Below are 57,255 nucleotides of genomic sequence, written 5' to 3'. Positions count from 1 at the left end.
TCATCAAGAGCTGAGGTCACAGGCCTGCTCACCAACCTCAACCAGACCGCCATCGACATCCCCCGAGACCGTCGATACGACGGTGGTGGGAACCACGCCGATCACCTCCTCCGACGCGGCTGTGGGTCGGCGCAGGCGGGTCGGGAATCCTGGTCGCCGTCGTTCGTGCGGAGCATGTGCCGACGGGCGCGGCCCTCCCCGCAGCTTGGTGGAGCTGCCGGTGACCTGGGTGTCGATGGCCAGACGCTCGTCGAGCCGAAGCGCACACGACCGAACAGATCGGTGCTCCTGGGCGAGTAACAGATGTTAAGTTCATTTTCATGGTCGAGACAAGGGTGGAGCGGTGGCTGGTCCTGGTTGTGCGGGTGCCGGCCGAACCGTCGCGGCACCGGGTCGCCGTGTGGCGGGAGTTGCGGCGGATCGGGGCGCTGTCGCTCGGGCGGGGAACCTGGGCGGTACCCGACGTGCCCGGGTTCGCCAGTGGAGTGTCGCGAGTGGACGAACTGGCGCAGCGGGGCGAGGGCGAGGTGGTGGTGCTGGACGCGGTTGGCCGGGACGATCAGGACACCGCCAGGCTGGCCGCGCTGTTCACCGCCGACCGGGAGGACGAATTTCGTGAATTCCTGGCCGACTGCGGCAAATACGACATCAAGATCGACAAGCACGTCCGCAACAGCAAGTTCACCATGGCGGAGCTGGAAGAAGAGGAGCAAAGCCTCGACCGCCTGCGCCGTTGGCACCGCGACCTGAAGGCCCGTGACGTGTTCGGCGCGCCGTCAGCGGCCGAAGCGGAGCAGCAGTTGAACCACTGCGCCGAACGGCTCGCCGACTACACCGAACAGGTTTTCCGGGCCCTGCACCAAATGTGACCCGAGGATCCGCAAGAAACCGGCCAGGGGCGCTCTGACCTATCCGCGGGAACACCCGCCTGTCGAGGTTCCTGGGCCGGTTTGCACCAGTGCTTGACCACAACGGCTATTTCGCCATCACCGGCCTGTGTGCTGGAGGACTCCGGCGCCCGTGCTGATCGCCGGCTTGCCGTACGCAGCTGTCCAGTGCGGTCGTGGTGCTGGTGGCGATCGTCGCGGGGCCGCACGGTGGACACGGCGAGGCTGATTGTGCTCGACAGTAGCCGAATCGATACTCAGTGTGCACGATCCGCGGGCGGGTGTGTCGCCAGGTCGGGGGTCGGCACACCGTGGGGGTAGCGATCGAGGGTGGCCGACGATGGCGTGCCGAGGCCAGAAAGGCCCGATTTTCCGCTGGTGATAGCGTTGCCGCCGAGATGATGTAACACTGGCTACATTTCTTCCAGTAACGAATTGGAGTTCACCCGTTCGTGGCTGATCGCCGACCGCTCGTCACTGATTCTCCGCAAGCGGTCCACAACGTCTTCCACTTCCCGGTGCACAGTGAAATTTTGCCGACATGAGAAGTCACAATGTTGTGCACGTGATGTCCGGAATCACGGTTCTGGCTGCGCTGGTACTGGGGACCGCGGCCTCATGCAGTGACGGCGATGGCGGCGCGCCGCCGAGTCCGGCACCTTCGGCGACGCCCGCACCGTCCACGCCGGATTCGGCGAAGCCTTCGCAGAGTTCCGACATGCCGAAAGACCCGAACAAGCCCGGCGACGGCATTCCCAACAACGGTGACGGGGACGCGGACGGCTGATCGGCGACCGGGAATCCACAGCCGGATGGCCTCGTGAATCCGGGCTGAGATTGTGTCCCGAGATGGGGACGCTCGGCTGAATGTGCCTTGACGGCCGGCTGGTCGTATCCGTCGCACGGAAACTCCCCGTGAATGGTGAAACTCCAAACCCCTTCCTGCGAACGTGTAGTGGATCAGCGTTTCGCTGGATGCTGCGTCGCCGAGGTCGGTCGGCGTTGTTGGATGAACGGACCGTTTAATGTTCGGATTGATATCGCTGGGTTTTATTCTCAGTCTTGACAACTTCCGCAGTTCTCTCGTGCTCGGAGGACTCAAGCCGACCTTCGCGCAGTCGGTGAAGACGTCGGCCATCTTCGGCGTGTGGGACGGCCTCGCGCCCCTGGCCGGCCTGCTTGTCGGGAAGGTGTTGAGCGACACGCTCAACGAGGACGTGACCGACGTGATCGTCATGGTCGGGCTCGGGGTGTACGGGGTGTTCCTCATCGTCCGGGCGATCGTCTCGCCCGACCACGCGGATCCGGATCTGAAGTGGGCGAGGTGGGGCCTCCCGATCCCGTTGAGCCTCGACAACGTCGCCGCCGGGACCGCGCTGGGCGCCGCCGGTTTCAACCCCTGGCTCGCACCGGTTCTGTTCGGCGTCATGACCTTCGTGATGTCGCTGGTCGGGCACCAGCTAGGCCGGGGCGTGGCCAACGTCGTGGCCAAGATCCCGAAGGTCAACACCGACCTGCTTGTCGGCGCCTGCTTCACCCTGATGGCAGTGTTGATGGCGTTCGGCGTCACCTTGCCGCTCTCGTACGACTGATTCCCACAAGGCCTCGGCAGCAGATCGCCGGGGGTTGCCCCAGCGCCGCGGACGCGCTGGGGCAACGGATCACGTGGTGGCTGCGGATCCGGGGATCCTCGTTGCTCACTCCGCCTGAAGGCGGCCCGCTGCCCCCGACCGACGTCACCGCCCCGGTTCCAAGGGCTCACCCGTCGGGCTGGCCTGCCACCGATCCACCTGCACGACCCGCCGCCACACCGCTTCAAGCCTGGCCCCCGCGGCGGCGCCGACCTGAAGGCCGCGCAGAACATGCCCCGGCATCCCTCGATCACCGTGACCGCCGACCCCTACCCTCCCGGTACTGCCCGACGCCGCGCTCGCGGCGGCTGCGCCCACCGCCAAGATCATCCCGTGGCCAGCATCCCAATAACCCGGGCACCGAACCGACCACAGTAGACAGTCCCAGAACCGGAAGAAAGTCTGCCAGATAACACAAAACCCCAGGTTAAAGACGCTTCGAACCTGGGGTTTGTGTGCGCCATCAGGGACTCGAACCCCGAACCCCGCTGGTTAAGAGTGCGAACCCTGATGTGTCGGATGGTGTCGAGTGATGTCGGCAAAGGTCGTTTTCCTGGGGTATGGGGTTGCTGGGGTGTCGGGACGTGTCGCGGTTTGCCGCGTTGTCTCCGCGCCCTCGGGCTCGCATGAACCCGGTGGTGTTGCCTGGTCCGGATCGTCTTCGGTGGTCGGCGTGGCGTCGCTCACGCATCCGGGGGGTCCGACAGGATGTCCGCGATCGGCACCGGCTGTGCGGTCCGGAACGCGCGGCTGGACGGGCCTCCGGACAGCGGACCGTCGGCGAGCGTGATCGTGCGCCGTTCGTTGACGTCGGCGACGTAGTCGGCGGACAAGCCGGACGACCCGGAGATCCGCAGCGTCCGGTGCGCGTCGTCGGCCAGCAGGACCCCGCTCGCGTCGTAGCCGGTCAGCTCGCAGGCCGTGCGAGCGATCAGGTCGAGCAGCTCCGGCAGGGGAGTTGCGGCGTTGACCGCCGCCGCGATCGACCCGACGCCCGTGAGCCATCGCCGTACATCGTGGCTGGTGTGAGTACGCACGCCACCACTCCTCGTCCCGGGTGCACCGACCAGGCGCTGTGTAACACAACAGTCCTTGCGGTGTTCACTGGGGAAAATACCAGTCTGTTGCGGGAGTGGGCGGCGTACGTTGCCGAGCAGGGAGGCTTCCCGCCCACACGACGACGTACGGAGATCCGATGGCACCTCGAGGCCCGGCCCAGCGCATGGTCGACGCTGCGAACGCGTGGCTCGGCAGTCTCGACGACCGCCAGCGCGCCGCCGCGCTGGTTCCCTGGCCCTCGGACGAGGAACGGCGCCGGTGGTACTACACGCCGACCGACCACGGCGGACTGCCGCTGGAGCGCATGCGGCCCGCGCAACAGAGCCGTGCCCTGCAGCTGCTCGCCACCGGTCTGTCCCACCCCGGTTACGTCACCGCCACGACGATCATGGGCCTGGAGAACGTGCTCGACCAGGTCGAAGGCTGGCAGGTCGGCTGGGGCCGGGAACGCGGTCGCGACCCTCAGCTGTACTGGCTGCGGATCTTCGGCGAACCGGCCACTGCCGGACCGTGGTCGTGGCGCTTCGGCGGACACCACGTCTCCGTCCAGCACCTCGTGCTCGAAGGGCGGGTCCAAGCCAGCTCGCCCGCTTTCCTCGGGGCCGACCCCGCCGAATCCCCGCTGCTGGGCGGCCATATCCTGCGTCCGCTGGGTGCTGCCGAAGATCTCGCTCGCGACCTGGTTCGTTCCCTCGACGACGCCCAGGCCGACCGCGCCCTGATCTCGTCAGCCGCGCCCGTCGACATCATCGGTGGCAACCGCCCCCACATCGCAGACGGGGAGCTGCTGATGCCGTTGCCGGACGTCTGGCGTGGCCGGTTCACCGACCCTGAGCTGGCCGGGCGGGTCGAGGCGATGCACCGCGGCGCGGAGGAGAAAGCCGGCTTCACGGCCGAACACCACGAGGCTGTCCGCCTCACCCGCACCCCCAAGGGAATCGCCGCCATCGACCTGACCGGCGACCAGCAGCACCAACTGCGGGCACTCCTGGACGTGTTCCTCGGCCGCATCCCCGACGAACTCGCCGAACGCGAAGCGCGCAAATTCGCCGGCGACCGGCTGCACGACGTGCACTTCGCCTGGGCAGGCGGATTCGAGCGCGGCCAACCGCACTACTACCGGCTCCAGGGCCCGCGCCTGCTCGCCGAGTACGACAACACCCAACGCGACGTCAACCACATCCACACCGTCTGGCGCGACCCCGAAGGCGACTTCGGCGACGACGTCCTCGCCCGTCATCTCGCCACGTTCCACCAGCACCGCTGAACCACCGGGCTCATCAGGCGCCACCAACACCGTGTAGTTCCACGGAGCACCGACCCGACCGCGGGAGAGTCCACAGTGCCCGTCGGTGAATGAGTGAAGGCAACGAATCCACATCGGACACGACATCGGTGGACGCCGGTTTCGTCTGGGATTCCGGACTCCGGCAACGAAGCCGCATCGATCTCCGTCGCTGTTCGCCCCGTCCGATCCGGCCGCGACCACCCGAACGCAAGGGAAGCGCCGGCCTCGGCCCCCACCGCCGTTTTGATCGGGGGAGCAAGGGCCACTGACTGTCCGAAAAGGCCGCCGACATCGAGTTCGGAATGATCCGCTCACCGCCGTTTGAAACGGCGCGTCGGCTCTGACGCACTGACGTTTTCGCGGCGCGGGCAGAGTCCGGGGGCCGTTCACCCGGTGTCGGGGCCGGGTGAACGGCGTCGCGGTGGGGTCAGGCGTCAGGCGCGTGACCTTGGGGTGACCAGCGGCCATTCGTTGTCGGTGTCGGCGACGTTGTTGAGGTAGTTGGTGAGGATGTTGAGGGCGATGTTGCCCACTACCTCAGCGATCTCGGCATCGGTGACGTTGCCCTGCCGTGCGCCGGCCAACGTCGCATCGTCGATGGTGCCGCGGCCGCGGACGATCGCGTCGGACAGCTCGAGCAGGGCGGCGGTGTGCGGGTCGGCCGACTTGGCGTCACGAGCCGCTTCGAGTTCGGTGCTGTCGATCTTGGCGACTCGGGCGCCGGCGTAGGTGTGGGCGGACAGGCAGTACTCGCAGCCGTTGTACTCGGCCGTGGCGATCGCGAGGCGCTCCCGGACGTCGGCGGGGAGCACGCCCTCGCCGAGGGCCCGGGACAGGGCGATCCAGCCCCGCACGAGCGCCGGGCTGTTGGCCATCACCTTGGCCAGATTCGGCACGGCCCCGAGGGCCTTCTTGACGTCGGCGAGCGCGTCGGCAGCCTCTGCGGACGCCTGGCCGGGCTCGATCTGCGGCAGGGTGCTCATTTCGTTCCTCTCGGTCTGGGACGCCAATCTAATGTTTGGGATCAGCGGGATCATTAGGAGGATGACATGAGGCCCCGCGGCGTGTCAAACGGTGTACGTGTGGCCATCCATTAGCTGGTGGTACTCTGGGCGATGTGCAGAGGACTGAGTCGGCCTCCGTGCTCTTGGGTGAGCCGTTGCCGGTCGATTTGATGAACACCGTCGTGATGCAGCGAGATGGTGCAGTGCGCGACGAACTCGAGACCAGCGCGGACATCGTGGCGTGGCTGCAGCGGGTGCACGACCGGATCCAGGGCGCGACCGGCATGATTTCGGGCGCAGTTCCCGGTGGGGGTGAGGACCGCGCGTTCGCGCAGCTGCGCGAACTGCGTAGTGCCCTGCGCCGCTTGGCCATGGACGCGACTGGGGACCCACGTCCGCCGATGGGTGGGACGATGGGGACTCGCGCGGAAGCGGTTGCCGCACTCAACGGGTTTGCCAAGGCGTGGCCGGAGCTTGCCTGGCCACGGGACGGCGAGCCGCGTCAGGTGATCCGTGCCGCGGGGTCGCAACCCGAAGTCGCGGTCAGGTTGATCGCGCACCAGGCAGTCGAGCTGTTCGGCGGTGAACACGGCGCTCGTCTTCGTGCGTGCCTCGCGCCGAACTGCTCGTTCTTCTTCGTGAAGGATCACTCGCGGCGGGAATGGTGCTCGCAAGCGTGTGGCAACCGCGCGCGCGTCGCTCGCCACTACCGCCGCCATCGGCCGCCTCGCGATGAACTCTGATCGCCGCGCGCTTGGGTGGTGACCACGGAGGCTCTGCAACAGTCGCGTGTCGGCGAGTAGTGCCCCGCGAGTTCCGAGCAATGCCTTGTGGGCGACGGCGGGCGCGCGTTGGATTCCCCGGGCACCTCGACGAACTTCACACACCGGGGAACAGTGCGCGGAGCTCGGCCAGACTGTGCTTCCCGGTCACAGTCACGGCATCGTCAGGTCGATTGCGGCCGTAGACGAGCCGCAGGACGGCCTCCGCCGACCCCGAGATCGTCGCCACCGGCTCGTAGGCCTCGCACGGGTAGATGTGCAGCTCGGTATCCACGATCAAGGCCAAGGACCGCACCCTGTCGTCCAGTTCGACGGACATCTGACACGGCGCGAGGCGCGTCAGCGTGGCCAGGTCCCGGAATCGCGTGGCGACCCGGTCGATCCGTTGCCACAGCAGATCGACCTCGGCGCGAGGGATGGTCGCGGTCGGGTCGAGCCCGACCTCGACGTCCCAGGCGTGGACGGACTGTTCCGAGAGCAAATACCCGACGTAGACAGGAAGAGTCACGGAGCCAGCGAAAAGGGGCACGCGGAGCGACGCGCGCTGGTCCGGGCTCAGACCCGACAGCACTTGTCGATGTCGTGCGTCGGCTTCGAGCCAGGCCTCGCGCCGGCGGACCGGAGACATCGCGAGCCACCGCTCCTGGATGAGCCGTCGGCTGTCGGCGGCTGGACCAGTTCGAGTCTCCATCACGGCCTGCTCCAGCAGCTTCGTGCTGATCTCGGCGGAAGCGCCGAGGTGGGCCAGGACGTCGGCGATGTTCCAGGCCTGGGCGTACGACGGGCGTTGAAGGCCTTCCGGGCTCAGGCCGGCGACGGATCTTGCCAGCGTTGTCGAGCTGTTGTCCAACGCGGCGAGCCAGGGTGAACTTTCTGTGCTGATGTCCATCGGTTTCCTGACAGAGCGCGGGCGATCTTTTCTTCTGCTTGCCTCATTCTTCCTCCCATGGGCCGCCATTCGGCTAGCGGACTTGGTTATGGTGCCCATCGGCGGTTATGTCATCGGCACGGCAAGACTGCTCGGTAGGTGTTGTCGACGGCTGGGTACTCGCAATGCCTCGATGCCCGCGGTTACAGTCCCGTGCCCTGAACGATCTAGGTGCGGCGGGCATCCATCGCGTTGTCCGGATCCCGGACGATCGCCGAGGCAGAAGAAGGGCTTATGGCTAGGGCCGCCGACATGAATGCTCGGATGGAAATCTCGCCGACGTGACTCGTGTTGGGTAGCGGCATGAACCATGCACGTTGGCTCAACGCCCTGAACGGCAGCTCCGCCCGGCTCTCCGCCATCGTCGCGGACCTTCCGGAGGATGCGCTTCGCGCGGAGTCCTACGCGACCGGCTGGACTGTCGCCCAAGTTCTGTCGCACTTGGGTAGCGCCGCGGAGATTTGCTCCGCGTTGGTCGAGCGGGGATTGGCCGGCGACCGGACGCCGCCGAGCGCCGACGACACCCGGCCGGTGTGGGCGCGGTGGGATGCGATGTCGGCCGAGGAACAGCGGTCCTCGTGGTACGAGGCGGATCGCCGGCACCGGGATCTCCTGGCCTCGGCAGGCGAGACGACGGTCATCCCGTATTTCGCCGGTCTCCTCAGCGTCACCGAGTACGCCGGTTACCGGTTGTCGGAGCAGTCCCTCCACGCCTGGGACATCGAAGTCCAGACCAACCCGTCGGCCACGATTCCCGAATCGAATCTGTTGTGGGAAAGGCTTGATCTCGTCGTCACCCGGTTCCACAACGCAGAGGTGAAGGCACGTCTCGCCCCGATGCGGATCGGGCTCCCGGACGCAGCCCTGGTGATCGACGGCGAGGTCCATCTAGAGCCTGCAGACGTCACGAGTCCCGACGCCGAGATCGCCGGCGACCGGGACGCCGTGCTGCGCCTGTTCTACGGCCGAAACCGAGATGCGGACGGCCTCAAGGTCGCCGGAGCTGCTCAGCTGGACGACCTGCGGGCCCTCTTCCCCGGCTTCTGAAGCCACCGTGCACCTTTCCCGCCACCACGTAACTAGTGATCACCAAGGAGAAAACATGCCAGGCAAAGTGCTGGTGACCGGCGCGAGCGGGTTGCTGGGGACGGCGACGATCGAAAGCTTCCTCGATGCGGGTTGGGAGGTGATCGGCGTCTCGCGGCGGAAGCCGGAACTGCCGAGCGGCCGCGAGGTCGAGTTCGTGTCGGTCGACCTTCGGGACGAAGCAACGTCGCGAGCCGCGTTCGAGCCGCTGACCGACGTCACTCACATCGCGTACACCGCGATCTACGAGAAGTCCGAGCTGGTGGCCGGCTGGTCGAGCAAGGACCAGATCGACACCAACAACGCGATGCTCCGCAACGTGGTCGAGCCGATCGTCCGCAACGCGGTCGACTTCAAGCACATCAGCGTCCTGCAGGGAACGAAGGTGTACGGCGTGCACCTCCACCCGATCCCGATCCCGGCGCGCGAGAGCGATCCGCGGGACGACCACGCCAACTTCTTCTTCGACCACGAGGACTACGTGCGCGAGATGGGCGCTGCGCACGGATTCACGTGGACGGCATTGCGACCGCAGCTGGTCACCGGAGCTGTGCCCGGCGCGCTGAACGTGCTGCCCGCGATCGCCGCGTACGCCGCGATCCGGCGCGAAAAGGGCGAGCCGTTCAGCTTCCCCGGCGGACCTTCGTTCGTTTGGGAAGCCGCCGACGCCACCATCGTCGGTGACGTGGCAGTCTGGTCCGCAGAATCGCCGCAGGCGGCCAACGGCGCGTTCAACATCACCAACGGCGACGTCTTCGAGTGGCGCAACGCATGGCCGGCGATGGCGAAGACGCTCGGCGTCGAGACGGGGCCGGACGAGCCACAGAGCCTGGCTGCCTATCTCGCGGACAACGCCGAGATCTGGGACAAGATCGTGGAGAAGTACGGCCTCCGGCAGCTGAGCCTGCGGGAATTGGTCGGTGCAGGCGATCAGCACGCGGACTTCGCGTTCGCCTATGGCGCGCCGGCAGGTCCCCGAGCCTTCGTGAGCACCATCAAGTTGCGTCAGTCCGGGTTCTCCAAGGTCGCTGACACGGAGGTCACGTTCCAGCGTGCCCTCCAGTCCCTCATCGACCGGAAGTTCCTGCCGCCGGCCGAACAGTGACGCGTTGATCGGCGCGTTCCGGCGGGCCCGATCCCACCGGAACGCGCCCCTTGCACCGGCGGAACGTCCGTCGCCTGGTGCTTCGAGTCCGAAGTCCGCGTCCGAGACGACGAAGTTCAACGAGTTGTGGTGTCGGCCGAAACCCTGCACCACACCGAATCCCGGCTTGGTCGAAGGGCGCGTGAACGGTGGACCGATGGTGGACTCCGGGGTGTCCCGAGAAGCGAGCCTTGTGAGAAAGGAGATCCCGGTGTCGAAACCACCACTGCCTGACGCGGTGAGCAAACTGCTGGCCCAGCCGAACCCGGCGGTAATCGCGTCGGTGGACGGCGATCAGCCGGTGTCGGTGCCGACGTGGTACCTCTGGGAACGCGGTCGGGTTCTGGTCAACATGGAGGCGGGTCGCAAGCGGATTGCCCATTTCCACAAGAATCCGTTGGTAGCGCTCACAGTTCTGGACGCCGACAGCTGGTACACCCACGTAAGTCTGCGCGGTCGGATCATGGAGCTGTCCGACGACCCCGATCTGACCACCATTGATCGGATCTCCCGGCACTACACAGCTCGGCCGTACCCGGTACGCGATCGCGGTCGAGTCAGCGCTTGGATCGAAATCGAGCAGTGGCATGGCTGGGGTCGGATGGCCGCGGTCGACTAGGTTGGGCCCCGCCTGTGCAGGCTGGTAGGCATTGCCGCCTTCGGTGCCCATGCTGGATTCGTGTGACGATGGGCGAGCCGCGATGAACGGCCGGCCGGCCGATCATCGCGGCTCGCCCTGATGAACGCCGGAAGGCGGCATCGAGGACGCCTGTCACCACGGCAATGGCCACCCGAACCGGCAAGGTGACCAGCACCGGCAGGACGTCGTCAAGCAGGTCGACAGGCTCCGCCAGTCCTTGGCCGAAGCCGGGCGGCTGGGCCGAGCCGATGTGTCCTGTCGCGCCGGCGTCATCGATCGGCTACCGGCCGGCCTACCAGGTCCGCAGGACTGCCGGGAGTTCAGCCAGGTTCGTGACCGTGGCTTCAGGCTGGTCGCCGATCGTGTCGAAGGTGCTGCCGGATCGGTTGACCCACACCGTGCGCAGGCCCACCGCTGCGGCCCCAACGATGTCGAAGGAGTTGCACGACACGAGGACTACGTCGTGGGCCGGCACGCCGAGAACATCGGCCGCGTGGCGATAGGTCACAGGCGATGGCTTGAACGCCCGGACGTCATCGACGCTCACCTTGGTCCGGACGTATTCACCAAGTCCGGAGTTCTCCAATGACCGTTCGATCATGTCCGGACTGCCGTTGGAGAACACCGCGACCCGCTGGCTGTCGGCCGCGAGGGTGCGCAATGCCGGCAGGGCATCGGGAAACGGCGGGAGCCTGTCGTAGCACTCGATCAGGTGCTTGGTGGCTTCAGAGGTCACGTCCACGCCCGTGGAGGCGACCGCAAACCCCAGCGCCCGCTCGGTGATCCAGCCGAAATCCCAGTACTGGCCCATAGCGGTCATCCGGAACGAGTATTCGAGTTGTTTGGACCGCCAGAGCCTGGCCAGGTCATCGCCTCGGCCGCCGCTCACAACACGGTCCACTTCAGCCGCGATCCCGATCGGGTCCACAAGGGTTCCGTAGAGATCGAACGCGACGTTGATCCGAGTTTCGTTGCTCATGTGCGCTCCTCTGAGCCGACGACCACTGCTGGTGCCGTATGCGCCCTCGGCGCGCGGGCCGTCGGAATCCGGCTGGATGGCCAAAGGTGGACTTACCGCGGAGTCGGTGCTCGTTGTGCACCCCAAGCTCTGGTAGGTCAGGAACCCAAGGCGGCACCGACCAAGAGTTCGGCCGTCTCACGGGCTCGCTGCGCGGGCTCGGCGGTGCCGTCCAATTGGGCGGCGACCATCGCACCGTCGTAGAGCAAGGAGAGTTTGTCGGCCGTGGTCTCGATGTCACGGGCACCGGCTCGCTTCAGCAGGTCGCCGAACAGGCTTCGCACCCATGCGCGGTGCGTGGCAGTCACCTCTACGACGGCCGGTTCGCTCCCGCACTCGGCGGCGGCGTTGATGAACGGGCAGCCGCGGTAGTCGGGTGTCTGGAACCATTCACCCAATAGGTCGAACACCATGAGGATTTGGTCTTCGGGGTCACCAACTCCGTCGGCTTCGAGCCGGCTTTCGACGACGTGACGCCAGTCGGTGCTGCGCTTGCTCAGGTAGGCCCGGACGAGCTCGCTCTTGCTGCCGAAGTTCGAATACATGCTGGCCTTGGCTGCCTTCGCTTCGGACAGAACCCGCTCGACGCCGACGGCTTTGATGCCCTCGGCGTAGAAGAGCCGGTCCGCGGTCCGGAGCAGCCTGTCTCTCGCTGGGTGCGGGTACACGTACTCCGCCTCGGTTTCCATGAAGTTGACGATATCAGAACAGTCGGTCTATGGTGACCAGAACAGTCGGTCTGGTTCTACTGAACCGACCTGTCTGGTTCAAGTCAGGGGAATCGCCCCGTCCAGTCAACGAAATTCATCTCTGACCGGGAGTAAGCAGTGTCTGATCCGACCTACTTCGACAAGTACAAGGACCTCGCCTTCGAGCGGACCGAAGACGGCGTCCTCACCCTTCGCTTCCAGACCGGGGGCGGCCCGATCGTCTTCACCGGCCAGACCCACGAAGACCTGCCCCAGGCCCTCGACGAGATCGCGCGCGACACCGACAACAAAGCGCTGATCATCACCGGGACCGGGGATGTGTTCATGGACAACATCGACGGACCGAGCCTCGGGGAGATCTTCAAGCCGGCGGTGTGGGAAAAGATCCGCGTCGAAGGCCTCAACGTCCTGCAGCGCCTGCTCAGCTTGCCGATCCCGGTGGTCGGAGTGGCCAACGGGCCCGCCACCGTCCACTCCGAGTACCTGCTGCTCACGGATATCCACATCGCATCCGAGCGCGCTACGTACGGCGACTTCCCGCACCCCGCCTTCGGTATCACCGCGGGCGACGGGCTCCAGGTCGTGTGGGAGGAGGCCGTCGGCACCGCGCGCGCCAAGTGGCTGCTGTGGACGGGTGAAACCATCGATGCTGCCACCGCCGAGCGGTGGGGCGTCGTGAACGAGGTCGTGTCACACGAGCAGGCGTACGCGCGTGGGCTGGAGATCGCGCGGAAGCTCGCCGCCAAGCCGCGGCTCTACCGTTCGCTGCAGAAGCAGACTCTCAACCAGCGGTTGCTGCGCCGTATCGTCGAGGGCGTGCCGTTCGGGATGGCTCTGGAGGGCCTGACCGCCGCCGACCTGGCCTACCAGCAGCAGTAGCCGCCACCGCGTCGGGCGGCGGAGTCCCCCGCCTCGTCATCCGCCGCCCGACGCCTCCGGCCCGCTTGGCCGCTACGGTCGCTTCCGTCCTCGTCTTCGCGGCCGACGTTGCTCCCGTACGCCGTTCTCTCCGGCCAAAAGGGCAACAGATTCGCTTCGCGGTCCGCGAACTCAGTGCACGCCATGCGCCACGCGCGTCTTCGTGAATTCGGACCAGAAAGGACAGCTCTGCATGACCGGCACGCTCTTCCCCGAGGTCACCCATCACCACGCCCGCCTCAACGGAATCACGCAGCACTGGGTGACCGCAGGCGAGGGGCCTCCGGTGTACCTGCTGCACGGGTTCCCGGAAACGTGGTTCGGCTGGCGCAAGCAGATCCCAGTGCTGGCTGAGCACTTCACCGTCGTCGCACCGGACCTGCGCGGGTACGGTTTGACCGAGAAGCCGGTCAGCGGGTACGACAAACGAACGATGGCCAACGACGTCATCGCGTTGATGGACCACCTCGGCCACGACACGATCTCACTGGTCGGACACGACAGGGGCGCACGGGTTGCGTCACGGTTCGCCAAAGACCACCGCGACCGGCTCGACCGGCTCGTGGTGATCGACAACATCCCCACGAGGATCGTCGCGGAGACGTTCGACATCGCCAAGGCACGGGCCGGCTACTGGTATTTTCCCTTCCTCGGTATCCTGGACTTGCCCGAGGCACTCATTGCCGGCAAAGAAGAAGTCTTCCTCACGTACTTCTACCGGACGTGGTCGTACAACCCGCAGATGCTCTCGTCCGAAGAGATCGACGTCTACGTTCGCGCTTACCGGGAGCCAGGGGCGATCCGCGGCGCGTGCGCCGACTACCGTGCTGCCGGCGAAGACATCGCGCAGGACACAGCGGATGCGGACACCCTGATCAACGCTCCGACACTGGTGATGTGGGGCGCGGATTTCGAGGGAGTCGGGAAGGCGTACGACGTCGCCGACGTATGGCGGGGCATGGCCTCCGACGTGCGTGCCGTGGCGCTACCCCAGTGCGGCCACCTGTGCCCGGAGGAGCGTCCCGATCTCGTCAACGACGAGTTGCTGTCCTTCTTGGCAAACGGGGACGACTGAACAGGTTCGCCATCGTACAACCGACCACAGCGGTCACAATCGGATGCTTCAGCGGAAGGAAAAACATGCGACTCCTGCGTTTCGGGCCCGTCGGCAAGGAACGGCCGGCTGTGCTGGTGCCGGGGTCTGACCACCTCGCCGTCGACCTGTCGGAAGTCACCGCGGACATCGACGGCCGATTCCTGGAAGACGATGGTGTCGCGCGGGTAGCTGCCTTCCTGGAGAACGGGTCACCGGTTCCGGTGGACCTGACGGGAGAACGCATCGGTGCCCCGATCGCCCGGCCCAGCGCGATCTACGGCATCGGGCTCAATTACCGCGACCACGCGGCCGAGGCCGGAATGCCGCTGCCGACCGAACCCGTGGTGTTCACCAAGGCACCGAACTCGGTCGTCGGACCCACCGATCCGATCGTCATCCCCGCAGGGGCCACGCAGGTCGATTGGGAGGTGGAGCTGGGTGTCGTGGTGGGTCGTCGAGCCGCCAACCTGGCATCTCCGGCCGAAGCCAGAAATCACATCGCCGGATATGTCGCCGTCAATGATGTGTCCGAACGGGCGTGGCAGATGGAGCAACCCGGGCAATGGCTCAAGGGCAAGTCGTTCGCCACGGCGAATCCGGCGGGCCCGTTCCTCGTGACCCCCGACGAGGTCCCGGCGCCCGAGGGACTGGGACTCGCGCTCGCGGTAAACGGCACGACGATGCAGCACGGGTCCACAGCGGACATGGTGTTCACCGCGGAGTTCATCGTCTGGTATCTCAGTCGCTACCTCGTTCTCGAACCGGGTGACCTCATCGACACGGGCACGCCGGCCGGCGTCGGTCTGAAGCAAAGCCCGCCGCGCTTCTTGGCTCCAGGCGACATCGTCGAGCTCGAAGTGGAGGGAATCGGCAAGCACCGCACCGAGGTCGAGGCTGCCGGCCCGCGGTCCTAGTCCGACAGCCGAGACGACCCGAGCGATCGGCGCCGCCCCGAATTGGCGGCCTGCCCCCCAACACGCGGTGGGGGAGATGCGGCAAGACAGGGAGAAGTCGGGTGAACATGCTGGAACCCAGGATTGCGAACATCCGTCCGGAAGCGACGGCGGGCGCACCGGATCGGGTCGACGAGATCCTCGCGGAGGGCACGCCGGCCGACCTGCTCACACACCTGCAGCAGGCTGTCGGTGCGGAGCAGGTGTTGTCCAGGGCACTCGACCTGGTGCGGTACGCCAGCGATGCCAGCCCTTATCGGATGGTGCCACGAGCTGTCGTCGTAGCCAGGGACACTCGCGACGTAGTCGCAGTGCTGGATACCGCGCGGCGGCAGGGGCGGACGCTTGTCTTCCGGGCCGGCGGCACGAGTCTCAGTGGGCAGGCGCAATCCGACGATCTGTTGGTCGACGTGCGAAAGCATTGGGTCGGAGTCGAGGTCCTCGACGACGGCCGACGTGTCCGGGTGCGCCCGGGCACCACGGTCGGACAGGTCAACCTCTCGCTGAAACGGCACGGCCGGGTGCTCGGTCCCGATCCCGCGAGCAGCTCGGTGGCGTGCGTCGGTGGCGTCGTGGCGAACAATTCCAGCGGGATGGCGGCCGGCGTCGACTACAACTCTTACGTGACCGTCACGGGGATGACGTTCGTTCTGCCGAACGGTGCGCTGATCGACACCACGGCAGCCGATGCCGAGGAGAGGTTCGCAGCCGCGGCACCTGAGCTGTCAGCGGGGTTGCGCCGGATCAAAGAAGAGATCGAAGCAGACCAACAATTCGTCACCCGTATCCGCCGCAAGTATTCGATCAAGAACACCAACGGCTATCGCCTCGATGCGTTCCTCGACGGCGATACCCCCCTGGAGATCTTTCGCAGGTTGATCATCGGCTCGGAGGGCACCCTCGCCTTCGTTGCCGAAGTCGTCTTCGACACGGTGCCACTCGGTGCTCGCCACTCGACTGGTCTCCTCGTGTTCCCGACGCTCGAGGCCGGCGCGGCGGCGGTTCCCGCCTTTGTCGAGGCGGGCGCCCGCGCCGTGGAGATGATGGACGCGAACACATTGCTGTTGTCAGCGGACAAACCCGGAGCTCCGGACACCTGGCAGGACCTGCCGACCGAGGCGTGTGGCCTCCTCGTCGAGTTCCGCGCGCCCGATGCGACTTCGCTCCACGCTCTGACCACCCGCGCACGCGCGGTGACAGCAGGGCTCGAGCTGCTGACGCCCGCGGAGTTCACGAGCGACGACGTGCAGGCGCGGTTCTACTGGAAGGTGCGGGAGAGCCTCATCGCGGGGCTCAGCAAGGTCCGCGGACCGCAGACGACGCTGATCGTGGAGGACGTGTGCGTACCGCCAAGCCGCATCGCCGCGGCTTGCCGGGACGTGCTGGCGCTACAGGAGCGGCACGGCTATCCAGGTGGAGTGGCCGGGCATGCTGCGGCGGGCAATCTCCATTTCATCCTGGCTCTCGATGCTGCGTCGGAAGATGACCGAACGCGTTACGCGTCGTTCATGCGCGAACTCGTCGATCTCGTCGTCCACAAGTACGACGGCTCGTTGAAGGCCGAACACGGCACTGGACGGAACATGGCACCGTTCCTCGAGACCGAGTGGGGTCCGCGAGCGGTCGGGCTCATGTGGCGGGTGAAGGAGCTCGCGGATCCGGATCGCCTGCTCGGGCCGGGCGTGCTGCTCAACCGGGATCCCGGCGCCAACATGACGAACCTGAAGACGATGCCGGCCATCGAAGGCAGCGTGAACGCGTGCTTCGAATGCGGGTTCTGCGAGCAGGTGTGCCCCAGCCGGGACCTGACCACCACACCACGGCAGCGCATCGCGCTGCGCCGGGAAATGTTCCGGCAGCCGGCTGGTTCGCCGCTTCAGTCGGCGCTGATCGACGGGTATGCCTATGACGCGGTCCACACGTGCGCGGGCGACGGCACCTGTTCGATCGCGTGCCCGGTCGGCATCGACACGGGCGCGCTGATGAGGGAGTTCCGCGGTGCTGCACATTCCCGGCGCGACGAGGCAGCCGCACTCACCGTGGCGAAACACTGGGGGAGGGCGGAGCAGGCAGCGCGGCTCGCGCTGGCCGCCGGCGCGACCGTCGGTGACCGCGTGATGCACTCAGTGACACACGCGATCCGCAACGTCGTGAGCACCGAACTCGCGCCGGCCTGGAGCAACCGCATGCCGGCGCCGGCTCCTGCCACGCTGCCGGTGACGAGTCGGGAAGGTGCCCACGCCGTCTACTTCCCCTCCTGCATCAACCGGATCTTCGGCAACAGCAGGCATTCGGACCGGACGACGTCTCTTCCCGAGGCGCTGGTGGCGGTGTCCCGGCGCGCCGGGAAGGCGGTGTGGATTCCCGATGACGTGTCCGGTGCCTGTTGCGCGACGGTCTGGCATTCCAAGGGATACGAGCAGGGCAACCGGTACATGGCGCGCGAGGTGTTCGATCGCATCTGGCGCTGGACGGGGGAAGGCACGCTACCGCTCGTCGTCGACGCCTCGTCGTGTACGCAGGGACTGGTTCACGGCATCCTGCCGTATCTCGACGAAGCTCGCCGCGAACGACATTCCCAGCTGACCGTGATCGACTCCGTCGCGTGGGCGTATCGTGAGCTGTTGCCGCAGCTGAAGGTGACCCGTCACGTGGAGTCTGCTGTTGTTCACGTGACCTGTTCGATGCAGCACCTCGGTGTCGGTGACGACCTCATCGGTCTCGCCGGACGACTGGCGGACGAGGTCGTCGTTCCGGACGCGATGACCTGCTGTGCCTTCGCCGGTGACCGGGGTCTGCTTCATCCCGAGTTTTCGGCTTCGGCGACGTCTCGCGAGGCCGCCGAGGTTCGGTCACACCCGGCCTCGGCTCACCTCTCGGCCAACCGGACGTGCGAGGTCGGGATGGAGGAGGCCACGGGGGCGGTCTACGAATCCGTGATCTTCCTGCTGGAGCAAACGACGCGCGACTGACGCGTGCGCACTCAGTGGGTCGGTGCACGTCGACCGGTCATGGCGCCCGACGGTCGGCGTGAACCCGCCGGCGGGTCGCGGGCCGACTTCGGCGCCGCCCTCGTGCTCCGTGCGATTCACCGCGTCTGCTCGACCGCGGTGTAACACCACCGCCGGGGTTTCAGGGTCGCTCGGGCTTGGCCTACCTCACCCGATGACCGCGCGTTCCAGGCCCGACAGGCCCGGAATCCACGCGGTCCGGGCCGGGCCACGCGGCCGACCGGATCCGCACCGCGTGCCGGTTGCGCTCAGCCGTGGTGTCGCGACGCACAGGTTCACCCGGTGGCGGTGATGTCCAGCGTGGCGACGAGTGCGGCGATGCGGCGATCGCGTGAGTCGGCGGGCCACACTGCCCACGTGCTCCGGACGATGGGGTCGTCGATCAACGGGTACCAGCTGAGGCCCGGCGGAAGCGGCTGAGCCCAACCCGGCGGGGCGAACCCGAACGCCTTGCCGGTACCGATTCCGGCCAGTTTGACCTCAGCAGTCACCGGCCGGTCGTCAGTGGGCTGATCCTCGACGGCGATCCCGTGACCACGCAGCGTCGCAGTGACCTGGTCGTGCCAGGCTGGGGCGTCCGATCGGGCGAAACCCATCCATTGGAGACCAGCCAGCCGGTGCAGGTGCGCCTTCCCGCCTTCGACGATCTTGCCGGCTTGTGCGTCCGTGAGGATGACACCCATCGCTTCCCGGACACAGAGCACGGAATCGAGCTGCGGGTCCGACGGGCGGTCGCGGACGAGCCCGATGTCGAGCTCGCCGGAGCGGAGGGCATCGAGCTGGGATGTGCTCGAAAGGTGGACGACCTTCACCTGGGCGTCGGGGTTGGTCGCCGCGAACTCCGCCAGCGCGGCGGGGAGTCGATCAGGCGGGAACTCCAGTGGTACTCCGATGCGCACGGTTCCCGCACCGCCGCTGCCGCCGGCGACGGCGGCGACTGCTGCGATCGCGCGGTCGTGATGGGTGACGACCTCGCGGGCCTCCGTGAGGAGTGCTTCCCCAGCTGCTGTCGGGCTCGAACCGTTGCGCCCGCGAGTCAGCAGCCGCACGCCGAGCTGGCGCTCGAGTGACCGCAGCGTCTGGGACAGGGCAGATTGGCTGACGTGCATCGACCGGGCGGCAGCGGACAAGCTTCCCTGTTCGACCGTTGCGATGAACGCACGCAGTTCCCGAACCTCCATGCCGTCATTCTCGTACGAGCGGAGATGTACGTGTACTCGAGTCACCCTTCGGGTGGGGCGTAGCGTCCTGAACTCGCTCGCGGTGTGTCAGGTGTTACCTTCTGCGGAGGGTGTGCCGGGAGAGTGGAGTTGGGTGGCCATCGCGCGGATCACCCCTCGTGAACGCGCTCGCTGCGAGAAACCCGGGCAGGCGAGACTGGCATGTCGTCGGCCGAGTCTGCCGCAACAGCGCGCTGTGCGGGATCGCAATGGCGGCGTTGAGCTGGGCTGCCTTGGACACACCCGCGAATCTCCCCGGCTCAGCACGATGCCGACTTCCTTACTGCAGCCAACAGAAACGTTAATGGTCAGGTCGACTCGCGCTCGCGACTTGACGCCTAGAGTCGCGTGCATCGAGCCGTGAACGTCAGCGCACCGACGGGATACGGCTGACCGTCGCAGCGTGCCGGCCTTCGCCCGGTGGTGACTCTCGTGTCCGCGTCGCGTCGGGAATCCGAACAGTGAGGGAAAGTCAATTGAGCCAGCCGAACAGTCGTGACTCGGTTCACGATCGTACCGAGCTGCGGGATGTGCCGCGGCGGTCCGTGAGCATCGAGATCAACGGCAAAACCGAAGCGATTTCAGTCGAACCACGCACGACGCTTCTCGAGGCGCTGCGCGAAGAGCTCGGCCTCACCGGAACGAAAAAGGGCTGCGATCGGGGCGAGTGCGGCGCGTGCACCGTGCACGTCGACGGGCGCCGGGTTCTGTCGTGCATGACTCTCGCTGCGTTGCAGCAGGGCAAGCAAGTCACCACGGTCGAGGGGCTCGAGCAGGAAGGTGAGCTGCACCCGCTCCAGGCCGGTTTCGTGGAGCACGACGGCTTCCAGTGCGGGTTCTGCACCTCCGGGCAGATCATGTCGGGCGTGGCCGTCCTCGACGAAGCCAAGGCCGGCTGGCCGAGCGCGGCCACCGAAGACGTCACCAAGCCGTTCGATGCGGCGGACCTGAGCGACGAGGAGATTCGCGAACGCATGAGTGGCAATCTCTGCCGGTGTGCCTGCTACCCGAACATCGTGCGTGCCATTGCCGACGCGGCCGGAAGGCGGTGAACCGTGCACCCCTTCACCCTGACCAGAGCGACCGACCCCGCGAAGGCGATCGAGGCGCACGCCGGGCGCCCAGGGCTCGTCTTCATCGCGGGAGGCACGGACCTCCTGGGACTGATCAAGGATCGGGTCGTCGCTCCCGACGAGCTCATGGACATCAACGAGCTGCCTGGCCTGTCGGGAATCGAACTCTTGCCCGGGGGTGGCCTCCGGATCGGAGCGCTGGCCCGGATGAGCGACGTAGCCGCACACCCCGTCGTACGGGAGCGATTTCCTGCCATCTCCGAGGCGTTGCTGTTCGCTGCGTCCGGACAGCTGCGGAACATGGCGTCGATGGGTGGCAACATCATGCAGCGCACCCGTTGCTCGTACTTCCGCGACGACGACGGCTTGCCCTGCAACAAGCGGGAGCCCGGGTCGGGCTGCTCGGCTCTGCGTGGCATCAACCGGAACCACGCGATCTTCGGCTGGTCGGAAGGCTGCGTCGCGACGCACCCGTCCGACGTCGCCGTGGCATTCGCCGCGCTGGACGCCAACGTCGTGGTCCGCAATCGGGACGGCGAGCGGTCGGTGCCTTTTGCCGACTTCCACCAGCCGCCGGAGCCGAGTCCGCAGCGCGACACCGTACTCGAGCGGGGCGACCTGATCACCGCTGTTGAAGTGCCTCCTCGGCGAGAGGGGCGGGCCTCGCACTACCTGAAGGTACGGGACCGCCAGTCGTACGAATTCGCGCTCGTCTCCGCCGCCGTAGCGGTAACTGTCGCGGATGGACGATTGGAATCGGTGCGTATCGCCATGGGCGGCGTAGCGCACAAGCCCTGGCGGCTGACGGCTGCCGAGTCGGCTTTGCGTGGCGTGTCCCTCGAGGACACCGACGGTCTGCGTGCGGCTATCGCGACAACTTTCACCGACGCTCGTCCCCTTGAGCACAACGGCTTCAAGGTCGAATTGGCAGAACGCGCCGCCCTCCGCGCGGTGCAGACCGCGGGAGCACGCGCATGAACGTCGACATCATCGGGCAGCCGCTCTCCCGCTCGGAGGGCCGGCTGAAGGTGACCGGACGCCTGCAGTACACCGGCGACATTCCGGTCGAAGGCCTCGTGCACGGAGTGATCGTCCACAGCACCGTCGCCAGGGGCAGGACAGTCTCGATCGACACGACGCCGGCACAGAGAGCGCCCGGCGTGATCAAGGTGTTCACCCACGAGAACTTTCCCCGTATGAATCCGGCGCCGGCACCCTGGAGCCACCTGCACCCGACCGGGCAATCCTACTTCCCGTTGCAGGACGACGAAGTCCACTACGCAGGACAGCCGATCGCACTGGTGATCGCCGAAACGCGAGACCAGGCCATGCACGCCGGAACCTTGATCGGTGTCGAGTACGAGACCGAGAAGCCGCACATCTTCGACGAGGCGACCGCGAGGGACGCCGTTGACCCGCCGCAGTTCTTGTGGCCGGTGACGTGGTCGACCGGCGACCCCGATTCCGCCATCGCGAATGCTCCCGTCAAGATCGAACAGACCTACACCACGGCGGATCGCCATCACAACCAGATGGAGCCGCACGTGACGACTGCCGTGTGGGACGGCGAGGGCAATCTGACGTTGCACGACACCACCCAGCACATATTCGGCGCGCGGGAACTCGTGTCGATCGTGCTGGGCGTGCCGAGCGAGAAGATCACGGTCCGATCCGACTACCTCGGTGGTGGGTTCGGTGGCAAGGCCTACGTGTGGCCGCACACGCTCCTGGCGGCGCTGGCCGCGAAAGCGATCGGAAATCCGGTCAGGGTCCAGCTGACCCGCGCACAGATGTACTCGATGGTGGGCCACCAGCCGCAGAGCATCCAGACGTTCAAGGTGGGTGCGAACCTGGACGGGACACTGACCGGCATTCACCACGAGAGCATCACGCCGACCTCGCCGTACGACCAATACATCGAGTACGCCGCCCTGGTGTCGCGATCTTTGTGGGGAACCAGCGGCGGTATCCACACCCACCACAAGATCCTCCCCGTCAACCGCAACACACCGACAGCGTTGCGTTCGCCGCACGAGGCTCTCGGCCACTTCGCGGTCGAGTCGGCCATGGACGAACTCGCGTACGAACTCGGCGTCGACCCGGTCGAGCTGCGATTGCGCAACGAGGCCGCGACGCTGGTCGAGCCACAGAGCGGCCGGCCGTTCTCCACCCGGGCCGTCCGGGAGGCACTGGAGCAAGGCGCAGAGCGCTTCGGCTGGGCCGATCGGACGCCCGAGCCGCGCTCCATGCGTGACGGTCGTTACCTGATCGGCCAAGGCGTCGCGTGCGCGATCTACACGCACTGGAAATGGCCGGCGTCGGCGCGCGTCACGCTGAACGATGACGGAACGGCGCTCGTCGAGACCGGTAGCCACGAGCTGGGTACGGGTACGTACACCGTGATGCGTCAGCTGGCCGCGGATGCGCTCGGACTCGCGCCCGAGAACGTGACGGTGCGGCTCGGCGACACCCGGCTGCCCGTCTCGCACGCGTCCATCGGCTCGGCCACCATGGCGAACGCGGGTTCGTCCGTGCTCTTGGCCGCGGAAGTCACGCGCCAGAAGGCGGTCCAGCTGGCGCTGAACGGTAGGGACCCGGTGTTCTCCGGGGCGGCCGCCAACGACATCGTCGTGGTGGGAGGAACATTGCGGCAGCCGGGCAATCCGACGACGATCACGTACGCCGAACTACTCGAACGCAATGGCCTCACGCGCCTCATCGGCGACGGCGATTACAACCCGATCGAGGAACACCTCGGCCCGAAGGCGGTGTTCAGCTTCTCCGCGGTGTTCGCTGAAGTGCGGGTGGATCCGGACCTGGGCACAGTGCGGCTGAACCGGTATGTGGGCGCCTACGACGCCGGGCGGATCATCAACCCGAAGACCGCTCGCAGCCAGGCGATCGGCGGCATCATCTGGGGCACGGGGCAGGCGCTGCTCGAGAAGTCGGAGACCGATCCGGAACTGGGCAGGTTCGTCAACCGGAACTACTCGGGCTACCTCGTCCCGACCAACGCGGACATCCCCCGGTTGGACGTGCTGTTCGTCGGTGATCACGACGCGGAGGCCAGCGCCGTCGGCGCGAAGGGACTCGGCGAGTTGACGGCGGTGTCCGTCGCTCCCGCGATCGCCAATGCCGTGTACCACGCTACCGGCAAGCGGGTCCGGCACCTCCCGATCACCGTCGAAGACCTGCTCTGACAGCGATTCATGTGCCCTGGCGGGCGGATAGCTCACGTTGCCGACGGCTCGCGTGAAGTGGGCGCCGCACGAACCTCGCTGCCGTTCAGCACACGGGCGGTCCGCGTCCACGGCTCTGGTGATGGGACAGTGCAGTCATCCGACCTCGCCCGGACGATCCAGGCCACCGTCTGCCGGCCGCCAGGCGCGTACCTAGCTCGGGCCGACCGGGCCTTCCTGCATCCGAGCGCGATGTCGAGCGGATTCGCCGTCCTACACGTAGTTCTGCTTATGGTTCCCATCGGAAGGAGTGAAGTCCCGTCCCCGGACCGCGAAGTTACCCTGCAGAACGCGGAACTGCCGGAAGAAGTGCGCTTGCAGTACCCGTACCGGTCACGGTTCGCCTCGGTGAACGGCCGGCGCATGCACTACATCGACGAGGGGCCGCCCGACGCCGCGCCCATCCTGCTCCTCCACGGCAACCCGACTTGGGGCTACCTCTGGCGGGACGTCATCCCCCCGTTGCTGGCTGCCGGATTCCGCGTGGTCGTGCCGGACCAGATCGGCTTCGGTCTTTCCGAGAAGCCCCACGCCCACGCCGTCCACACCCTCGACAACCACATTGCCAACGTCGTCGCGTTCCTCGACCGGCTCGACCTACGTGGGGTGACCTTCGTCTGCCATGACTGGGGCGGTCCCACCGGGCTCGGGGCGATCGCGACCCGGCCTCATCGGGCCGCCGCGGTGGCCGTCATGTCCACTTGGGCGTGGGGGTCCTCGCCGTCGGAGTTCCACCGCCGGGTGGTGCCCTGGCGGTTCATGCACGCGCCTCTGGTCGGTGCGTACCTGCTGGGCCGCCACGCAGCAATGCCCGGACGCGGCATGTACCTGTCCGTGGTCAACCGCGAGAGTTTTGCGCGGCTCGCTCGCGACGGGTACACCGCGGTGCTCGGCGATCCCGACGAGCGCGCGCTGACGTGGATCTGGCCCCGGTCCATTCCCGTCGGGCTGCCGACGGACACCACCACAGATCGGTTCGCCTGGCTGGAGCAGGAGGCGCGGAAGATGACCATCCCGGCGACGGTCATCTGGGGCCGAGAGGACGACGTCTTCGCGGCCGACATCTTCGCAGCGGCCTGGCACCGCTTCTGGCCGCACGCCGAGGGCACGCACCTCGTCACCGGCCGCCACTTCGTGCAGGAGGATTCCGGGGCCGAGATCGGGCAACTGCTTGCCGACTTCGCGAGCCGCGCGGTCGGCTTCGGCGGGGGGAACGCGCGATGAGCGAACTCGTGGTGGTGGAATCGGCCGGTCGCAGGCCCCGCGGCCACCGGGCAGTGCCGCTGCTGTCCGAGCACGGTCTCGGGCACTACCCCGAGTTTCGGGACTTCCTGTCCGCGACCTTCGGTTTGACGGCCGATCCGTGGGGGCCGCCCGGCCTGCTCAGCGTCGGTGGGCGGTACTACGAGCTGGTCTTCGTGGGCTACTCGGGGCACGCCTTTCCGGCGGGCGTCCAGGTCAACGCCCTGGTGGCCGGTTTGGAACCGATGGACGAGCAGGCCGCCGACTTCGATCTGTGGTCGATCCTGCAGTGGCTGGTCGCCGGCGTCGGTGGACAGTGGACGGTCGAAGGACTGGTGACCACTGGCCGCATCTACCGCATCCCTGCGGCTGCGTCAGACGGCGATACGGTCTGAGCCACCGGCCTGGCGCTCGTGCTCGGCGGCGTAACAGCTCAGGTGGCCCGGTGCCCTCGCTGCCGGACTTCATCCACTGTTGCGGTCTCTCCGAGATGCCCGGGGATTTGCGGCCCGCCGTGTGCGCAACGGACTCGGCCGGCCATGGAAACCTTCGAACGGAGCCATAAGCAAATTTGGTGTTTGGGCAGCGTTGTGGCCTGTACGCTCGGGTTCAACAGTGCGAACGTGACGTGTCGCGGCGGCTGATCAGGTGTCGGTGTGACGAGTCGCGAAAGGCCAGCGCGCTTCGTCGGCCACGGAAGCACAGTCGTGAGTTCATGTGGCGGCAAGACTGCGGTTGCCACTGGCGGCGCACGTCGCTCAGGAGGCGAAGGTCGTCGTCGACGATGTCGACGGGGCACTCGGAGAGAACTCGGCCACTCATCGACGAGGCGGCCAACACCCGGCTCGTCGAATTTGTGACAAGGCCCGGTCTTCGTAGCGGCCTCGTCGCCATTTCTGCCGCCCTGAACACGGGAAGAGAGCGGACGCGAATGTCCTCGCGCTCAACGAACGCTGTCCCGCGCGGGGCAGCGCTATCGGCGGCCGGTTCCGGCGTGCCGGGCTGGCTGGTGGTGCTGCTCGCTGTCGCCGGAGGCCTGACCGCCGCCAACCTGTACTACGCACAGCCCCTGTTGCCGTCACTGAGCGGCGTGTTCCGCATCGGCCCGGCCGCTGCCGGCAGTCTCATCACGACGACGCAGGTCGGGTACGTGCTCGGCATGCTTTTCCTCGTTCCTCTGGGCGACCGGGTCGAGAAGCGCCGGCTCGTGACCATCCTGCTGGCGATCACCGCGGTCGCCATGGCCGCGGGTGGCTCCGCCGTCGGCTTCCCCATGCTGCTGATCGCCGCCCTCATCAGCGGCATCACGTCGGTGGTGGCTCAGATCCTGGTTCCGTTCGCCGCGAGCCTGGCGGCCGACCACGCGAGGGGCCGGATCGTCGGCACCGTGATGAGTGGTTTGCTCACGGGGATCCTGCTGTCGCGCACGCTCAGCAGCATCGTCTCCGGTGTCGCCGGCTGGCGGGTGGTTTACCTCGGTTCCGCCGTAGCCATGGCACTTCTGGCCTTGGCGTTGCGCTTCGCCCTTCCCAGACACGCGCCGACCACCGACCTCGCCTACCGTGAAGTGCTCCGGTCCACCCTCGGGCTGGTCCGCACGCACCCGGTACTGCGCCGGCGAGGCCTGTACCAGGTCGCGATGTTCGGCGCGTTCAGTGCTTTCTGGACGACCATCTCGTTCGTGCTGACCGGCCCCGGATTCCACTACTCCGCGTTCGGCGTCGGGATCTTCGCCCTCGTCGGAGCGGTGGGCGCGGCGGTGGCACCGTTCGCCGGGCGATGGGCGGACCGCGGGTTGACACGGCGGATGAGCGGTGTCGCGTTCGCCGTAACGGCGGCGGCGTTCGCGATCGCCGGCTTTGGCCAGCACAGCGTAATACTCCTCGCGCTGAGCGCTGTCCTGCTCGACGTGGGCGTGCAGACCAGCCTAATCCTGGGCCAGCACACGATCTACCAGTTGGATCCAGCCGCCCGTGCGCGCTTGAACAGTGTCTTCATCGCCACCTTCTTCACCGGCGGTGCACTCGGGTCGGAGATCGGTCCCGTTGTCCACCGCGCTGGAGGCTGGACCGCCGTGGCCCTGCTCGGCGGCCTTCTCCCGCTGCTTGCCCTGCTGTACTGGACCACTGATCGTGCACCCGGTGCATCGGACAGTTTGGCTAGGACTTGACGGAGCGTGAGCCACATGAAGTCGCACCTGGTAGGCACGTCGGTGCTCGTGACCGGCGGGAACAGCGCGATCGGTCGGGCAACATCGCTTCGGCTGGCCGGATTGGGGGCGCATGTCGTGCTCTCCGGTCGCGATCGGTCACACGGCGAGGAACTGGCCGAGGAGATCCGCAGAAACGGGGGACGTGCCGATTTCGTCGTCGCCGGCCCGCGGGATGAAGCGTCGGCCCGCGCGCTGGCTGCGCGCGCGCGACAACTGGCGGGCAAGATCGACGTGCTGGTGAACAACGCCGATGCTTACACGTTCGGTCCGACTGAGGACACCACTGAGGATGAGTTCGACGCCATTGTCGCGCTGAACGTCAAGGCGCCGTTCTTCCTGGTCGCCGAGCTGGCACCGGACATGGCCAAACGGGGTGACGGAGCGATCATCACCGTTGCGACGACGGACTCCGAGTTGGAGACGGCCGGCATGGGCCTTTACGGGTCGACCAAGGCGGCGATGGTCGAGCTCACGAGGTCCTGGGCCGCCGAGTACGGCCCGCGGGGCGTGCGCGTGAACGCCGTCAGCCCAGGGCCGTCCGGCACAGCGGGCGCCACAGACCTCGGCCAGGCGGTCTCGACCTCGCCCGCGGCACGTGCCTACACGGCAGCCAATGTTGCCGAGGCGATCGCGTTTCTCACCGAACAGGGCTCGATCGTCCCCCCTGGAGCCTTGCTTCCGGTCGATGGCGTTCAGCTCGTCGTCTAGCCGAACGGGCATTGCTGCTGTCGCGCCAAGGCGGGCTGATGGTGCGGGGTCTCTGCAGGTGGGCGGCGCATCTTCGCCAACCCGTCGGACGGGGTTCGCAACCGCTTATGGAGTCCATAAGCGACGCCCATGGTCGTGCGGGAAGGTCTCGGCGGGCTGGGTGTTCAAGCTTTTGTGCGAACAGCGTGCGCGACGAGAGCTATGCCTCTGGAAATGGCAGCGCGGAACGGTGAGATGCACGGCGGCCGACGCTGTGATGGTATTTTCGCTCTGCATTCCAGGAGGCGTGGTTATCGTGTCCGAATTGGTGAATAGCGAAAGTGGGGCGACGTCGTCCAGCGTGCCGGCCGAGCTTCTTCGTCCGCTGGGTGCCTTCGAGCGGCTGTACCACCGGTATCAGGAGAAGAGCACGATGCACTTCTCAGTGGTCGCGGAGTTGGCCCAGGACCTGGAACCCGCGGCGCTGGAAAGTGCGTTGCGGCAGGTTCAACAGCGTCACCCGCTGTTGAACGTTCAGGTCGAGGAGCATCCCCCCGGTAGGTTGGGGTTCTACCGTCCCTTGACGGTTCCGCCGATTCCGCTGACAGTGGTGGAGCCGCGAAAAGGACAGACTTGGCGCGACGTGGTCGCCGAGGAGCTCACTCGTCCTGTCGACACGTCGAGGGCTCCGATGGTCCGGGTTACGCTGCTTCGTGCGGGTAGTGGTGCAGCGGCAGCAATTGTCTTGACGGTCGCTCATGTGATCGTCGACGGGTTGTCTGCCGGATTCATCATGCGAGACTTGTTTTCGGTACTCAATGGACATGAGCTGGCTGCATTATCCGTACCGCCGTCTCAAGAGGACCTGATCGGGGGACTCGGCACTGTCGAGCTGTCGACTTCCGCCGTCGCCGGCACACCTGAGCGAGAGCCTGAATGGAGTGCCGCTTCGGGTGCCGTACGTCCCTTCGACGGGACTCGTCCGGAGGTGAGTTCTGTCGACTTCGGTGTGGATCTCACTCAGCGACTGATTGCCCGTTCACGTTTCGAGGGAACGACCGTCCATTCGGCGCTCGTTGCGGCGATGAGCACGGTGATCATCGATTCAGGCCGGAATGAGTTCGTGCGGGTGCTCAGCCCGTTCTCGTTCCGGAGTCACATCGGCGTGACAGACGAGGTCTGCTTGTACTTCACCGCAACCCGTACGGCGTTCCGGCGAGGACAGGTCACCGGTCTGTGGAGCATGGCTCGCGCGATCGGGCGGCAGCTGGCCGTCGCCCGCTCGGCCGCGAATGTGCGTGCGATCTCGGCCGCGACAGAACGGTTCATCGGTGTTGATGCAACGACGCAAGATGCTGCGGCGTTTCTCCTCGGAGGTCTCAGCTATGAGGCGTTCGCGTCGAACCTCGGCGTGCTCGAGCTGGCACCCTTCGACGTGGCCGTTCGTCCGGTGGCCTTCTGGGGTCCGGCAATTCTCTGCCAGGTCGATGGAGAACTGGCCACCGGAATCTCGACGTACGACGGTCGCCTGCGCATGGTGAGCGCCAGCTACGACCCTTTGAGTGGGTACCTCGAACGCGTCCGCGACGTCGTCGACGAGGCTTCACAACCCTTCCGCAACGAACGCTGTTGAATACAGGGAAGCCTCCCCGGACGTTTCTCCGAAACGATCAGCGCGCCGCATTGCGGTCAGCGATTCGAACCACCACGTATCAAAACGATTGGAGCACATTCATGAACACGAATCGAGAGAAGTCGATCCTCGTCACCGGAGCGACGGGGCGGACTGGCGGGCACGTGGTCCGCTTCCTCCTCGAGCGTGGCCTGCCGGTTCGTGCGCTCGTCCACCGTCCGGACGCGCGCGCCGACCGTCTGGCTGAGATGGGCGTCGAGGTGGTAACCGGCGACCTGCTGGATTTGAGCGCGGTCGGTGCGGCAACGCGAGGAGTGCGCACCGCCTACTTCGTCTATCCCATCCGGGCCGGATTGCTCGAGGCGACTGCGATTTTCGCCCAGGCTGCAGCCGAGAATTCCGTGGCGGCGGTGATCAACATGTCGCAGATCTCCGCGCGTCGCGACGCCCTCAGTGATGCTGCTCGCCACCACTGGCTCGCTGAGCGCCTACTCGACAACGCTCCTGTGCCGGTGACCCACCTGCGACCGACCTTCTTCGCCGAATGGCTGATCCTCTTCGGCGACTACAGCGGGCCGGAGGGAGTGCTTCGCATCCCACTCGGCGATGGTCGCCACGCGCCGATCGCGGGCGTGGACCAGGGGCGGGTCATCGCTTCCATCCTCGCCGACCCCGAACCGCATGCGGGAAAGACCTACCCGCTGTACGGCCCGGTCGAGATGCACCACTCGGAGATCGCGGCAGCGACTGCTCGGGCGCTTGGTCGCCCCGTGCGGTATGAGCCGATCGACGTCGACACTTTCGCCGAGGGTCTCAAGGCGCGGGGGTGGAGCTCGCACGTCATCCAGCATCTGTCTAGCGTTGCCATCGACTACCGAAATGGGATTTTCGCCGGCACGAACGACGTTGTCGAAACTGTTACCGGCAAGGCCCCGATGGGCGTGGAGGAGTTTGTCACCCTGAACAAGGAATCTTTCGTCGGCAGGTGACATCTGCTTGGCCCGCCTCCGTCGAGCGGGCTGGATTCTGTTTGGTGGAGCCAACGATGCCGACCTGCTTCCCATCGAAGATGGTTCGCGACTCGTCTGACTCACCTGCTCGGACAGCTCGCCGGCGGAGCGCGATCGGTGAACAGTGGCCGGCTGGCGCCCGATTGAGTACGGAGTGGAGCTCATCGGCAGACGGGCGGCGTTGGGTTTGCTGCGCGAGGCCTTCCTCCTGGCCCGGCGCATGCTGGAGCGCCGCCCCGACGGAGAACAGGGTCGCGCACTCGTCATGAGTTGGTGCTCAACCCAGCGGGGCGTACGCGGTGCCCGGCCCTGGCCCCAAAGGGCTCTTGTGATCCGGGGCTGAAGGACCAGCTCTGGTCGATCGAGCCGGCGTACGCCGACGGCGGCGCTGCAGAAAGCCCCACCGTGCTGTGTATCTGGGTACCAGTGGCCCCGGCCGGTCGGGAGTCCGTCCGGGGCCACTGGCGGTCAAGGAGGGGTGTCAGTACCCCGGGAACAGCGCTCGTAGCTGTTCCAGCGTGACATCGCCTGTCACGTCCAGTCCGTCCTCTGCGCGGTTGCGTCCGTACACCAGCCGCAACATTTCCTCCGCGGACCCTGACAGGGTCCCGGCCGACGCAGCTGTGGGCTCGGCCGTCAGGTGCAGTTCCTCACCGAGATCGAGAGTGTGCGGCCCTTCCAGGTCCGGCAGCTGCACCGCGAGCTGACGGGGTGCGAGACGTTCGAGCACCTCCCCGCTGCGGAAGCGCGTGACGACCAGGTCGAGCCGTTCCCACAAAAGCACGACCTCCGAGATCGGGATCCGTGCGGCCGAGTCGAGCGCAACCTCGATGTCCCACGCGTGCACGGACTGCTCGGAGAGCCGGTAGCCGGCGTACTCGCCGACTGTGAGCAGGCCGGCGAAGTAAGGGACGCGTACCGATCCGAGCTGCTCGGCGTCCAGGGAACCGAGCAATTCGCGATGCCGCAAGTCGACTTCGAACCACGCTTCGCGCTGCGCGGGACCGGTCATCGTGTCCCAGCGCTGCCACACCGGCTTCACCAGTTCGGCGTCCGGGCCAGTGAGGTCGCCCTCGATGCCACGCTGCACGAGCGTGGTGCAGATCTCGGCCGCACTGCCGAGGTGGGACAGCACTTGGGCGATGGTCCAGTCGCCAGTGGCGGACGGGCGGTCCAAGGTCTCGGACGACAGGTCGATCACGGCCTTGACGAGTCGCTCAGAGCTGGTGGTGAGGGCAGCGAGCCAGGTCCTCGAGTTCTTCACAGCTGCAGTCAACGGTGACGACGCCACAAATAGTTCGCGGTAACCAACCGAGTTGCTTGGGAATTCCATAAGCAGGCCTTCTGGCTCGACGACCATGACGTGGCTCGCGCCTCCTCGCAGACCGCGAAACCTGGGCACACGGTCGGGCGAGACGAGTTGTGTTTTCCAACTGGCTGGATTACCGTCGTCGTGCAGGTGCTGCGGTCGTCACCGAGCGATCGTCCGCGCGCACCGTTCGCGCTGTCGCCGGCGTCAACTCGGACGCGATCGGCCCGAAAACTTCAGGTTGGAAGCGAAGCCCATGAAGGCGAAATCTTGAGGGGGTGAGGCGTGTGAGCGTCTCTGCCGAAGATCAAGCCCTGCTCGCCAAGCAGGAGCGAGACATCATGCTGGAGATCGATGGTGTGACCGTCACCGGAAAAGTTGCCCCGCGGGATCTGTTGGTCCACGCGTTGCGGCAGGTTTTCGGCGTGACCGGCCCGCACATCGGTTGTGAGAGCGCCAGGTGCGGCGCATGTACCGTTCTTCTCGACGGTCAAGCTGTGAAGGCCTGCATGGTGCTCGCCATCCAGTGCGACGGTGCGCGGGTCACCACGGCCGCGGGCCTCGCCGGCGACGAACTGCATCCGCTGCAAACGGCCTTCCACGAGCACCACGCTCTCCAGTGCGGGTACTGCACTCCCGGGATGCTCTGCGCGGCCGCGCACCTGCTCCGGCAGGAACCCGCTCCTTCGGAGGAACAAGTGCGTCAGGGACTACGCGGCAATCTGTGCCGTTGCACCGGCTACGAACACATCGTCGACGCAGTCCTGTCCGCCGCAGAACACCTGTCCGGCAAGGCGGGCGACCAGCCGGGTGAGGTGGCCGAGTGACCTCGACGATGGAGCCCGACGTCGGTTCCGTGCCCGGACGATCGACGCGGGAACCTCAACGGCCATGGGTCGGCCGTGACCTGCGGCGGATGGAGGACACGAGATTTCTCGTGGGCCGCGCGCGCTACGTCGACGACATCGTCCTGCCCGGCCAGTTGCACGCTTGTTTCGTGCGCAGCGATCATCCGCACGCATTGATCACCGTAGACACGGCGCCGGCACGAGCGATGCCCGGTGTCGTCGAGGTGCTCACCGCGGCTGACCTCGCGGAAATACCCCCGGTCCGACCGGACTGGCTGCTGCCCGGTACTCACGAGCGGGGCCGTCCGGTTCTCGCTCTTGACCGCGTACGCCACGTAGGGGAGGCGGTCGCTGTCGTGATCGCCGAGCAGCCCGGTTCTGCGGCGGACGCGGCAGCAGCGGTCCGCGTCACCTACGAGCCGCTGCCGTTTGTCCTGGACGGTCGGCACGCGTTGGACGCTGAATCACCCCGTGTCCACGACGAGCTCTTCAGCAACGTGGCCGCCACCTATACCGTCGGCGACGGCCAGTTCGACGCAGCGGTGAGACAGGCCGACCTGCACATCGCGTTCACGTTGGTCAACCAACGGTTGGTGCCGTTCTCGATCGAACCTCGCGTGGTACTCGCCGATTTCGATGCCGCTCGCGACAAGCTGACCGTCTACTCGTCCAACCAAATGCCGCACAACCTGCGTCGCAACCTCGCGGCAGGACTCGGGTTTCCCGAGAACCGGATGCGCGTCGTCTCCCCGGACGTCGGTGGCGGTTTCGGGCCCAAAATGCATACCTACCCCGAGGAGTTCGCAGTCTCGGCGGCGTCGTTGCGGCTGCGCCGGCCCGTGAAGTGGGTCGAGACCCGGAGTGAGAACGTCGTCGCCACCACGCATGGTCGCGACCACTCGATGGACGTTCAGGTCGCCGCGAACAACGACGGGAGGATCGTCGGGCTCCGCGTGCACAGCGCAGCGAACATCGGTGCCTACCTGTCGTCGATGGGGAGCGGGGTGCCCACCATCAACGTCGCCACGTACGCGCTCGGGGTCTACGCGATCCCGCACGCGGAGATGACGGTGGACTGTGTCTTCACCAACACCACTCCGGTTGACGCCTACCGAGGCGCCGGCCGTCCGGAGGCGGCGTACCTCATCGAGCGGACGATCGACCGCGTGGCGCACGAGCTCGACCTGGACCCGACAGAGGTGCGGCTGCGCAACTTCATCCCGGACGAACAACTGCCCTATCACCAGCCGGTGGGCGCGATGCTCGATACCGGACGCTACGGGTACACGATGCAGCGTGCCGTGGAGCAGTCCGGCTACTGGGAGATGCGGGCCGAACAGCAGACGGCCCGTGCGCAGGGCCGTCTGCTGGGCATCGGCGTCAGCAACTTCACCGAGAGCTGCGGCGTCGGTCGCCCGGAGCGCATGCGGGCCATCGGCTTCAACCGCGGTGGATTCGAGTCGGCAACCGTCCGCATCCACCCGGATGGCCGGGCCACAGTCCTGTCCGGTTCGCACAGCCACGGGCAGGGGCACGTCACGACGTTCGCCCAGATCGCGGCCGACGAGCTGGGGATCAGGCCCACGGACATCGACGTGCTCCAGGGCGACACCGACGTAGTGCCCGTCGGTATCGGCACCTTCAACTCACGCTCGGTCGTTGTCGGGGGCAGCGCGGTGAAGGTGGCCTCGGCCAGGCTCGCGGCGCGGATGCGGGAGATCGCGGCGGGATTGCTGGACACTGACGTGGGCGATGTCGAGCTTGTCGACGGCCGCTGCCGGATCTCGGGCTCGACGGAATCCGTTGCCATCGAGGAAGTCGCGCGTACTGCGTGGACAGGGCAGGGCATGCCCTCCGGTACGCCGGCGGGGCTCGAGGAAACCGAGTTCTACCTGCCTACGGAGTTGTCCTCGCCCTACGGTGCGCACATCGCCCTGGTGGAGGTCGACCCGGAGACAGGCGAGGTCGGGGTGCTGCGTTACGTCGCGGTGGACGACTTCGGGGTGATCATCAACCCACTGCTCGCGCGAGGCCAGATTCACGGTGGTCTCGCGCAGGGTATCGGCCAGGCGCTGTACGAGGGGGCCTACTACGACGAGACCGGCCACCCGGTCTCGGACCCGCCCATGCCGCGGTTCGACCTCGTACCGCGATTCGACACCTCGTTCGTCGAGACACCCACCCCGACCAATCCGCTCGGTGCCAAGGGCGTCGGTGAAGGGGGAACCATCGCGGCACCGCCGACCATCGTGAACGCGGTGATCGACGCGTTGTGGCACCTCGGAGTCCGCGAATTGGATATGCCGTTGACGCCAGAACGCGTACTCCACGCTATCGACGCGTCCAGCCCGAGGGAGGTGCGCTGATGATTCCGGCCCCCTTTGCGCTGCACCGTCCGGACACGGTTGAGCAAGCCTGCGCCGCGCTCGACGGGCACGGTTCCGATGCGGAGGTCTTGGCCGGCGGGCAGAGCTTGATCGCGGACCTCAAGCTGCGCCGCAAGTCGCCCCGGCTTCTGGTGGATCTGTCCAGCGTCGCCGGACTTGACGGCATCACTGTCGAACCTGGACGGATCACCATCGGCGCCATGGCGAGACAGGCTGCCGTCGTGACTCACCCCGAGGTGTCGCAACGTCTTCCGCTGCTGCCGCAGGTCGCGCGGGCAGCTGCGGACCCGATGGTGCGCACGCGCGGAACTCTCGTCGGCGCTTGCTGCCAGGCCGCCGCCGGTGGCGACTGGGTCGCGGCGGCCCTCGCCCTGGACGGCACGGTCGTGATCGAGGGAGGCGCCACGCAGCGAGAGCTCTCACTCCAGGAATTCGTCCTCGGTGAAGAACGGACCGCACTACGCCCCGGCGAGATCGCCCGTAGCCTGCGCATTCCCACGCCCGGGGCCTCGGTCGTCATGACCTACCGCAAAGTCAAACACGTCTCCGTGGGGTGGAGCGTCGCGAGCGCGGCCATCGTTCTTCCGACGCGCCGGGGCGAGGGCCGAGCCCGTATAGCGGTGTCCGGAGCCGTCACCCACCCGCAGCGTCTCCCCGAACTCGAATCCGCTTTGGCCGACATCGAGCCGGGCCGCTCGCAAGACATCGAGGACGCCGTCGAAACCGCGCTGGCTCCCCTGGAGTACCGCGGCGACTACTACGCGTCGGCGGCATACCGCAAGCGGAGGCTCGCAGTGCTGCTGCGGCGATCGATCACCGAACTCGTCACTCCATCAAGCTCCTGACACACAAGGAAGATCGCTACACAACTACCACGCAACCCGCGGAAACAGGGAACCACGATGAGCACATCTGCCGAAGAGCCCGTGGAGCGGCGGCTGGAGGGGTCCGTAGCCGTCCTGACGATGCGATACCGCCCGCACAACCTGCTGGGTCCCACACTCATGGACCCGCTGATCGAGGGGATGGAGTGGGCGCGCGACAACGGCGCGCGTGCCGTCCTCCTGCAAAGCGGGCTCCGCCACTTCTCCGCCGGCGCCGACCTCGAAGCCTTGTCGGCGTCCTCCCGCTCGTCGGGGCGCGGCGGGAAACTGCTCCAGGTTTTCGACGAGCTCCCCATCCCGGTCGTGGCCGGTGTTCAAGGAGTCTGTGTCGGTGGTGGTCTGGAACTGGCGCTCGCCTGCGACATCATCGTCGCCGCCGAGTCGGCGAAGCTGGGTTCGGTCGAAGCCACCATCGGCCTCAACCCCTTGATGGGCGCCGTGCAACGCCTCACGCAGCGAGCGGGGGCGGCCCGAGCCAAGGAGATGGCGATGCTCGGCCGCCGCTACGACGCCCGCACCCTGGAACGCTGGGGCGTGCTCAACCGCGTCGTCGGCGACGAGCAACTCGCCGCGACGAGTATGACTCTGGCCCAGGAGTTGGCGGCCGGCCCGACGATCGCGCACGCCGCCACGAAGGCACTCGTGCGCATCACCGTCAGCGAAGGCGTTCGCGCGGCTGACGAGGCGATGCCCGATCTCCAGAAGCCGATCTTCGAATCCGAGGACTTCCGCAGCGGCGTCTCGGCGTTCAAAGCCAACGGCCGCCCCGGCACGGCCCAGTTTCGAGGGCGGTGATCATGGGACCGCTCTCCGGTATCCGCGTCGTCGACTTCTCCCGGGTCCTGGCCGGGCCGCACTGCGCTCAGACATTGCAGGATCTCGGCGCCGAGGTGATCAAGGTCGAACCACCAAGCGGGGACACCTCACGCAAGGCACTCCCGAACGACGGAGCCATCTCCGGCTACTACGCGCAGCAAAACGCCGGCAAGCGCAACGTGTCGATCGACCTCAACATCCCGGGCGCACGGGAAATTGCCCTACAGCTGTGCGAGCGTGCCGACGTGGTGGTCGAGAACTTCCGGCCGGGAACCCTGGACTCGTTCGGACTCGGCTACGCCGATGTCGCGGCTGTCAACCCGAGGATCATCTACGCGTCGATCAGCGGGTACGGCCAGCACGGGTCCTGGCGCGCGCGGTCAGCGTATGCACCGACGGTCCAAGCAGAAGCCGGCATCACAACTGTCACCGAGCAGCAGTTCGGCCGTCCCGAGGGCCGCCAGCGCACCGATTCGCTGTCGCACGCCGACGTCTACTCGGGACTGCACGCAGCATTGGCCATCGTCGCTGCGTTGCACTACCGCGACCGCGCCGGCGAGGGCCAGTTCATCGACATCGCAATGGCTGCCGTGATGCTTTCGATCAACGAACGGGTCCACGTGGACCTTTCCGATCAGGACCTGGGCGCTGACCCGCCTGTGCTCGGTGCCACCGACTCCGTCTTCTTCACCGGACCGGGCGGCGAGCGGTTCGTCAGCCCCATGAGCCTGGTGGGAAGCTCGACCTTCCCGTCCTACCTGGCGGCCATGCGCCGGTTCGACCTCGCGGAGGATCCCCGGTTCGCCACCGCCGAAGCGCGCAGGAAGAACTTCTGGGAACTCCACGCGATCGTCCAAAACTGGATCTTGACCTTCGACGACCTGGACTCCCTCGACGCTCAGTTCGACGAGGCCAAGATCTCCGTCGGACGAGTGCGCACGGTCAACGAGATCGCGGTCAGCGACTGGGCCCAGCAGTGGTCGGCAACCCGCGCGGTGCCCGATCGGTGTGGCGGCGAGTTCACCGTGCCGGGGCTTCCGTGGCACTTCAGCACCGCAACCCCCGACCGCAGCTCCCCGCGCTTGCCCGCGCACCGGGGCGAACACAACGACGAAGTGCTCCAGGAACTGGGCTACGATCCCGCCGCGATCGCCGAACTTCGTAACAGGGGAGCCGTGGTGAGCTATCAACACGGTGGAACTGGCGGCCACACGCCCCGAGCGTGACCTGGGCACACTGGCACGCGGTCGTCCTCAAAGGACGAGGACTGGACCTGGTCTGAGGCCGACCCTCGGGCCAGGTCCAGTCCGAGACCGCGCCGATGTCCCCCATGGGCGCAGTCCGTTGCTGGTCGGATCAGGTCAACCGGACGTCGAGCAGATCGATGGAGACGGCGACCAGATCGGTGCGTGGTGTGTTGTCCGGGTTGGTGCGCAGAGCCCGTCGGCGAGTCGGAAACACCAGGCCGGCGAACGATCGGTGCTGGTCCGTGTAGTGGGCGGTGAGTGCGGGGTTGGCGCCGTGCACGACCTCTCCCGCGTAGTCGTGTCGGCGGAGAAGGCCGTCCTGGCCGTAGTAGAAGACCTGTTCCGGGTTGTGCGTCGCGACGTCCGGCGGAAAGGTGACTTTGAGCCGACGCCAGCTTTCACCGTTTTCATCCCACGGTTCGATCTCCTCGGCCACAGTTCCCGGCCAGGTGAACAGGAACGGGGCCGTCAGGTAGTTCCACATCGCGTACCCCGTGAAGTAGGCCAGATGCAGCTCGTCCCACTTGGTGCTGAACTGGTGGCCTGCGAACGCCCTGCGCGGGCCGACGCGCTCAGCGACGACCTCCCCGTCCAGGGTCTCGATGGCGACACGATCGGGTTCGAACCGGCTGCGGCGACCGGCGGTGAGGAACGGTGCGTAACTGACGTTTTGGTGATGCGGGTCCAGCGTGATGTGTGAATCGAGCATCGCCTCGCCAAAGCCCTTGGCGTGCCAAGTGACTCCATCGATGCGTGCGTGGACGGCTATCTGCCGTAGTTGCCGCCAGCGGTCGAGCCCGCCGTGGGCATCGAGGACGTGCTCCAGCAGATCGCTCATGGGGGTTCCTCCCTGTCCGTGAAAGCACGAATGTTCAAGTGTGATTCACGCTGCAAAATTCGTGCTTTTAGCGCGGTTTCCTGATTCAGCCTCAATCGCAGCTCTTCGCATGGCATCGCAGCGAACGTCGGCCGTGGCGAAATAGCCACGCAAGCACGGTAAGCCTAGCCTGGTAAGTTGGAGATCGCAACTCGCTCAGAGACGTCCGCGCATGTGCTGCGCCGACGAAGTGCTTGGTGTGGAGTTCCGGTGACGTCTTCGGGCCGTTCATCCTCGATCACGCGCTGCGGCCACCATTTGCTCCGTCGTTCTCGTGCCTGCTCCCAGCTACCTCCTGTTGATCGTTGCAGCGCGATTTCTCGAAACCGCCGTCGGCACAGGTGTCGATGCTTCCGGTCCGCGAAATTCAGGCTGACGAAGTCGTGCGACCCGGCACATTGCCGTCGTTGGCGGCAAGGCCGGTTTTGGCTGAGCGCGGAAGGTAGGCCGCAGAGCCGTTCGACGCGATCACGGACCGCGGTCCTCAGGCCCCGGGGAACAATGCTCGGAGGTCGGCCAGGGCGTGACGGCCGGTCACCCGCACACCGTCGGCGGCCCGGTTGCGGCCGTAGATCAGCCGCAGCACGTCTTCGGAGGATCCCGAGATGGTCCCCACCGGTTTGTACGCCTCGCACGGGTAGATGTGCAGCTCGAGATCCACGACCAAAGCCATCGGACGCTCAGCGCCGGTCAACTCGATGGACATCTGGCACGGCGCTAGCCGGCTCAGTGTGGTCAGGTCGTAGGACCAGGTGACAACCCGATCGATACGTTGCCACAGGAGGTCGACCTCGGTGCGGGGGATGGTGGCGGCTGGATTGAGTGAGACTTCGACGTCCCAGGCGCGAACCGATTGCTCGGAGAGCAAGTACCCAGCATATACGGGCAAGGTGACGACGTCGTTGAACTGGGGCACGCGAACCGTTTCCCGCTGCGTTTCACTCAGGGATGCCAGCAACGTCCGGTGCCGCGAGTCAGCTTCAAGCCACGCGTCACGTCGCTGGATCGGCTTCATGGCGGCCCATCGCTCGTGGACCAGGTGCCGGTATTCGAGATCGGGAGCTGCATCTCCCCCGAATGCAGCGTAGGTCAACAGCTTGGCGCTGATTTCCCCGGCAGCTCCCAGTTGCGCGAGCACGTCGGCAATCCGCCTGTGCGGTGTGAATGACGAGCGCAGGAGGGCTTCTTCTGACAGTTCGGCGACCGCGACACCCAGCCTGGATGAACTTGCGTCCAGTGCGTCGAGCCAGGGCTCAAATTGGTCAGCGATGAACAACGCTATTCCTTTGTTGCGCCGAAAATCCGCCGTTTCACGTCCAATCCTAGGCCTGCGAAAACCTTCCGGGTATCGGTATTTCTCATGGTAACCATAAGTCATGTCGAATGAGATCACAGTGTCATCCAGGTGTCCTGCATGCGCGCGGGGAATCCTCGCGTTCGGCACCCGTGGCCAAACGGCTACCTGCAGCCCGCGCCTGCTGCGTGCTGTCACTTCGCTCCCGCTGCCGACTCCGGCATCCCATCAGTGGCTCCGGTCGTTCTATTTGGCCTTTCGAGATCGCCGGTTTGACCGGGGCTGCGAGTGGATGCGGATGGCGTTTCGGCTCTTGAACGAACCCGCCTACGTGACCAAGACACGGACTGCGTTCGACACCGTTGCCCGAGACGTTGCGGGACGCAGTGGACGCCAGTCCGTGGGACCGGGCGATGCTGGGAAAATTCGCTGAGCTAGTCGGTACAACCGGCCCGATCGGTGACTTGGGGTGCGGCCCGGGACGATTGACGGGATACCTGGCCTCGCTGGCGCTAGACGTCTTCGGAGTCGATCTCTCCCCTGACATGGTCGACGCGCCCCGCCGGGCGATCCCCAGCTGCGCTTCGAGGTCGGTTCGCTGGAGGCATTGGGGCCAGGCGACGGTCGCCTTGGTGGCGCGCTGGCGTGGTAGTCGCTGATCCACACGCCACCGGAGCTGCTGCCGTCGGTGGTGGCGCGACTGGCGCGGGTGCTGGGCCGGGCGGACGTCTGCTGACGGCGTTTCAGGTCGGTGATGAGCGTCGCTGCATCTCCCAGGCTACGGCCACGAGATTTCCTTGGACGAGTACCGGCTACTGCCGGACTTCGTGGCCGAGGTGTTTGTCGGCGCGGGCCTGGAAGTCGAAGCCCGGTTGGTTCGAGAGCCACAGCCACCGCACGAGAAGACTACCGGCTGGCCCGCAGGCCAGGCTGACTCCGGATCCGATCTTGACGGCTGCAGGACTGCACATCGGGTCGTACCAAGTCAGTTGACCATGGGCCATGTGTGGGCCAACTCGACCGACCGCAGGCCAGGTTGGTTGACCGCTGACAGCGACGCTTGTCCGTGTCTTCCCGGCAAGCGAGTCGGGGAGGGGCAGCAGCGGAAACCCTGACGTTGCCGTCGAGCAGCGCCGCGCGCGAGCCGCGGGGGTTGCCGAAGCGATCGTGTTTCCAAAAGTCTTATGGAAGCCATCGGTGAGACCGCGAACCCGGGTGGAACGTCGTGACGCGCGACATTTCATCCGGTGTTCCCTCTGCTTCAGATGGCGGTGAACGGGCAGTGGTCGCACCGCATGTACGAAGACCGCGGGGCTGGGCGGTTTCCAGTCTTCCGGGGTGTTCACGCCGTCGGCACTGATTTCCCCACTACCCCAGCCGAATCGGTGACCTGGTTCCGGCGAACCGCGCAGCCGGGGGGTCGCGGCGCGCTACGCGGGCCCTGACCGCGGCGTGAGCCCCGTTGGCTCGGAACGCGGCCGTCACCGGTAATCGGCGCGAAGGCCGTGCCGCGACCCCCGTTCGGCGCCTGCCCGCCGGCCGTCGGCACCTTCGGTGCAGCACTCAGGGCGCCGCGAGACGGAGGTTGTTGCGGGCTGCGTTCAGCGCGATCCGGAGCTGGTTGGGGTCGCGGCGGACCTGAGTGAGGAGAAGACCACCTTGAATGCTGGCCATGGTGGCAGTTGCGAGCGCGGCAGGGTCGACGTCTTTACGCAGCTTACCGCGGTTTTGCATACGAGTGAGGCCGTCGCGCAGCGGTGCCTCCCAGCGATCGAAGCCCGCGGAGATTGCTTCCCTGGCGTCCGGGTCAGTCTCCGCGAGTTGACCGACGAGCGAGCCGATGGGGCATCCGCCCTGCGCTTGCCTGTCAACCTGATCCTCGACCAGAAGGTCGATCCAGCGATCGATGGCAGTCCAGGAATCCAAGTTCTCGAGGAGCTCACCCTGCCTAGCGAGCACGCCGTCGGCGGCGACGCCGATGACGGCGTGAATGAGGTCGTCCCGGTCTTGGAAGTAGTGGTAGAGCTGGCTGCTGCTCGCGCCGGCGAGGGACCGGACGTCTTCGAGGCTCATCCCTGCGGTGCCCTTCTCGGCAACGAGGTTAGCTGCGGCCTGAAGGATCCGGTTACGTGTCGCGCGCCCCTTGGGTGTTGCGGGTGTGTGCGCCTCCGTCATGGACTCCATCGTAGCTCAGTCTGGATTTGACAGTCCAGAACAGTCGGGTACAGTTTGGATTGTACGTTCCATTTTTAGGAGGGCAGCATGGCGCGGGATGCACGACTGACCGGGGCCGAGGTGCGTCGGCAGGTGTTCGGTGACGGGCCGAAGAAGCCGGGTGATCCGTTCATGGCGCCGTTCTTCGAGGTCGCCGTCGAGCACGTTTGGGGCGGTGTCTGGAACCGGCCCGGGTTGGACTTGAAGTACCGCAGTCTCGTAGTGGTGTCCGTGCTCGCGGGTATCGGTGGGCACGACGAGGAGCTCAAGACGCATCTGCGTGGTGCCCTGAACCTCGGGTGGACCGTGGAGGAGCTGTTCGAGGCGCTGCTTCAGACGAGCGGCTACACGGGCTTCTCCGCGGCGCACGAGGCGCTCGACCTGCTGAGCGAGGTCGCCGCGGAGCGTTGATCCCGCGGTCGGCGGTCTTCACCTGTGGCGACACCGTGTGGCGCCGGCGGAATCCACCGACACCCGCCCGCGACTCGACTACTTGCCACGGCCAGTCCGCGCTCGGGTCTCGGAACGGTTGACCGTTTCGCATCACCGAAGAGAGAGAGTCAATGGCGTCAAAGCTCGAGGGCAAGGTTGCTGTCATCACCGGCGGGAGCAGTGGGCAGGGTCTCGCGACCGCCGAGCGCTTCCTTGAAGAAGGGGCGTTTGTCTACACCCTGCACAGGGGCCCTTCGCCGATGGGCGACAGGGTCACCGCGGTGCAGGGTGACGTATCCGATCTCGCGGATCTTGACAGGTTCTACGCCAAGGTCGCCAGTGAGAGGGGCAGGATCGACATCGTCTTTGCCGCGGCGGGTGTTGTCCATGCGCAGCCCCTCTCCGAGATGACCGAGCAGAGCTTCGACAGGCAATTCGCGATCAACACGAAGGGCCTGGCATTCACGGTTCAGAAGGCACTGCCGCTGATTAATGACGGCGGGTCGATCATCCTGGTCACCTCGATCGCGGAACGCAGGGGCCTTGCGGGCTTGGGTGTCTACAGCGCAACGAAGGCAGCGGTTGGGTCTTTCGTCCGCACGTGGACGGCGGAGTTGAAGGACCGCGGCATCCGGGTCAACGCGATCTGCCCGGGTCCGATCGACACGCCGATCTTCGAACAGGTGGCGCCGTCCAAGGAGCTGGTTCCCCGGATCAAGGCCGAGGACGCCGAGAGGGTCGCGTTCGGGCGGCTCGGCCGCCCCGAGGAGATCGCGGCGGCGGTCTTGTTCCTCGCTTCTGACGAAGGAAGCTTCGTCGCAGGTGTGGATCTCCCGGTTGACGGCGGTCTTCTCGCGATCTGACCGTCGTCCGGCCGCCATCCTCGGCCGACGGTGCGAGCCTCTTTTCGCGCCGCCGAGTGGCCGACTCGAATAGACCTCGAGTGTTTCCCCTCGGATGGCGATGATTACGGCCAGCCGCCCCGGCGGGCTGGCTATCTGAGAGTGCCCCGAGGAACTACCGCGTGCCAAGAGCTTGTCTCATGTGATGAGTTTGCGGAGCTTCTTGCCCGAGTTTCTGGGCTGGATTCAATGCCCGGAACCAACCTCGACGACAAACGATCAACTACAGCCGAGATCATCGCTCAAGAGCGACCGATCGCCACGTAAGAAAAGCTCCAAGTAGGGAATAAAACTTTGGGTTCATTTGTCGGAAAGACGGCGATTGTCACTGGCGGCGCGCGCGGGATCGGTGAACGCGTCGCCGAAGACATCGTCGCGCAGGGTGGAAACGTCATTGTCGGCAATGTCAACAGCGATCTCGGGGAGAACCTGGTCTCCCGGTTGGGTCCCACGAATGCAAGGTTCGTTGATTTGAATGTCACTCGACGGGCCGACTCCGAGCGAGCTGTCGAGCTGGCTCAGTCGACGTTCGGCGGGCTCGATTTCCTTGTGAACGCTGCGGTCGCGATGGACGCGAAGCCGCTGATCGAGTTGTCCGAGACCGGTTGGCGCAAGACGATGGACGTCGGTCTGACCGGGACGTTCTTGACGGCCCAGGTTTTTGCTGCGCACCTGATTCAGCAAGGGCGGCCCGGCTCGATCGTGAACATTTCGTCCATCGGGGGACAGCATCCTTACGGGGGAGCGGGTTCGTACAGCACGGTCAAAGCCGGCGTCACCCTGTTGACCGAGCAGATGGCGATCGAGTGGGCGCAACACGGCATTCGTGTCAACGCGGTTGCTCCTGGGACTATTGAAACGCCGCTGACCACTTATCTGGATGATCCCGAAATCCGGGAGTCTCGAAGGCAGGCCGTGCCGCTTGGTCGCATCGGCCAACCGGCGGATATCTCCCACGGCGTCCTGTATCTGCTGAGCGGCTCCGCGTCATGGGTCACCGCAACCACGTTGACGGTCGACGGCGGCGTAACCAGATCTCTTTTCAACCACATGACGGGCCGTAAATGGAGTTGATCGGATTCCGCCGGGATGGGGAGCAGTTGACACCTGAGGAGGGCGTGCAAGCCGACTGATCGCCGTCACGGCCGCTCTTTGGACCGGCGGCCAAGCGGACGGGCAGGATAAGCGTCCGGTGCGGCGATGCGACAGATGAATATTGTTGGATGAAGTACGCATCGCTGCACCGGGTCCCTGGTGAACGCGCGTGTCCACACCGCTATTGCCACGGCCCAGGCCGTCGTCGCCCTTCGTCGAGAAAGAGAGCAGACGCTCATGTCAGCGGTTTCACCGACCCTGAGTTCCTCTGGCCCCTGCACCGAATACTCGCCGGCGCTGTCCGTCCGACCGGGCCGACTGAGACGCCGCTGCGAAGTTTCGTTTACCTCACTTCGGTACTGGTGGTCTGGGCACCTGAGCAACCCGGCGGGCAGGAGACGGCCCGCACCCGGGTGCGGGAGTCGGTGCTCTCTCACGTGGCGAGCCTCGCGCAGGAGCTCGAGCTGCTCAATGCCCCGGGGCTCGCGGCAGCTCCGGATGAGCAGCCCGTCGCCAACCCGGATGTTTAGGCGCCCACGTGGCCGGATCGTGTTCAGAAAGGCTCGCCAGCAGTACTCGTGGCCTCTACTTCACCGCGCATTTCGAGGGCGTCTGGCGGCTGCGCGTTCCGTCCCGCCGCCAATCTCAGCCCGACCAGGCCGCGCGATCCCTGCTCACTAGCACCGCCGCGAACGTGGCCGCGCGGACCCCGATCACGCACCTCAGCACCGCTCAAGCCGAAATAAACGCTTCCTTGGGTCGGCTCGGAGCGCCTGGGGCGGAGATCGCTGTCCACGATGCCTCGGCGACTGTCACGGTAGAGCCGGAGACGCTCAGACAGGCACGACATCACGAGCAACTGGTCCGCGAGCAGGAACTAGTGTCGCGTGTCTGAAGTCATTTTACGGTTGGTTTTGGTGATGATGTCGTCGTCGGTGGCGGTCCAGGCGAAGGGTTTGGCGCGGTCGTTGTCGGCGTCGATGAAGTCGCGGATGGCGGTTTCGAGGTCGCTGACGCTGATGAAGGTGCCGCGTCGGATGGCTTGGCGGGTGATGATGCCGAAGAAGATTTCGACCATGTTCAGCCAGGAGCAGCTGGTGGGCGTGAAGTGGGGGGTGATCCGTGTGTTCTTGTCCAGCCACTTTTGGATCTCGGGGTGTTTGTGGGTGGCGTAGTTGTCGACCACGATGTGCAGCTTGACCCGCGGGTGGGCCTTGGCGACTCTTTTGAGGAAGGCAAGGAACTCGACGTTGCTGTGGCGCGGATAGCAGGCGTCGGCGCTGATCCTGATGTTCCACTTCCGCCAGATCCGCGCCACCGTCGCGAAGGAGATTCCCAGCCGAGTCGCCATCAGCCGTGACGACCAGTGCGTCACCCCCCAACTCTGCTGGTGGTTTCCCCTTGTCCGCCAAGGTTTCCGCTAGCACGGAGACCTCGTCGATCTCCGGCGCCCGCCCTGGCCGCGGCAGGTCACCCAAGCCGGCGATTCCGGCCTGCTCGTAGCGTTGCCGCTGCGTCCGGGACTGCCCGAACGACAAACCCACGACTACGTCCGCCACGGCACCACCACCCTCTTCGCCGCGCTGGAGGTCGCCACCGGCAGCCGCTAGTTCTCCACCGACCCCGAACTGGAGCCCAAGATCCGCGATGTCGTGGGTCTGTATCTCAACCCTCCGGCGAACGCGGTCGTGGTCAGCGTGGACGAGAAATCCCAGATCCAAGCTCTGGACCGGACCCAGCTGTTGAATGTCTCGATCCGATGGGGTTGGCGATGAAGAAAGGTGCCTTCGCGTTGACCGCCACCAGATGATCGAACTGCTCGGCCGTCACGTCCTGGGGCGGAACCCCGCCCATGACGCCGGCGTTGTTCACCAAGATGTCCAGTTTGGTGTCGCCCGTGCGCTCCTTCAGGCCGTGCTCGAGCTCCAGGAAGAGCTTGTGCCGGCGCCGTGCTCGCCGAGTTCAGCGTGGACGGCGAAGGCCCGGCCACCGTCCCGCTCGATCGACGCGACTGTCTCGCGCGCCGCGTCGCTGTCATTGCAGCGAGCGCTGAGTCTGCTGCCCGACGGTGGGCGAATCGTGAACATTTCCTCCGGCCTCACCAGGTTCGCGAACCCCGACGAGGTGGCCTACGCCATGACCAAGGGCGCAGTCGAGCAGATCACGCTCCACTTCGCCAAGCACCTCGGGCCTCGCGGGATCACCGTCAACAGCGTCGCGCCGGGCATCACGAACAACGGTCCCGCGATCTTCGACAACCCGGATGTGGTCGCGCAGCTGGCCAAGCTGTCCGTCTTCGACCGAGTCGGCGACGCGACCGACGTCGCGGACATCGTCGCCTTCCTCGTCGGCGAGGACGCCCGGTGGATCACCGGCTCCTTCGTCGACGCCAGCGGCGGAACACTGCTCAAGTGATCGCCCGCCGCCTGTTCCGGATCATCACTAGGGGCCTTCGCGCATGACGACGAGCCCACGCCACACTCAGCCGGCCAGGGGTGCCCGGCAACGGGCGCTCCTGCTCGTCCTCTCGGGCAACATGCTGATCGACGCACTCGAGGTATCGATTGTGGTCGTGACGCTGCCGGTGATCGCCGGCGACCTCCACCTGTCTCCGTGGACGGTGCAGTTCCTGATGAGCGGCTTCGCGCTGGGATTCGCGACCTGCCTGCTGCTCGGGCCGAGGCTGGCCCAGAGGTGGGGCAGGCGACCGGTGTATCTGGCGGCGATGGTGCTGTTCGTCGTGGCATCCGTGGTCGGTGGGGTGGCGAGCACACCCGCTCTTCTGATTGGGACCCGTGTCGTCAAAGCGATGTGCGCCGCACTGACCGCGCCGACGGGGCTGGTGATCATCAGCTCGACGTTCCGGCCGGGACCGGACCAGCGCCGGGCTGTCTCGACCTACGCCGCGTTCGGTGCGGCGGGCTTCTCGGCCGGTCTTCTGTTGTCGAGCGTGCTGGCGGGCACGAGCTGGCGGCTGCCGCTGCTCGTGACCGCTCCAGTGGCGCTGCTGCTGCTGATCGCCGCATCGGTCCTGCTGCCGCGCCGAGCGATGCCTGAACAGCGCAAACGCGCGTCGGCGCGGACCTTGCTGACCAACGGCGCGTTGGTGAGGTCGGCCGTCGGGGCAGCGTCCCTCAACGGATCACACCTCGCCCTGCTGCTGCTCCTGACCTTCCGCCTTCAGGTCGGCGCGGGGTGGCAACCGTGGCAGGCCGCGTTGGTCTTCCTGCCAACCTGCCTTCCCGTGGCGATCTGTGCGCCCTTCGCGAGCAGACTTGTCACCCGGTGGAGCGCGCCCCGGCTCATCGCGGCCGGCGCGGTGGTCCTGCTCGTCGGCGCGGTGTCCCTGCTCTGGCGGTCGGGAAGCCTATCGAGCGCCAGGCCGCAAGTGCACGACTACGTGTAGTCATATCCGCAGCTCAGAACTGGTTAGAACCCTCAGGTGGAGGTTAGAGGACCTTACTCGAACATAAAAGCCCAGGTCAGAGCCCTGGAAGAGCTCCGCGAGAGGCTTCCCCGCCTCGATACCCCCGAGCCGAGCTTAATCAAGCGCGACCGACCTCGCCGGGCCCGGCAACTCCGCGCCGACCAAGTCGAGGAGCTGATCGCCGACTACCAGTCCGGCGCGACCGTATACGAACTCGGTGACCGGTTCGGCATCGAACGGCGAACGGTCAGCAACATCCTCCACCGGCACGGCGTGCCGACGCGACGCCGCGGCCTCACGCCTGACCAGGTCGACGACGCCATCCACCTCTACAAGCTCGGGTGGTCCCTGGCACGAGTCGGTGACCACCTGGGCGTCAACCACACGACCGTGCTGAACAAGCTGCGCGAACGCGGCATCTCCACTCGCGACACCCATGGGCGCCCGCGCGTCGAGGCAGGTGGTGCTCGATGACCAGGTGCGGAGCTATGCCGACGCGAACGGCTTCGGACGGAGCCACATCGTTAAGGTCGTCACCGTGATCATGGGCGTGGTCGTGGGGCTCACTTTCTTGTTCGGCTTCGGCAACGTCCTCAATCTCGCGCTCCGCCTTGGCGTGCCGGTCTGGGTCGCGCCGCTTGTCGCACCGGCCGTCGATCTCTCGATCCTCGGGCTCCTCCTCGGCAACCGGCATTTTGTGCTCGTCGGGGCCTCCGCAGAGCTGCTTCGTCCAGCTCGGCGGTTGCTGATCTTCGCCAGCGCGGTAACCCTTGCGCTGAGCGTGACCGATCCGCTGGTTGCCGGCGACTGCGGCAAGGCCGCGTTCGACGCCGTGGGCCCGTTACTGCTGATCGGCTGGGCTGAGGTCGGCCCGGATCTGCTGAGGGCTCTGACCACCACTGGCCGGCCAGCAGCAGCGGCGCCCGGCGATGTCGAGCCGGAGCCGGCCCCGTTCACCGACGAACTGTCCGCGATCGAACAGGCGGCGCCGGAGTCATCCAGGGATGCGAAGTCCGAGGCCGCTGAGACTGACAGGCGGAGCAGCCAGTCGTCTTCCGGGTTGGTCGACGACAATTTGCTTCAGCGGGCGAAGGACGAGGACGCGCGTCATTGGGAAGCACATCGCCGACCGATCTCCGCGGACACACTTCGGCGGAAGCTCCGCATCGGCGCGGCTCGCTCCCGGCTTCTTGTGGCGGTGATCCGCGCTGATTCGCAAGGACGGTCAGCCCACGCCGAGCCAGCAGCCATGCTGGAGTGTGACGTCAGGTGATCACCACAGTTCGCAACTCGGCATTGCGCTCGTCTCCACTTCGGTGATCGCTGTCCTCGTAGTGCTTGGTGTGTTGATCCCTGTCGGTCCACGCCGCGGCATGGACCGGAGCCGGTGAACGATCGTGGGTTCCAGGCGCTCAGATGTGGGCGGGTGTCGGGGTGCATTACGGTGAACCGCATTCGGAGGAAGGCAGGTTGAGGTGGGCGGGCAGATGCAGATCGGCGAGGTCGCCGAGCGCACCGGCCTGTCGTTGCGCACGATCCGCTACTACGAGGAAGTCGGTCTCGTGGTGCCCAGCGCGCGCAGTCAGGGGGGTTTCCGGCTGTACCAGGAGCCGGAGATCGAACGGCTGCTGCTGATCATGCGGATGAAGCCGCTCGGGTTTCAGCTGGAGGAGATGCGGGAGCTGCTGGCCATCCTCGATCCGGTGCCAGGTGATCCGGAGTTGCCGGACCCGCGCACGCGGCTGGCCGAGTTCGTCGAGGCGGCTGAGCGCAGCCGCGAGGAACTACGAGCCAAGCTGCGGATCGCCGACGAGTTCGCGGACACGCTGCGCACCCGGCTCGCCGACTCGTACGCCACCCCGAGGGACACCACGTCCTGACGCTCTCTGACGACGGGTCCCCGTGATTCCGGCCTCATGTCGCTGAGCCAGGGACGACAAGACCGCAACTCTCACCTAACGTAAGGTAAGAGTTGAGGGCGGCGTGAAGTTCGCTGCGCGCGCCCACCGGGGTCGCCGACGCCCCCGGCTTCGTTGTCGAGCCGAGGAGCGTGTGTGCTGGTCGTGCCAGGTGTGGTGATCCGCCCGAGCTGATCTTGCTACCGGAGCGTGACCCTGCTTCGGAGGTCGGGCCCACCGCTGGCCGATCCGGTCGTTTTTGTCCTGTCCGCTTCCTGATGGCTGTGGTCGTTGGTTCGTGCGCGCTGTGCCGCGCCTTGAGCATGTCTGGTTGGTTCGTGTCGAATTCCTTGTCCTTGGCGCGCCTGCGTGGTGCGCGTCCTGCCTGGCTGTCACCGAAGGTGGCCCGTACCGAGGTGCTCGCCGGTCTGGTGGTGGCCTTGGCGCTGATCCCGGAGGCGATCTCGTTCTCGATCATCGCCGGGGTGAGCCCCAGCGTCGGGTTGTTCGCCTCGTTCACGATGGCGGTCGTCATCGCGATCGTGGGCGGCCGGCCGGCGATGATCTCCGCCGCGACCGGCGCCATCGCGCTCGTCGTCGCTCCGCTGGCCAGGGAGCACGGTTTGGGCTATCTGGTCGCGACCGTCATCCTGGGCGGGCTGATCCAGATCGTCCTGGGCGCGCTCGGGGTGGCGAAGCTGATGCGGTTCGTGCCGCGCAGCGTCATGGTCGGGTTCGTCAACGCGCTGGCGATCATGATCTTCCTGGCGCAGGTGCCGAACCTGATCGACGTGCCATGGGCGGTCTACCCGCTCTTCGCCGCGGGGCTCGTGGTGATGTTGGTGTTCCCGAAGGTCACCAAGGTGATCCCGGCGCCGCTGGTGTCGATCATCGTGCTGACCGTGCTGACCGTGGCCGCGGGCATCACCGTGCCGACGGTCGGCGACAAGGGCGCCCTGCCCTCGTCGCTGCCGGTTCCCGGCCTGCCCGACGTGCCGTTCACGACCGGGACGCTGACCACGATCGCCCCCTACGCGCTGGCGTTCGCCCTGGTCGGGCTGATGGAGTCGCTGATGACCGCGAAACTCGTCGACGACATCACCGATACCCGATCGAACAAGACGCGGGAGTCGATCGGCCAGGGCATCGCCAACATCGTCACCGGGTTCTTCGGCGGGATGGGCGGATGCGCGATGATCGGCCAGACGATGATCAACGTCAGGACTGCCGGTGCCCGGACCCGGTTGTCGACCTTCCTGGCCGGGGTGTTCCTGCTGATCCTGTGCCTGGTGTTCGGGCCGGTCGTGTCGAAGATCCCGATGGCCGCGCTGGTCGCCGTCATGGTCCTGGTCGCGTTCGGCACCTTCGACTGGCACTCGATCGCCCCGGCCACGCTCAAGCGGATGCCCGCCGGCGAGATCACGGTCATGATCGTCACCGTCGCCGTCGTCGTGGCCACCGACAACCTCGCCATCGGTGTCGTCGTCGGCACCCTGACCGCGATGGTGATCTTCGCCCGGCGCGTGGCGCACCTGGCCGAGGTCACCGCCGTGACCGACCCTGACGGTGGCCAGGTTGTCTACGCCGTGACCGGCCAGCTGTTTTTCGCCTCCAGCAACGACTTGGTGACGCAGTTCGACTACGCCGGCGATCCCGAGAAAGTGGTGATCGACCTGACCGCCGCGCACATCTGGGACGCCTCCACCGTCGCCGCCCTCGACGCGATCACCACCAAGTACGCCGCCCGCGGCAAGACCGTGGAGATCGTCGGCCTGAACAAGTCCAGCGCGACCATGCATAACCGGCTCAGCGGCGAACTCGCTGGCAGCCACTAGCCCAGTGCCGCTTCGCTCCACGACCGGTGACGGTCGCGGAGCGAAGCGGCACCTACCTCCGGCCTAGTGATCAGTACGCTTCCCGTATGGGTGGCTCCCAGGGTTCAAGCGAGCGGTTGGTGGCCTTCGGTGCCGAACTGATCGAAATTCACCGCCGGCTTCGCGAGCAACTGGCTGCCCTGCGCGGGGACGTCGTCAGTTACCTCAAGGGCGAGGGCGGTCGGCCCCGCGAGCTGAAAGCGCACTGTCTGGCGTTCTGCTCGGCGCTGGGCGCGCATCACACCGGCGAGGATGCCGGCGCGTTTCCCGTGCTGGCCGGCCGGTTCCCCGAACTCCGTCCGCTCATCGGCAAGCTGGAGGAAGATCACCAGCTGGTCGCCGGCATCCTGCGGTAGCTCGATCAGGTGCTGGGCGACATCACGGCCGAACCGGACACCGCCGAGAGCACCCGTGTGCTCGGCGAGCTGGACGGCTTGGCGGCGATCCTGGAATCGCATTTCCGCTTCGAGGAACGCACGATCGTCACCGCCTTGAACTCCCTGCCCGCCGCTGATGCCACGACCACGGGCTGTTCGGCATCGACACGCACGGCGAGGGCTGAGCCGCGCGTCCGCTGTGGCCGGCCGCATTCGGCCGCGGCGGCGAATCGGGCCAAGCCGCTCGGCGCCCGGTCGCGGCGCAGCGCGTCACGGACCGCCCCATACTGCGCAGCGCGTTCGACGTCCTTCGGTTGCGGCCGCTCCGGCAGACGACGCAGGACCTCTTCCGGGTCGCACACCCAGACCGGGATCCCGGCAAGCTCCAGCAGCGTCGCGCCGGGCCGCAGCTGCGCGAAGGAGCCGGTCAGTTCCGGTGGTATGTCGAGCATGCCCAGCCGGGTCACGAACAAATGGTCCAGGTGTTCGGCGGTGGGCAGTTCGGGAACCCACTCTCGGCATTGCCGGAGTGTCATCGTTTTCGACCAGGCCGGGAGGTAGGCCGGCACCGCGCCCAGCTCGGCGAGCACACCGGCCAGACGCCGCAGATTCAGCGCGTCGAGGTCGGGCACGACGTCGAGGTCGTTCGGTTCCAGCTGGGCACCGTGAATGGCGAGGACGGTGGAACCGCTGAGAACCCAGTCGATCCCGCGATCGTGCAGGAGCCGCAGCAGCGGCGCGATCCGCAGGCGCGGGCGGGATTCGGGATCGAGCACTCAGTCGAGGTTACCTGCTGCGGGGGACAGGAACAGGCGGTCGAGGTGGTAGGTGAGGACGGCGCGGGCGTCGTCGGTGCTGCGCTGGCCGACCAGCACGCTGGTCCCCAGCCCGTGGCTGAGCGTCAGCAGTCTCGCGGCTTCGACCCGGTGGTCCCTGCCGGGGTGTAGTTCGCCCCGTGCGGCCGCGTCGGACAGGATGTCGGCGAGTTCGCGTTCTCGCCGGTTGGGGCCGTCGACGAACGGTTGCGCGGCCAGGTCCGAATCGGTCATCGCCAGTACCGCGTACGAGGTCCACACCAGGTGGTGCGCACGGCTCTCGGCATCGGCAGGCAGCGCCTCGGCGAGGAAGCCTTCCACGATCGCCCGCGTCGACGACCGCGATTCCCGCGTCCTCTTCTGCCAGCGTTCGACGCTGCGCCGTTCCAGATGTTCGAGCGTGCCGTGCAGCAGTTCGGTCTTGGTATCGAAGTAGTACTGCACCAGGCTGACCGACACCCCGGCTTCCGCGGCGACCGTGCGCATCGTGACCGTGTGCAGCCCTTCGCGCGCCGCGACCCGGACCAGCGCCTCGGCGATGCGCGCCCGCCGTTCGGCGTGATCGACGATCTTCGGCACCACATCCTCCGCCCGGCGTCTTGATAGTACAGATGTATATAATACGCTCGTACAGTAAAGGGGGGCGATGTGGGGTCCGGCGAGCCGAAAGCCCGCGGCGGGGCGGTGCTGGCGTTGTCGTGTGCGGCGCAGTTCATGGTGGTGCTCGACGTCTCGGTGGTGAATGTCGCGCTGCCGTCCGTCCAGTCCGCACTCGGGTTCGACGCTGTGGATCTGCAGTGGGTGGTCAACGCATACGCTGTGGTTTTCGCCGGGTTTCCGCTGCTCGGCGGTCGGCTGGCCGACGTCTGGGGCCGGCGTCGGGTCTTTCTGGCCGGCCTCGTCGTGTTCACCGTGGCCAGCCTGGCCGGGGGCCTCGCCGCGACGCCGGGGTTGCTCGCGGCGGCGAGGGCGGTGCAGGGACTCGGCGCGGCGGTGCTCGCCCCGGTGACGCTGACCGTGCTGACAGCCGCCTTCCCGGAGGGCGCCCGGCGAACGCGGGCGTTGGCCGTGTGGACGGCGGTCGGGATCGCCGGCGGCACGGCGGGAAATCTGCTCGGCGGTGCGCTGACGGAGTTCCTGACGTGGCGGGCGACCCTGCTGATCAACGTGCCGGTCGGTGCGCTGGCCCTGACCGCCGCGGTGAAGCTGCTGCCCGCGGACACCGGCCGGGAGTCGCGGCCTCGCCTGGACATTCCCGGCGCCGTCGCCGTCACCTCGGACTGGGCGCGCTCAGCTACGGCATCAGCCGGTTCCCGGACGGCGACGGCCACGGGCTCGCGATTACCGCCGTGGGAATCGGTGTCACAGCGCTGGTGGCCTTCGTTCTGATCGAGCGGCGGGCAACCGGAACACCGTTGATCCCGCTGCGGCTGTTCGCCAGTCGCGCGATCCTGGTCGGCAATGTCGTGATGCTGCTGGCCGGGGCATGCCTGAATCCGATGTGGTACTTCCTCGCGCTGTCGATGCAGAACGTGCTGCACTACAGCGCTTTGCAGACCGGCCTCGGTTTCCTGCCGCACACCCTGCTGAGCATCGCGGTCGGCACATGGCTGACGCCGTGGCTCATGCGGTTCATCCGGCACCGGCTGCTCATCGCCGGCGGCGCGCTCCTGGCCGCGGCCGGGTTCGGGTGGCAGAGCGCGCTCACTCCCGGCAGCGGTTACCTCCTCGGTATCGCCGGACCGGCGATCCTGATCGCGCTCGGCTCCGGGCTGCTCAACACCCCGCTGACCACCACCGTCACCGCCGGGATCGACCCGGCCGACGCGGGTGCCGCCTCCGGGCTGATGAACACCACCAAACAGGCCGGCGCCGCCCTCGGTCTCGCCGTGCTCGTCGCGGCGACCGGCACGTCGGACACCGCGCCCGAGCGGCTGGCCGCCGCCTACGGCCTCGCCTTCGTGCTCATCGCGGCCATTCTGACGGTGGCTGCCGCGGTCACCTTCGCGCTTCCCGGACGAGCTCGTCAGCTCGCGCTGACCGGCTCATCGTGACGGGTCAAGCGTCCCCGCCAGAGCGCGACGCCGGTCAACGCGACGACCGCGATACCCGCGGCGGCGAGGTAGCCGGTGGTGATAGAGGTCGCCCCCATCAGCGGGCCGAGCACCAACGGGGACAGGAACTGCCCGGCGAACGCGCACGACGCGGACAACGCGACGGCCCGGCCGCGCTGCCGTGACGGCGCGGCCTCGCCGACCAGGACAGTGAGTGCTGGGAACGCGACACCGTTGCCGAGCCCGTAGAGCAGCGGCGCCACGGCGATCACCGCCGGTTGGTCGGTTGTGCCGAGGATGACGAAGGTGGCGATCCACAGCACCGCCGCCCCGATCAGAAGCCGCCGGTAGCCCCAGCGTTTCCGGACACGGGCGTAAGCCAGCCCGATCAGGCTCATGCACACCGACGAACCCACCGTGAACAGCGACACCGCGAACGGGGCACGGATACCGACCTCGGCCAGCCGTTGCGGCAGGAACACCGCCAGCGCGTACTGCAACAACGCGGTCGCGACCATCAACGCATAGAAGCCGAGCACCGGACGTTGCCGCAGCAACCCCAGTACAGTGCCCTCGGCCCGTTCACGCGTCGTCGCCGGGGTGGTGGGCAAGCAGGCCCACGTGGCGAGGCCGAGCGGGACACCGATCAGATAGAGCGCGAACGCCGCGTGCCACGAAACGCCGCCCACCGCCCCGGCCAGCAGTGGCCAGATCACCCCGCCGAGGCTGGTCGTGGCCGAGCGCCACCCCATCACCCGGTCCCGCAAGTCCCCTCGGTACAGGGCCAGCAGCGCCACCGTCGTCCCGCTGAACACCGCCGCCGCGCCGACCCCGAACACCAGCCGCGACGCGATCAACACCGGATACGACGTGATCACCAGCCCAGCGCCCCCGGCCAGCCCGTACAACACCAGCCCCGCGGCGAGCACCGGCCGAACCCCAAACCGATCCATCGCCCACCCGATCACCGGGCTCGCCACCGCGATCGCCAGCCCGTGCGCGGTGATGATCAACCCCGCAGCGGTGCCGTCCACCCCCAGGTCGGCGCGAATGACCTGCAAGACCGGCATCACGGTCGACCCCGCCATCACCCCCAGCGTCGACGCGAACAGCAACACGGCCAGGGCAGGCCGATGCTCCACCCTGGCCGGCGCCATCGTCTCCATCGCCACCCCCATCGCCGAAAAAGCAACTCAGTTGCAGAGTATACTCCGTTACATACGAGAACAAGGTTAGTTTGCGTCGGAGGTGCTCACCGGTACGCTGGTACGACCATGACGACCGCCGTGCCCGCAGAGCGGGACCTGCCCCTGCGGGAGCGCAAGAAGCTGCGCACCCGGCGCGCGCTCGCCGACACGGCGTTACGCCTGTTTCTGGAGAACGGCTTCGACACGACCACCGTCGACCACCTGGTCGACGCGGTCGAAGTGTCGAAACGCACGTTCTACGCGAACTTCGAGTCCAAAGAGGACGCCGCGTTGGCGGCCGAGATTGAACTCTGGGACGCCTACCTCGCCGAAGTTCAGGCGCGTGACATCCACGGCCCGTTGCTAGCCGCCCTGCACGACGCGCTCACCGCCGCGCTCCAGCGCCTCGGCGATGAATGGACACGCCGGTTCCTGCCCACCCGCGGACTCGCCGCGCGCACACCCTCGCTGCGCAACCACAGCATGCTGCTCTCGATGAGCACCCAAGAACGGCTCGTCCAACTGCTCGAAACCAAACTCGGCATCGACGGACGCGACGACGTCCGGCTGCGCCTGCTCGGCGAGTTCTGCCTCAGCGCCTGGCGCTGCGGAGCCAAAAACTGGGTGCGCGGCGCCCAGGAGCCCGATGTCCCATCCAGTACCCGCCGGAAACACGGCGGCATCGCCGCCCTTATCGGTCGCGTCGACGACGCCTTCACAGCGATCCCCGACAGCCTCACCCTCGCCATTCCCTAAGTGATGTCTCGTAACCCGGTTTGAGCTCGGTCGCGCTGATCGTTGATCATGTAGTTGTGCAGGTGATCTCGGCATCGCGTTCGGAATGGAT

Annotated in this window: 56 protein-coding genes (1 of these 56 only partly in view); 41 read left to right on the top strand and 15 right to left on the bottom strand. The window is 66.6% G+C overall.

The window, feature by feature from the left end:
* The 4 genes from ACIA77_RS39055 to ACIA77_RS39040 all read left to right on the top strand — a co-directional run.
* Positions 1-14 carry the 3' portion of an alpha/beta fold hydrolase gene (locus tag ACIA77_RS39055; protein ID WP_395891162.1) on the top strand. 739 nt of this gene lie to the left of the window's left edge, so the window shows 14 of its 753 coding nt (coding positions 740-753); its start codon lies beyond the left edge, outside the window; it ends in the stop codon at positions 12-14.
* A gap of 321 nt (positions 15-335) precedes the next feature.
* Complete coding sequence (locus ACIA77_RS39050; RefSeq protein WP_395891161.1) at positions 336-869, top strand: Chromate resistance protein ChrB; 534 nt, start codon at positions 336-338, stop codon at positions 867-869.
* A 583-nt stretch (positions 870-1,452) separates the two neighbouring features.
* Positions 1,453-1,674 (top strand): hypothetical protein, encoded by a 222-nt coding sequence (locus tag ACIA77_RS39045; RefSeq protein WP_395891160.1) that lies wholly within the window; start codon positions 1,453-1,455, stop codon positions 1,672-1,674.
* Between the two features lie 238 nt (positions 1,675-1,912).
* The gene (locus ACIA77_RS39040) at positions 1,913-2,479 is read left to right on the top strand and encodes a manganese efflux pump MntP family protein (protein ID WP_395891159.1); all 567 of its coding nucleotides are present in this window, start codon (positions 1,913-1,915) and stop codon (positions 2,477-2,479) included.
* Positions 2,480-3,201: 722 nt separating this feature from the next.
* Here ACIA77_RS39040 and ACIA77_RS39035 read toward each other — a convergent pair.
* Positions 3,202-3,555, bottom strand: coding sequence for a hypothetical protein (locus tag ACIA77_RS39035; protein ID WP_395891158.1), 354 nt, complete (start codon positions 3,553-3,555; stop codon positions 3,202-3,204).
* Positions 3,556-3,713: 158 nt separating this feature from the next.
* Here ACIA77_RS39035 and ACIA77_RS39030 point away from each other — a divergent pair, with 158 nt between their 5' ends.
* Entirely contained in the window at positions 3,714-4,844 is a 1,131-nt protein-coding gene (locus ACIA77_RS39030) for a DUF3500 domain-containing protein (protein ID WP_395891157.1), read from the top strand.
* Positions 4,845-5,299: 455 nt separating this feature from the next.
* On the opposite strand, the gene ACIA77_RS39025 is transcribed toward ACIA77_RS39030, so the two are convergent.
* Positions 5,300-5,848, bottom strand: a complete 549-nt coding sequence (locus tag ACIA77_RS39025; RefSeq protein ID WP_395891156.1) for a carboxymuconolactone decarboxylase family protein — start codon at positions 5,846-5,848, stop codon at positions 5,300-5,302.
* A 134-nt stretch (positions 5,849-5,982) separates the two neighbouring features.
* Here ACIA77_RS39025 and ACIA77_RS39020 point away from each other — a divergent pair, with 134 nt between their 5' ends.
* Entirely contained in the window at positions 5,983-6,612 is a 630-nt protein-coding gene (locus ACIA77_RS39020) for a CGNR zinc finger domain-containing protein (RefSeq protein WP_395891155.1), read from the top strand.
* Positions 6,613-6,748: 136 nt separating this feature from the next.
* On the opposite strand, the gene ACIA77_RS39015 is transcribed toward ACIA77_RS39020, so the two are convergent.
* Positions 6,749-7,501 (bottom strand): maleylpyruvate isomerase family mycothiol-dependent enzyme, encoded by a 753-nt coding sequence (locus ACIA77_RS39015; RefSeq protein WP_395891154.1) that lies wholly within the window; start codon positions 7,499-7,501, stop codon positions 6,749-6,751.
* 366 nt (positions 7,502-7,867) lie between these two features.
* On the opposite strand from ACIA77_RS39015, the gene ACIA77_RS39010 reads away from it, so the two are divergent.
* The 3 genes from ACIA77_RS39010 (at position 7,868) to ACIA77_RS39000 (ending at position 10,428) form a co-directional block, all read left to right on the top strand.
* The gene (locus tag ACIA77_RS39010; protein WP_395891153.1) at positions 7,868-8,626 is read left to right on the top strand and encodes a maleylpyruvate isomerase N-terminal domain-containing protein; all 759 of its coding nucleotides are present in this window, start codon (positions 7,868-7,870) and stop codon (positions 8,624-8,626) included.
* Positions 8,627-8,633: 7 nt separating this feature from the next.
* Positions 8,634-9,770, top strand: coding sequence for an NAD-dependent epimerase/dehydratase family protein (locus tag ACIA77_RS39005; protein WP_395891152.1), 1,137 nt, complete (start codon positions 8,634-8,636; stop codon positions 9,768-9,770).
* 277 nt (positions 9,771-10,047) lie between these two features.
* Entirely contained in the window at positions 10,048-10,428 is a 381-nt protein-coding gene (locus tag ACIA77_RS39000) for a pyridoxamine 5'-phosphate oxidase family protein (protein WP_395891151.1), read from the top strand.
* 313 nt (positions 10,429-10,741) lie between these two features.
* On the opposite strand, the gene ACIA77_RS38995 is transcribed toward ACIA77_RS39000, so the two are convergent.
* Both ACIA77_RS38995 and ACIA77_RS38990 read right to left on the bottom strand, forming a co-directional pair.
* On the bottom strand, positions 10,742-11,428 hold the full coding sequence (locus ACIA77_RS38995; protein WP_395891150.1) for a haloacid dehalogenase type II: 687 nt from the start codon (positions 11,426-11,428) through the stop codon (positions 10,742-10,744).
* 137 nt (positions 11,429-11,565) lie between these two features.
* Entirely contained in the window at positions 11,566-12,156 is a 591-nt protein-coding gene (locus ACIA77_RS38990; RefSeq protein ID WP_395891149.1) for a TetR/AcrR family transcriptional regulator, read from the bottom strand.
* A 138-nt stretch (positions 12,157-12,294) separates the two neighbouring features.
* On the opposite strand from ACIA77_RS38990, the gene ACIA77_RS38985 reads away from it, so the two are divergent.
* From ACIA77_RS38985 to ACIA77_RS38970, 4 genes are all read left to right on the top strand, one after another.
* Positions 12,295-13,056 (top strand): enoyl-CoA hydratase/isomerase family protein, encoded by a 762-nt coding sequence (locus ACIA77_RS38985; protein WP_395891148.1) that lies wholly within the window; start codon positions 12,295-12,297, stop codon positions 13,054-13,056.
* Positions 13,057-13,288: 232 nt separating this feature from the next.
* Positions 13,289-14,170, top strand: coding sequence for an alpha/beta fold hydrolase (locus tag ACIA77_RS38980; RefSeq protein WP_395891147.1), 882 nt, complete (start codon positions 13,289-13,291; stop codon positions 14,168-14,170).
* 110 nt (positions 14,171-14,280) lie between these two features.
* The gene (locus tag ACIA77_RS38975; RefSeq protein WP_395891146.1) at positions 14,281-15,105 is read left to right on the top strand and encodes a fumarylacetoacetate hydrolase family protein; all 825 of its coding nucleotides are present in this window, start codon (positions 14,281-14,283) and stop codon (positions 15,103-15,105) included.
* 107 nt (positions 15,106-15,212) lie between these two features.
* Positions 15,213-18,116: an FAD-binding and (Fe-S)-binding domain-containing protein gene (locus tag ACIA77_RS38970; RefSeq protein WP_395891223.1), complete on the top strand. Its 2,904-nt coding sequence runs from the start codon at positions 15,213-15,215 to the stop codon at positions 18,114-18,116.
* A gap of 314 nt (positions 18,117-18,430) precedes the next feature.
* Here the strand turns inward: ACIA77_RS38970 and ACIA77_RS38965 are convergent, their stop codons facing one another.
* Entirely contained in the window at positions 18,431-19,336 is a 906-nt protein-coding gene (locus ACIA77_RS38965) for a LysR family transcriptional regulator (RefSeq protein ID WP_395891145.1), read from the bottom strand.
* A gap of 584 nt (positions 19,337-19,920) precedes the next feature.
* Between ACIA77_RS38965 and ACIA77_RS38960 the strand changes: the two genes are divergently transcribed.
* From ACIA77_RS38960 to ACIA77_RS38920, 9 genes are all read left to right on the top strand, one after another.
* On the top strand, positions 19,921-20,427 hold the full coding sequence (locus ACIA77_RS38960) for a (2Fe-2S)-binding protein (RefSeq protein WP_395891144.1): 507 nt from the start codon (positions 19,921-19,923) through the stop codon (positions 20,425-20,427).
* Between the two features lie 3 nt (positions 20,428-20,430).
* Positions 20,431-21,426, top strand: coding sequence for an FAD binding domain-containing protein (locus tag ACIA77_RS38955; RefSeq protein ID WP_395891143.1), 996 nt, complete (start codon positions 20,431-20,433; stop codon positions 21,424-21,426).
* The gene (locus ACIA77_RS38950) at positions 21,423-23,648 is read left to right on the top strand and encodes a xanthine dehydrogenase family protein molybdopterin-binding subunit (RefSeq protein ID WP_395891142.1); all 2,226 of its coding nucleotides are present in this window, start codon (positions 21,423-21,425) and stop codon (positions 23,646-23,648) included. Before ACIA77_RS38955 ends, ACIA77_RS38950 begins: the two co-directional genes overlap by 4 nt.
* Positions 23,649-24,002: 354 nt before the next feature.
* Positions 24,003-24,911, top strand: a complete 909-nt coding sequence (locus tag ACIA77_RS38945; RefSeq protein ID WP_395891141.1) for an alpha/beta fold hydrolase — start codon at positions 24,003-24,005, stop codon at positions 24,909-24,911.
* The gene (locus ACIA77_RS38940; protein WP_395891139.1) at positions 24,908-25,324 is read left to right on the top strand and encodes a hypothetical protein; all 417 of its coding nucleotides are present in this window, start codon (positions 24,908-24,910) and stop codon (positions 25,322-25,324) included. The genes ACIA77_RS38945 and ACIA77_RS38940 overlap by 4 nt, the downstream gene beginning before the upstream one ends.
* A gap of 599 nt (positions 25,325-25,923) precedes the next feature.
* Entirely contained in the window at positions 25,924-27,099 is a 1,176-nt protein-coding gene (locus ACIA77_RS38935; RefSeq protein ID WP_395891138.1) for an MFS transporter, read from the top strand.
* Positions 27,100-27,114: 15 nt separating this feature from the next.
* A complete protein-coding gene (locus ACIA77_RS38930; protein WP_395891137.1) occupies positions 27,115-27,849 on the top strand; it encodes an SDR family NAD(P)-dependent oxidoreductase in 735 nt (244 codons plus the stop codon).
* Between the two features lie 286 nt (positions 27,850-28,135).
* A complete protein-coding gene (locus tag ACIA77_RS38925) occupies positions 28,136-29,461 on the top strand; it encodes a condensation domain-containing protein (RefSeq protein WP_395891136.1) in 1,326 nt (441 codons plus the stop codon).
* Between the two features lie 101 nt (positions 29,462-29,562).
* Complete coding sequence (locus tag ACIA77_RS38920) at positions 29,563-30,450, top strand: NmrA family NAD(P)-binding protein (protein ID WP_395891135.1); 888 nt, start codon at positions 29,563-29,565, stop codon at positions 30,448-30,450.
* Positions 30,451-30,952: 502 nt separating this feature from the next.
* Here the strand turns inward: ACIA77_RS38920 and ACIA77_RS38915 are convergent.
* A complete protein-coding gene (locus tag ACIA77_RS38915) occupies positions 30,953-31,831 on the bottom strand; it encodes a maleylpyruvate isomerase family mycothiol-dependent enzyme (RefSeq protein WP_395891134.1) in 879 nt (292 codons plus the stop codon).
* Between the two features lie 290 nt (positions 31,832-32,121).
* On the opposite strand from ACIA77_RS38915, the gene ACIA77_RS38910 reads away from it, so the two are divergent.
* Genes ACIA77_RS38910 through ACIA77_RS38890 form a run of 5 tightly spaced genes read left to right on the top strand, consistent with a single transcriptional unit; the run spans position 32,122 to position 37,941 of the window.
* The gene (locus ACIA77_RS38910; RefSeq protein ID WP_395891222.1) at positions 32,122-32,607 is read left to right on the top strand and encodes a (2Fe-2S)-binding protein; all 486 of its coding nucleotides are present in this window, start codon (positions 32,122-32,124) and stop codon (positions 32,605-32,607) included.
* Entirely contained in the window at positions 32,604-34,994 is a 2,391-nt protein-coding gene (locus tag ACIA77_RS38905; RefSeq protein WP_395891133.1) for a xanthine dehydrogenase family protein molybdopterin-binding subunit, read from the top strand. Before ACIA77_RS38910 ends, ACIA77_RS38905 begins: the two co-directional genes overlap by 4 nt.
* Positions 34,994-35,860 (top strand): FAD binding domain-containing protein, encoded by an 867-nt coding sequence (locus ACIA77_RS38900; RefSeq protein WP_395891132.1) that lies wholly within the window; start codon positions 34,994-34,996, stop codon positions 35,858-35,860. Before ACIA77_RS38905 ends, ACIA77_RS38900 begins: the two co-directional genes overlap by 1 nt.
* 12 nt (positions 35,861-35,872) lie before the next feature.
* On the top strand, positions 35,873-36,694 hold the full coding sequence (locus tag ACIA77_RS38895) for an enoyl-CoA hydratase/isomerase family protein (RefSeq protein ID WP_395891221.1): 822 nt from the start codon (positions 35,873-35,875) through the stop codon (positions 36,692-36,694).
* A gap of 2 nt (positions 36,695-36,696) precedes the next feature.
* The gene (locus ACIA77_RS38890; RefSeq protein WP_395891220.1) at positions 36,697-37,941 is read left to right on the top strand and encodes a CaiB/BaiF CoA transferase family protein; all 1,245 of its coding nucleotides are present in this window, start codon (positions 36,697-36,699) and stop codon (positions 37,939-37,941) included.
* 130 nt (positions 37,942-38,071) lie between these two features.
* Here ACIA77_RS38890 and ACIA77_RS38885 read toward each other — a convergent pair whose 3' ends face one another.
* Both ACIA77_RS38885 and ACIA77_RS38880 read right to left on the bottom strand, forming a co-directional pair.
* Positions 38,072-38,800 carry a hypothetical protein gene (locus ACIA77_RS38885; protein ID WP_395891131.1) on the bottom strand — a complete coding sequence of 243 codons (729 nt, stop codon included), beginning with the start codon at positions 38,798-38,800 and terminating at the stop codon, positions 38,072-38,074.
* Positions 38,801-39,323: 523 nt separating this feature from the next.
* Complete coding sequence (locus tag ACIA77_RS38880) at positions 39,324-40,115, bottom strand: hypothetical protein (protein ID WP_395891130.1); 792 nt, start codon at positions 40,113-40,115, stop codon at positions 39,324-39,326.
* 431 nt (positions 40,116-40,546) lie between these two features.
* Here ACIA77_RS38880 and ACIA77_RS38875 point away from each other — a divergent pair, with 431 nt between their 5' ends.
* Positions 40,547-40,792 carry a methyltransferase domain-containing protein gene (locus ACIA77_RS38875; protein ID WP_395891129.1) on the top strand — a complete coding sequence of 82 codons (246 nt, stop codon included), beginning with the start codon at positions 40,547-40,549 and terminating at the stop codon, positions 40,790-40,792.
* A gap of 904 nt (positions 40,793-41,696) precedes the next feature.
* Here the strand turns inward: ACIA77_RS38875 and ACIA77_RS38870 are convergent.
* A complete protein-coding gene (locus tag ACIA77_RS38870) occupies positions 41,697-42,308 on the bottom strand; it encodes a TetR/AcrR family transcriptional regulator (RefSeq protein WP_395891128.1) in 612 nt (203 codons plus the stop codon).
* An 87-nt stretch (positions 42,309-42,395) separates the two neighbouring features.
* Here ACIA77_RS38870 and ACIA77_RS38865 point away from each other — a divergent pair, with 87 nt between their 5' ends.
* The 3 genes from ACIA77_RS38865 to ACIA77_RS38855 all read left to right on the top strand — a co-directional run bounded on the left by ACIA77_RS38865 (position 42,396) and on the right by ACIA77_RS38855 (position 44,755).
* Positions 42,396-42,758, top strand: coding sequence for a carboxymuconolactone decarboxylase family protein (locus ACIA77_RS38865; protein WP_395891127.1), 363 nt, complete (start codon positions 42,396-42,398; stop codon positions 42,756-42,758).
* Positions 42,759-42,910: 152 nt separating this feature from the next.
* Positions 42,911-43,642, top strand: coding sequence for an SDR family NAD(P)-dependent oxidoreductase (locus ACIA77_RS38860; protein ID WP_395891126.1), 732 nt, complete (start codon positions 42,911-42,913; stop codon positions 43,640-43,642).
* Between the two features lie 333 nt (positions 43,643-43,975).
* A complete protein-coding gene (locus ACIA77_RS38855; RefSeq protein WP_395891125.1) occupies positions 43,976-44,755 on the top strand; it encodes an SDR family NAD(P)-dependent oxidoreductase in 780 nt (259 codons plus the stop codon).
* Positions 44,756-45,653: 898 nt separating this feature from the next.
* On the opposite strand, the gene ACIA77_RS38850 is transcribed toward ACIA77_RS38855, so the two are convergent.
* Both ACIA77_RS38850 and ACIA77_RS38845 read right to left on the bottom strand, forming a co-directional pair.
* Positions 45,654-46,151, bottom strand: coding sequence for a transposase (locus ACIA77_RS38850; protein ID WP_395891124.1), 498 nt, complete (start codon positions 46,149-46,151; stop codon positions 45,654-45,656).
* 317 nt (positions 46,152-46,468) lie between these two features.
* Entirely contained in the window at positions 46,469-46,630 is a 162-nt protein-coding gene (locus ACIA77_RS38845) for a hypothetical protein (RefSeq protein WP_395891123.1), read from the bottom strand.
* Here ACIA77_RS38845 and ACIA77_RS38840 point away from each other — a divergent pair.
* The 7 genes from ACIA77_RS38840 (at position 46,583) to ACIA77_RS38810 (ending at position 52,331) form a co-directional block, all read left to right on the top strand.
* Positions 46,583-47,191, top strand: a complete 609-nt coding sequence (locus ACIA77_RS38840; RefSeq protein ID WP_395891122.1) for an SDR family oxidoreductase — start codon at positions 46,583-46,585, stop codon at positions 47,189-47,191. The two genes, ACIA77_RS38845 and ACIA77_RS38840, sit on opposite strands and share 48 nt — an antisense overlap.
* Positions 47,192-47,312: 121 nt before the next feature.
* A complete protein-coding gene (locus ACIA77_RS38835; RefSeq protein WP_395891121.1) occupies positions 47,313-48,182 on the top strand; it encodes an MFS transporter in 870 nt (289 codons plus the stop codon).
* A gap of 36 nt (positions 48,183-48,218) precedes the next feature.
* A complete protein-coding gene (locus ACIA77_RS38830) occupies positions 48,219-48,677 on the top strand; it encodes a hypothetical protein (RefSeq protein WP_395891120.1) in 459 nt (152 codons plus the stop codon).
* The gene (locus ACIA77_RS38825; RefSeq protein ID WP_395891119.1) at positions 48,667-49,476 is read left to right on the top strand and encodes a hypothetical protein; all 810 of its coding nucleotides are present in this window, start codon (positions 48,667-48,669) and stop codon (positions 49,474-49,476) included. The genes ACIA77_RS38830 and ACIA77_RS38825 overlap by 11 nt, the downstream gene beginning before the upstream one ends.
* A gap of 214 nt (positions 49,477-49,690) precedes the next feature.
* Positions 49,691-50,083 carry a MerR family transcriptional regulator gene (locus ACIA77_RS38820; protein ID WP_395891118.1) on the top strand — a complete coding sequence of 131 codons (393 nt, stop codon included), beginning with the start codon at positions 49,691-49,693 and terminating at the stop codon, positions 50,081-50,083.
* A gap of 341 nt (positions 50,084-50,424) precedes the next feature.
* Positions 50,425-51,936 carry a SulP family inorganic anion transporter gene (locus ACIA77_RS38815; protein WP_395891117.1) on the top strand — a complete coding sequence of 504 codons (1,512 nt, stop codon included), beginning with the start codon at positions 50,425-50,427 and terminating at the stop codon, positions 51,934-51,936.
* 86 nt (positions 51,937-52,022) lie between these two features.
* Complete coding sequence (locus ACIA77_RS38810) at positions 52,023-52,331, top strand: hemerythrin domain-containing protein (protein WP_395891116.1); 309 nt, start codon at positions 52,023-52,025, stop codon at positions 52,329-52,331.
* A gap of 5 nt (positions 52,332-52,336) precedes the next feature.
* Here ACIA77_RS38810 and ACIA77_RS38805 read toward each other — a convergent pair whose 3' ends face one another.
* Positions 52,337-53,128, bottom strand: a complete 792-nt coding sequence (locus ACIA77_RS38805) for a hypothetical protein (protein WP_395891115.1) — start codon at positions 53,126-53,128, stop codon at positions 52,337-52,339.
* Entirely contained in the window at positions 53,129-53,746 is a 618-nt protein-coding gene (locus tag ACIA77_RS38800; RefSeq protein WP_395891114.1) for a TetR/AcrR family transcriptional regulator, read from the bottom strand.
* 69 nt (positions 53,747-53,815) lie between these two features.
* Between ACIA77_RS38800 and ACIA77_RS38795 the strand changes: the two genes are divergently transcribed.
* Together ACIA77_RS38795 and ACIA77_RS38790 are read left to right on the top strand one after the other, a co-directional pair.
* The gene (locus ACIA77_RS38795) at positions 53,816-54,556 is read left to right on the top strand and encodes an MFS transporter (RefSeq protein ID WP_395891113.1); all 741 of its coding nucleotides are present in this window, start codon (positions 53,816-53,818) and stop codon (positions 54,554-54,556) included.
* Entirely contained in the window at positions 54,541-55,221 is a 681-nt protein-coding gene (locus ACIA77_RS38790) for an MFS transporter (protein WP_395891112.1), read from the top strand. The genes ACIA77_RS38795 and ACIA77_RS38790 overlap by 16 nt, the downstream gene beginning before the upstream one ends.
* On the opposite strand, the gene ACIA77_RS38785 is transcribed toward ACIA77_RS38790, so the two are convergent.
* Positions 55,194-56,387: an MFS transporter gene (locus ACIA77_RS38785; protein ID WP_395891111.1), complete on the bottom strand. Its 1,194-nt coding sequence runs from the start codon at positions 56,385-56,387 to the stop codon at positions 55,194-55,196. The two genes, ACIA77_RS38790 and ACIA77_RS38785, sit on opposite strands and share 28 nt — an antisense overlap.
* A 108-nt stretch (positions 56,388-56,495) precedes the next feature.
* Here ACIA77_RS38785 and ACIA77_RS38780 point away from each other — a divergent pair, with 108 nt between their 5' ends.
* Complete coding sequence (locus ACIA77_RS38780; RefSeq protein WP_395891110.1) at positions 56,496-57,164, top strand: TetR/AcrR family transcriptional regulator; 669 nt, start codon at positions 56,496-56,498, stop codon at positions 57,162-57,164.
* Positions 57,165-57,255 lie beyond the last annotated feature (91 nt).

Source organism: Amycolatopsis sp. NPDC051903 (assembly GCF_044452505.1).
Lineage (GTDB): Bacteria > Actinomycetota > Actinomycetes > Mycobacteriales > Pseudonocardiaceae > Amycolatopsis.
This window is presented reverse-complemented; position numbering and strand designations above follow the sequence as displayed.

Coding starts and splice junctions, on each gene's coding strand:
- ACIA77_RS38835 (WP_395891121.1), top strand. CDS start 47,313: ATGCTGATCGACGCACTCGAGGTATCGATTGTGGTCGTGACGCTGCCG.
- ACIA77_RS38820 (WP_395891118.1), top strand. CDS start 49,691: ATGCAGATCGGCGAGGTCGCCGAGCGCACCGGCCTGTCGTTGCGCACG.
- ACIA77_RS38920 (WP_395891135.1), top strand. CDS start 29,563: ATGAACACGAATCGAGAGAAGTCGATCCTCGTCACCGGAGCGACGGGG.
- ACIA77_RS38890 (WP_395891220.1), top strand. CDS start 36,697: ATGGGACCGCTCTCCGGTATCCGCGTCGTCGACTTCTCCCGGGTCCTG.
- ACIA77_RS38780 (WP_395891110.1), top strand. CDS start 56,496: ATGACGACCGCCGTGCCCGCAGAGCGGGACCTGCCCCTGCGGGAGCGC.
- ACIA77_RS38865 (WP_395891127.1), top strand. CDS start 42,396: ATGGCGCGGGATGCACGACTGACCGGGGCCGAGGTGCGTCGGCAGGTG.
- ACIA77_RS38950 (WP_395891142.1), top strand. CDS start 21,423: ATGAACGTCGACATCATCGGGCAGCCGCTCTCCCGCTCGGAGGGCCGG.
- ACIA77_RS38910 (WP_395891222.1), top strand. CDS start 32,122: ATGCTGGAGATCGATGGTGTGACCGTCACCGGAAAAGTTGCCCCGCGG.
- ACIA77_RS38845 (WP_395891123.1), bottom strand. CDS start 46,630: ATGGGCGGGGTTCCGCCCCAGGACGTGACGGCCGAGCAGTTCGATCAT.
- ACIA77_RS38785 (WP_395891111.1), bottom strand. CDS start 56,387: ATGGAGACGATGGCGCCGGCCAGGGTGGAGCATCGGCCTGCCCTGGCC.
- ACIA77_RS38980 (WP_395891147.1), top strand. CDS start 13,289: ATGACCGGCACGCTCTTCCCCGAGGTCACCCATCACCACGCCCGCCTC.
- ACIA77_RS38970 (WP_395891223.1), top strand. CDS start 15,213: ATGCTGGAACCCAGGATTGCGAACATCCGTCCGGAAGCGACGGCGGGC.
- ACIA77_RS38965 (WP_395891145.1), bottom strand. CDS start 19,336: ATGGAGGTTCGGGAACTGCGTGCGTTCATCGCAACGGTCGAACAGGGA.
- ACIA77_RS38990 (WP_395891149.1), bottom strand. CDS start 12,156: ATGGAAACCGAGGCGGAGTACGTGTACCCGCACCCAGCGAGAGACAGG.
- ACIA77_RS38875 (WP_395891129.1), top strand. CDS start 40,547: ATGCTGGGAAAATTCGCTGAGCTAGTCGGTACAACCGGCCCGATCGGT.
- ACIA77_RS38940 (WP_395891139.1), top strand. CDS start 24,908: ATGAGCGAACTCGTGGTGGTGGAATCGGCCGGTCGCAGGCCCCGCGGC.
- ACIA77_RS39025 (WP_395891156.1), bottom strand. CDS start 5,848: ATGAGCACCCTGCCGCAGATCGAGCCCGGCCAGGCGTCCGCAGAGGCT.
- ACIA77_RS38860 (WP_395891126.1), top strand. CDS start 42,911: ATGGCGTCAAAGCTCGAGGGCAAGGTTGCTGTCATCACCGGCGGGAGC.
- ACIA77_RS38900 (WP_395891132.1), top strand. CDS start 34,994: ATGATTCCGGCCCCCTTTGCGCTGCACCGTCCGGACACGGTTGAGCAA.
- ACIA77_RS39040 (WP_395891159.1), top strand. CDS start 1,913: ATGTTCGGATTGATATCGCTGGGTTTTATTCTCAGTCTTGACAACTTC.
- ACIA77_RS38885 (WP_395891131.1), bottom strand. CDS start 38,800: ATGAGCGATCTGCTGGAGCACGTCCTCGATGCCCACGGCGGGCTCGAC.
- ACIA77_RS39030 (WP_395891157.1), top strand. CDS start 3,714: ATGGCACCTCGAGGCCCGGCCCAGCGCATGGTCGACGCTGCGAACGCG.
- ACIA77_RS38815 (WP_395891117.1), top strand. CDS start 50,425: ATGTCTGGTTGGTTCGTGTCGAATTCCTTGTCCTTGGCGCGCCTGCGT.
- ACIA77_RS38840 (WP_395891122.1), top strand. CDS start 46,583: ATGATCGAACTGCTCGGCCGTCACGTCCTGGGGCGGAACCCCGCCCAT.
- ACIA77_RS38870 (WP_395891128.1), bottom strand. CDS start 42,308: ATGACGGAGGCGCACACACCCGCAACACCCAAGGGGCGCGCGACACGT.
- ACIA77_RS38915 (WP_395891134.1), bottom strand. CDS start 31,831: ATGGTCGTCGAGCCAGAAGGCCTGCTTATGGAATTCCCAAGCAACTCG.
- ACIA77_RS38930 (WP_395891137.1), top strand. CDS start 27,115: ATGAAGTCGCACCTGGTAGGCACGTCGGTGCTCGTGACCGGCGGGAAC.
- ACIA77_RS38810 (WP_395891116.1), top strand. CDS start 52,023: ATGGGTGGCTCCCAGGGTTCAAGCGAGCGGTTGGTGGCCTTCGGTGCC.
- ACIA77_RS38995 (WP_395891150.1), bottom strand. CDS start 11,428: ATGAGCAACGAAACTCGGATCAACGTCGCGTTCGATCTCTACGGAACC.